Raw genomic sequence first — 55170 nt, 5'->3', positions numbered from 1 at the left:
TTCGCTTTATCCCATGGGAACTGGCGAAAGCCGGGGTTTCTGCGTCAGGCCGTCAGTGGCGGCCCGCTATACGTCGGACGTCGGTCAGATCGCGAGCGACGCCTTGTTGCCCAGACCGATCGGGATCTTTGCGTCTTCCTTCAGATAGACGCGGTTGTCATCGATCCGGTCGACATCATTGAGCGACAGCACGTGATGCTTGCCGTCCATACTGTCCGATTTGGTCAGCTTGATGGTTTCATCCTTCACGCCGTCAACGGTGCCAACATGGCGACCTTCGGCGTCGGCAACTTCCATATGTTCCTTGATGCGTAGCTTCTCAAACATAAAATATCCTTTCTTTGTAATTGCTTACACTAGACTAACGGGTGGGTGGCGCGTTCGATCCTCGCTTCGTCCCGTCTCGGCAACGCCTCGTGGGGTCTGGCTGCGACGCGGCACGGATCGGGCGAAGAGTCGTGGCTCTCTTGTGTCCGCGACGGCCGATGAATAGGATCGGCGGTGATGGATGCACTCAACCCCACTCTGATCGGCATAATCGGCACACTGCTGGCGCTGGCGGTATCGGCCAATGGCTGGCGGCTGGCGCGCGGCGCGGGCGGAAATCGCGGGGCAGTGCTGGGGCGGCTCCACATCTGGCTGGGCGTATTGTTCATCCCGCTCGTGTGGTTCATCATCCTGGTGCTGATCCCCGGCAATCTGGGAGTGGCGGCATGACCCGGCCCCTGCGCATCGCCACTGCTGCGGCGCTGGTTGTCCTGCTGTCAGCCTGTGCGTCGCAGATCGATGCCGGGGTCGCCAAAGAGGCGGGCTCGCCCGGCTTCTGGTGGGGTCTGTGGCACGGCTTCATCTTTCCGTGGTCATTCATCGGATCGCTGTTCGATCCCGATATCGCGGTCTATGCCGTGCCCAACACCGGCGGCTGGTATGATTTCGGCTTCTTCCTGGGGATCACCGTGCTGGGCGGGGGCAGTTGGTTCAGCTCGAAGAAGCGCTCCGGCTGACGGGTAGCGATCACGCCCGGCGGCGTTCGCCCGTTCTTGCCCTGCCTTGTTCTGACGCGCCGTCAGCGATCACGATTTCGAGCCGGTTGCGGCCCGCGCGCTTCGCGCTGTAAAGCGCGACATCGGCCATTTCGATCAGGTCTTCGAGGTCGAGATTGGAATCTGCCGGGGCGAGTGCCAGCCCGATGCTGGTCGTGATCAGCGGTTGCGCCTCGTCGCGTACCGGCACCAGCATTTCGGCGATCGCCTTGCGCATTTCCTCTGCCAGCGCGGCAGCCTGGCCCGGGCGCCGTTCGCGCATGGCGGCAATGAATTCCTCGCCGCCATAGCGCGCCAGCACGCCGTAGTCGTGAGGGAAGACGGCCTGCAATTGCGCGGCTGCCAGCATCAGGCAGCGATCGCCAGCCTGGTGGCCGTGCCGGTCGTTGAAGGCCTTGAAGTGATCCAGATCGATCATCATCACGGCAATATTGTGCGATGCGGCCCGCTTGGCCGGCAAGGCCTCCATCCGCTCGGTCACGACCCGTTCGAACTGGCGACGATTGGGCATGCCGGTGAGCGGATCCTGTTCGGACAATTGCCGCAGCAGCTCGTTGTTCTTTTCCAGCTCTTCACGGTTGAAGTCATCGCGCAGGTCCAGCAGGAAGGCGCGGGCGCGCAGGTTCCAGTGGCGCCGCGCGATTGCCCAGGCGGGAACGCCCAGAAGCGCCGTGAATACGACATAGAGCGACAACTCGCTGGCCGGCATGGCATGCGGCCAGAGTGCCGCGAATACGGTCGCAAGCCCGTACCACAAGGCGAACCGCGCCAGTTCCTGCGGCGTGAACGGCAAGGCCAGGCAGGCCAGGGCGAGGATGAAACTGGTCGCCATGGAATAGCGCGCCATGATCTCTGTCGAGCCGAAGCTGGCCAGGTGCATCGCCAGCATCCCCATGGAAATGAGGGACAGCGAAATGACAAGCTTGATCTTGGCTGCGTCTTGCGCCCGCAGGACGAACAGCCCGATCAGTGTCAGCGGCACAATCGTGAGCAATCGCCAGCCGACCGCGAGATCCACTTTTTGCGGCACTGCCACAATATCCCAGAACAGCGACATGGCGCTGATGCCCAGCCCGATCAGCAGCTGGAACCGCAGCAGCACGGCTTCATCGCGGCGCTGGTGATGGGCGAGCGCCTGCTTCAGATCGGCCGACCACGCATGATAGCCGATGCGGCGCGCAAGGGCGGCGTCGAGCTCTTCGCGCAAGGCGAAACTGTGCGAGGCGGGTTCGCGTGACATAGCCTGCAGAAGTTAGCCGCAATCCCGTTAAGCATCTCCTAAGCCTGCGTTTTTCCAGCATTTCTGCGCATTACAATGGTTAACATGGGGTGCTGAAACGGAGATAAAGGTTAACAGGACGATAAGTGGCGCGAATCACCAGCCTCGGATGAGGTCCGAACCGCGTGCAAAACTGTGCACCGGGCAGTGGATTCAGCCGGTGTGCAGGCTAGTATGCCGGCAATGACACCCAGCCAGCCAGCGATCGGCGTTGCCATCACGACCTATTGCGCGGCCGGTTTTATCGGACGCTGCCTTGCCAGCCTGCGGGCCTCGCAGGGGGTCCGCTTGAAAGTGGTGGTGGTGGACAATTGCAGTCCCGACATGACCTGCGAAGCGATCCGTGCCTGGGCGGCGGAGCACCTGGGCGACGGCGAGTTTGCCGAAGGGACAGAGGGCATGACCACCGCATGGCTTACGCTGCTCCGCGCGCCGGTGAACGGCGGTTTCGCGCGCGGCACCAACATGGCCTTGCGGGTGCTGCTCGCCGACCCCGGGATTGCCCTGTTCTGGCTGCTCAACCCCGATTGCGAGGTGAACCCCGGGGCCGCGCTTGCCTATGCCCGCGCCGGTGCCGATGGTAATTTCGCTTTGATGGGCGGGCGCACGGTCTTTGCCGGGCGCCCCGGCACGATCCAGTCTGATGGCGGGCGCGTTTCGCGGCTGACCGGGCGCTGCGTCTCGGTCAACGCCCGTGCAGATGCGGCGCTGGCGCCGCCGCCGGATGCTGCCACCCTCGATTATTTCACCGGCGCCAATTGCGTCGCTTCGCGCCGCTTTGTCGAGACCTGCGGCCTGCTGCCAGAGGAGTATTTCCTGTTCTATGAAGAGGTCGACTGGGCGCTGCGCCGCGGCAGTCTGCCGCTGCGTTATGTGCCTGGCGCGGTAGTGCGGCATGTCGGCGGCAGCGCGATCGGCACCGGCACGATCGAACGCCGATCTTCACCGCTTGCGGCCTATTTCAGCTTCCGCAACCGCATCCGCTTTGTCCGGCGCTGGAACCCGCTGGCGCAGCCGCTGGCACTGGCGAGCGGGCTCGCGCATCCTGTGCGGCTGGCGGCGGTTGGTGATCTGGCACAGGCACATGCGACGCTCGCTGGCGTGCTGCAGTTCACCCCTCCCCATGCGGTCCGCCAGCTGATCGCATCCGAAGCACGGCGGCTGGCGTTCGGGGCAGACGGGTGATGCGCAGGGTCGTGCTCAACCTCCATGGGCTGGGAGAACCGCATGACGGGGTGGAGGCGGATGAGCGTCCTTATTGGTTGTCGTTCGAAGCTTTCGATGCACTGCTGTCGCGTATCGCCGCGAGCGGCGAGATTGGTCGTTACGAATGGACCTTCGATGATGGCAATGCTTCCGACCTCGTGGCTGCACGGCGGCTTGCGGAACTTGGCATTGCGGCGCGGTTCTTCGTGCTGGCAGGGCGCCTCGATCAACTGCATTATCTGCGCCGGAACGACCTGGCCGAATTGCGCGAGCTTGGCATGACTGTGGGGCTGCATGGCCGCAGTCACATTGACTGGCGGAGCTGTAGTAGGGCGCAGTTGATCGACGAGACAATTGCCGCACGCGCCGAGATCGCCTCTGCGGTTGGCACGCCGGTGGAAGAGGTTGCGATCCCTTTCGGCGCTTATGATCGCCGTGTACTGGGCTGGCTGCGGCAATGCGGTTTTACGCGCATCCACACGAGTGACGGCGGCGCGCTGAGCGATCCTGCTGCTCCGATCTGGAACCGGACCAGCCTGCGTAGCGACATGGCCCAGGCCGAACTTGAAGCGCTGCTGGCGGGGCGCTGGTCGCCGGTGCAGCGCCTGCGCCAGACGCTCGGTACGCTCCATCGCAGGCATATTGCATGATCGGCCTATGGCAACGCCTCTGGAGCCGCTTCTGGTTGCGCGGATTGCAGTTTAGCGGACGTTATGGCCGGCTCGATACGCTCTATCGGATGCGGGATCCCTGGCAGCTCGACGGCAGTTTGGAACAACGCCGGTTCATGGTCACAAACCGGATCATTAAGGCGAGGTATGGCCGGGCCAACCGCTTGCTGGAGCTTGGCTGCGGCGAGGGCATGCAGTCGCTGCACTTGCGCGAGATCTGCCATGAGCTGACCGGGCTCGATGTCAGCCCCCGCGCCATTGCTCGCGCTCGCGAACGCTTGCCCGGTGCGCGATTCCTCGCCGGACCTGGCGAGCAGCTCGCCCTGCTGCTGCCTGGCGAGCGGTTCGATCTCGTGATCGCCTGCGAAGTGCTGTATTACGCCGCAGATCCGGCATTGCTCCTCTCTCAGCTGCAATCGGCCAGCGACCAGCTGCTGGTGACTGTGTTTGCGCCGCTGGCAGGCTTGCTCGACGGGCCCGGCTGGGAGGCGCTCGAGCCGATTACGGCGGGTAAATTGCTCTGGCACTGCCGGGTCTGGCGAGCGCCGGGCGTCACGCTGCGCTAGCGTGGATGCACCTGGTCCCAATCGTGATCGGCCTTGTCCAGGTGCCATTCGCGCGCGCGCGCGAAGCGAGCCAGCAAACGCACATCATGCGCGGAAACGGTCGGGCGGTGCCACTTGACCGGCAGGAAGCCGGCAGCACGATAGTTGTCGAACTGCGCGCCCGGCGCCGCGCCCGCTACTACCGCTTCAAGCCGCTCCATCGCAGCCAGCGCATGCGCCAGCACGATGCGCTGTGCGTCGCCGTCTGCCGGGTCGGCCAACACCGCCGCGATTGTTCCTACCGGCAATTCTTCGGGCAATGGCTTGCGCCAGGCTATAAGCGCGCGTGCCGCACCGTCAGACGGATAGCGCGCTACACAATAAGCAAGGTCGGGCGCCTGCTCGAACCGCCAGCGCCAGAATTTGGCCGAACGTTCGCCATGTGCCAGGCCCGCATGCTGCAACCGCCGTCCCAGCCGCTCAACATCCTCCGGGTCGGCGCGCTCGATTTCCCGTACCTCACGCGCTTCGGTGCAATCGGGGCTGTTGCCCTGCACCACCCGGGCCGCCAATGTTGCCGCGCCCGCCGCAAGCGCGGCGACCGGCGCGATCAGGGGTGGGGCGATCCAGCGCCCGCGCCCGCCCTGCGCGGCCGAATGGCGCGCCCAGCGGCGCAGCGTGGTGCCTGAAAGCCGCTGCACCCGCAGCAGCTGCGCCACCGGGGGTAGCTCGACGCAACCCGCTCGCTGCGCGATCCTGCGCGTGGCCGGGGCCATGGTCAGCGTCACGGTGATATGGCCGGCATCGAGGATAGCGCGGTAAAGGCGGTGGCCCAGCCCGTTGCCGCGATGGAGCGGATCGACCATCACATCGACGATCCAGCCGATCTCGACCGGCTCGCCATCGAGCCACACCCGTCCCGGCTGGAGCGAGATCTGGCCCACCACCTCGCCATCGCCAGCGCGCGCGATCCAGCTTGGCGGGCGGGCGGCATCGGCGATCGCACCCGGCGCCTCTTCCAACTGCCAGCGCCAGCGCGCCTCGCCCTTGAACGGCGCCTCCGCACCATGGCAGCGCGCGACGAAGCGCGCGATCGCCGGCCAATCTTCCGCCCTGGCTTGGTCGATCTCGATCACGGCCTCAGTGCATGCCTTTGCTGCCGGTGGAAAGCGCGACCATTGGCCCGCGCCCGCAAATTAGGCAAGGGCCCCGCTTGCGCCGCCTGCAACACCCCGGTTGCACGCCGCGCAAGCGCCCACCGCTCGACTCAAAAAAAGCACGTTCTATCCCCAGCCGAAACACCCTTCTTGCCTTCGTTTCGGGCGCATGATTCCCTATATTGGAAGTTCGGACTGATTCACGGAGAACACCAGATGTCGTTGCTCGAAGCTCGTAAGACCTACAAGCCCTTTGAATATCCGTGGGCTTACGAGTTCTGGAAACGCCAGCAGCAGATCCACTGGATGCCCGAGGAGGTTCCTCTGGGCGAGGATTGCCGCGACTGGGCCCAGAAAATCACCGAGCATGAGCGCAATCTGCTGACGCAAATCTTCCGCTTCTTCACCCAGGCGGACGTGGAAGTGCAGGATTGCTATCACGACAAATACGGCCGCGTGTTCAAGCCGACCGAGATCAAGATGATGCTGACCGCGTTCAGCAATATGGAAACGGTCCACATCGCGGCCTATTCGCACCTGCTCGACACGATCGGCATGCCCGAAAGCGAATATTCCGCCTTCCTCGAATATGAGGAAATGAAGGACAAGCACGATTACCTGCAGATCTTCGGCGTCGACACGGACGAAGATATCGCCCGCACGCTGGCGGCCTTCGGCGGCTTCACCGAAGGGATGCAGCTGTTCGCCAGCTTCGCCATGCTGATGAACTTCCCGCGCTTCAACAAGATGAAGGGCATGGGCCAGATCGTCAGCTGGTCGGTCCGCGATGAAAGCCTGCACTGCGAGGGGATCGTGCGGCTGTTCCACGAATTCGTGCGCGAGCGCGATTGCTACACCAAGGCGGTGAAGGAAGACATCATCGACATCTGCCAGAAGTCGGTGCGGCTGGAAGACAATTTCATCGATCTCGCCTTCGAGATGGGGCCGGTTTCCGGCATGACCGCGAAGGAAATCAAGAAGTATATCCGCTATATCGCCGACTGGCGCCTCGGCCAGCTGGGCCTGCAGCCGATCTACATGATCGACGATCACCCGCTGCCCTGGCTTGCCCCGCTGCTCAACGGGGTGGAGCACGCCAACTTCTTCGAAACCCGCGCGACCGAATATTCGAAGGCGGCGACCCGCGGCAACTGGAACGACGTGTGGGCGAGCTTCGACAAGCGCCAGAAGGCGAAAGCCGCGAACGAAGCCGGCGCGCTGGAAGACGACGGCCCGGGCCTGTTCGGCGATGCTGGTGCGGAGGGCGTGCAGGCGGCGGAGTAGATGGAGCTTAAGGCACTAGCCCCACATTGGGTGGGGCACCTTTTCGGCACTAACACGGGCCGTCTACATCTTGCTTTGGACAGCATCGAGGAAGATGCTACTGCTCGGCGGGCGCTACTTCGCATATCTGATGATAACTTTGGCGTTTCCGAGTATCTCGTAGAAGTCACTATTTCAGGCCATCAGATTTTGATCGCCGGATCGCCAAAAGATCAGATTGAGGGGTTTGAACAAGGAACAATCGAAGCAAAAGCATCATTTGGATCGAGAGGCGAGCTCCAAGGCGATTGGAGTTCCTCAATCGGAACGGGTGGAACTTTTAATCTCTTCCCGCATCTCGGATCGGCTGTTGCAGCGATGGCCAGCGGACCGGAGCAGTTATATACCTCAAATCGAGACTTGGGTGCCTTACGTCTTTATCGGACCGACCTGGTTGAAATTTTGGCGAATCTCAGGCGCAAATTTTCCGGCTCTAGGATTGTGGTTACACACATTGATCGAGGAGCGGAACTTGCCCGTTTCGACGATCAATTCGAAGATCACATTAGCCAACTTGAAAAGCTTGATTGGATCAAATTCTCCGTCAACACTCCTACGGGTAGCGGATTGACCCGGTCTTTGACCATCGATTTGGGGCAAAGCTTCAATCGTATTACGGCTCAAGGGCCAGATGAAGCATGGGTGTTGGGTGAGGTAGAAGCTACAGCATCGTCACTAAGACGTCGCCAGCAAAACCTATCAACAGCCATTGGAAAGCACAAACTTAACTTCAATGCGCTAATTCTGTTGGCCGCATTGGTCGCCATGCCCGATTTGGCGCTCCCTGAGAGAGCCTACTTTATTTTGGGCGTTGTTGGATTGATCGTCGGAGCAAACAAGATTGCGGACCGCTTGGTGCCCAATTTCCAGTTGGACGCACAGCATGATCGCCCGCGGCTAGTGGGCCAGATTTGGCCGAGTCTTTTGTCTTGGACAATCTCTGTTTCCTCAGCTGTTGCCGCTTCCTTCCTATTCCAGTGGCTAAGTTGATATTTCACTCGAGAATTCCGAATTCCGGTGACAGTGCACTGAATTCCTCACGCAAAGGCGCAAAGGCACGAAGATTGATTGGGCGCGTGCCGCCAAGCCCTTTGCGACTTAGCGCCTTAGCGTGAACCAATTCGTCACCCCGGACTTGATCCGGGGTCCAGCTTCTTCTTTGCTCTGGATTCCCGCGTTCGCGGGAATGACGAACAGGAGACTAACACCGAGTTCCGGTGACAGTGCATTTAATTCCTCACGCAAAGGCGCAAAGGCACGAAGATTGGTTGGGTGCGCGCCGCTAAGCCCTTCGCGACTTGGCGCCTTCGCGTGAACCAATTCGTCACCCCGGACTTGATCCGGGGTCCAGCTTCTTCTTTGCTCTGGATTCCCGCGTTCGCGGGAATGACGAACGGGGGACTAACACCGAGTTCCGGTGACAGCGCGCTTAATTCCTCACGCAAAGGCGCAAAGGCACGAAGATTGATTGGGCGCGTGCCGCCAAGCCCTTTGCGACTTAGCGCCTTAGCGTGAACCAATTCGTCACCCCGGACTTGATCCGGGGTCCAGCTTCTTCTTTGCTCTGGATTCCCGCGTTCGCGGGAATGACGAACAGGATACTAACACCCGCCCATCGCCACGCGCCATCAATGGCGCTGCTCAGGCCGCACAACGATCCACGGCATTAGCCCGAACGCGATCTGGCCCAGAAACCCGTACAGCCCGGGCGGCGCGAACAGACCCGCGATCCAGCGCGCCACGTTCCCGCCCAGCGCAGCGGTCAGCGCCATCTCGGCCACCATCAGCAGCGCAAAGGCGAGCGCGCCCATGCCCATTGCCGCGCCGCGGCTCGCAATCCCGAACCGCGCCACCAGCCAGCGCGCCGCCAGCCAGCTTGCCGCCAGCATCACCGGCACTTCGATCAGGATGAAAGCGGTCTCGCCCAGCGCCGCTGCACTCCACAGCGTTCGCACTGTGCCCAGCACAAACCCCAGCGCGAAGATCAGCGCCCAATAGGCCGCTCCGGCCCTGACGATATCTTTCTGGGCAGCGTTCATGCGCACGGGCTTTAGCGCACCCCTGCGCTCGATGCCATTTTCCTACTTGCCCCCGCCCGGGCTAGGTTCGCGGCCATGCCCGCATCCGCTCGTCCCGCCGCAAGGTCACACATTGCCCGCCTGAAGGTAACACTCCGCGCGCCACAAGGTCACGCTTTCGCGCCGCACAGTCACACTTTGCGGCCTAAAGTCACACTTTTCGCAGCCAGAGTCACAGAAGGGCGCTTTTTGCCTTTAGACCGTGTTCCATGTGTTCCATCGGGTTGGATTCGATGGGGTGAAATTTGACCTCGCTCAAGGTGCGCCCGGCGACTCTGCGCCATAGTCTCCGCATCACCACCGATGAAAGAGGCACCCTAATGTCCCAGCATACACCCAACGAACTGACTGAAATCTTCAGGCGCGATCGCGACCTGCTCACCCGCATGAAGGTGGATGACCGGCACTTTGCCAACCTGGCCGAGCGCTATCACGAGATCAACCGCACGCTCCACCGCAACGAAGCCGAAATCGAAGCGCTGAGCGACGCCCATGCCGAGGAGCTGAAGAAGCAGCGGCTGGCGATGCTCGACGAGATTACCGCGCTGCTCAACAAGGCGAAGCAAAGCGCGGGTTGAACCGGCGGCGCCAGTCGCGCGTCAGTCGCACCAGTCCTGCCGCTCCCACGGGCCGGGCCCCTCGGCAAGGTCGGCGGCTATCATGTGGTCGGCAAGCGTCTGCCGGCTGCCATCGGGCGCGGTGCGGCGCACGGCGCGCAGTTCGCGGCCATAGCGGTCGCGCGGCGGGTCGGCCCCGCCGTCCCATTCGAACGTGCCGCGGTTGAGCCAGGCGCGCAGCTCCGCCTGTGCACGCAGGGCGGCGGCGCTTTCGGCGGGGCAGGCGCCTTCGATCTCCGGCGCGTCGAACCCGGTCAGCCGGATGCGGCGGGCTTCGGAGCCATAGCCCAGCGTCACCGTGTCGCCGTCACTGACGCAGGCAAATCCGCGCCCGCGGGTGCCGCAAATGTCGAAGCGCTGGCTCACCCGGCTCCATTCCCCCATGTTCGCGGCGATCGGGCGATAGAGGAACCACCAGGCCAGCATCAGCACGGTCAGCAGCACGGGGATGCGCCACAGCACCCACCAGCTGATCCAGCGGGAGCGGCGCGGACTGCGGTTGCGGCGGCGGCGTTTGGGCATGCGCTGGGCTTAACACGGCGGCGGCGGAAAAGTCTTGGCCAAGCTCTGCGAAATTGCCAGTTCCCCGCCAAGCCGCTAAGCGCGCCGAAAGAACGCAACGGAGTGACCCCGGATGAGCGCAAGCAGCGATCCGAACATGCTGGCAAAGGCTGAAGTGCTGATTGAGGCGCTGCCCTATTTCCAGCGCTATGCCGGGCGCACCTTCGTGGTGAAATATGGCGGCCATGCCATGGGCGACCCGGAGGCGGCGCGCGACTTCGCGGAGGATATCGTCCTGCTGAAGGCGGTCGGCATCAACCCGGTGGTGGTGCATGGCGGCGGGCCGCAGATCGGCGAGATGCTGAAGAAGCTGGGCGTCGAAAGCACCTTTGTCGACGGGCTGCGCGTGACCGACAAGGCGACTGCGGAAGTCGCGGAAATGGTGCTGTCGGGCGCGATCAACAAGCAGCTGGTCGGCTGGATCGCCGGCGCGGGCGGCAAGGCAATCGGCATTTCGGGCAAGGACGGCGGGCTGGTGACAGCGCGCAAGGTCAGCCGCACCACGCGCGATCCGGACAGCAATATCGAACAGGCGGTGGACCTGGGTTTCGTGGGCGAGCCGGAGACGGTCGACACCGCGATCATCGATACGGCAGTGGCTGCGGGCATGATCCCGATTATCGCCCCGATCGGCGCGGGCGCGGACGGGCATACCTACAACATCAATGCCGATACCATGGCTGGCGCGATCGCGGCGGCGCTGGGCGCGGCGCGGCTGTTCCTGCTGACCGATGTCACTGGCGTGCTCGACAAGCAGGGGCAGCTGATGACGGACCTCACCCCGGCGGATATCGCCCGGCTGCGTGAAGACGGCACGATTTCGGGCGGGATGATCCCCAAGCTCGAAACCTGCGTGAAGGCGGTGGAATCCGGCTGCGAGGCGGCAGTGGTGCTCGATGGACGGGTGCCGCATGCGATGCTGCTCGAATTCTTCACAGCGCGCGGCGCGGGAACGCTGGTGCGGGCCTGACAGTTACGCTAGCGCAAGGCTTCAACCGCAGGGCTGGCCTCAAGCGTATTACTGATGTAACACGCATACGGGACGCACAATACGGAAAATGGGTACCATGCAGGCTCTTTACGCGATCTACGAAATCATCTCGCTGCTCACCAATGTGCTGGTGATGCTGATCATCGTGCAGTTCGTGATCGGACTGCTGTTCGCCTTCAACGTCGTCAATACCTCGAACGACTTCCTGATGGCCTTTTACAATTCGATCAATCGCCTGCTCGAGCCGGTGCTGCGGCCGATCCGCAATCTGATGCCGCAAACGGGCGCGATCGATTTCTCGCCACTGGTGCTGATCATCGTGCTGCAGATCGTGCTGATCGTGCTGAGCAGCGTCATCCGGGCGGCCTGAGCCGATGGGTGCGGCGCTGATCGACGGCAAGGCTTTTGCCGCGCGCCTGCGCGAACGGGTGGGCGACCTTGCCGCGAAGTTTGAAGATGCCTCGGGCCGCAAGGCGGGCCTGGCGGTGGTGCTGGTGGGCGAAGACCCGGCCAGCCAGGTCTATGTCGGCAGCAAGGGCAAGGCGACACTCGCCGCCAATATGGCGAGCTTCGAGCACCGCCTGCCGGCCGACACCGGCGAGGCAGAGTTGCTGGCGCTAGTCGAACAACTGAATAATGATCCCGCGGTCGACGGTATACTGGTGCAATTGCCGCTGCCCAAGCATCTCAACGAGCAGGCGATCATCTCCGCCATCAGCCCGGACAAGGATGTCGACGGGTTCCATGTGATCAACGCCGGGCGGCTGAGCGTGGGCCAGAGCGGCTTCGTGCCCTGCACACCACTGGGCTGCATCATGCTGCTGAAGGATCTGCACGGCGACCTTTCAGGCCTCGAGGCCGTTGTCATCGGGCGCTCCAACATCGTCGGCAAGCCGATGGCGCAGCTGCTGCTCGATGCCAATGCCACCGTCACCATCGCGCATAGCCGGACGAAAGACCTGCCCGCCGTGGTGCGCCGCGCGGATATCGTCGTCGCCGCCGTCGGACGGCCAGAGATGGTCAAGGCCGACTGGCTCAAGCCGGGCGCGACCGTGATCGATGTCAGGAATCAATCGCTTGTCGCCCGAACCCGGCGCGGAGAAAGGCCGCCTCGTGGGCGACGTTGCCTTTGGCGAGGCAAGCGCTGTCGCCGGCGCGATCACGCCGGTGCCCGGCGGTGTCGGTCCGATGACGATCGCGGTGCTGCTGCGCAACACGCTCGTCGCCGCCTATCGCAATGCAGCGCTTGCGGTGCCGGAGGGATTATGAGCGCCGCGAAGAAGCTGATCGCCTGTGTTGCTCTTGCCAGCCTCGCGGCCTGCGCTTCGAACCCGCGCCCGCGCATCCCCGACCAGATCATCAATCGCGCGCTGGCCGGTGCGCCGGGCGAGGCCCAGCCGGGCAAGATCGTCGCGCGGGAAATCGCCTTTGCCCGCGCCGCCCGCGAGGACGGGCAATGGACCGCCTTCCGTGCCTTCGCCGCGCCGGGCGCGGTGATGCACGGGCGCGACGGGCCGATCGTGGCGGAGCCATGGCTCGCCGCGCAAAGCAACCCGGCAAAGCCGGTGCAGTGGGAACCGCGCGCAGTGTGGATGAGCTGCAATGGCGCGCTCGCTGTCAGCCAGGGCCGCTTTCGCGATCCCGACGGCATCGTCGGCAATTTCATCACGGTGTGGGAACGCCAGTCAGACAACGAATACAAATGGGTCTATGATGTTGGCACGCCCGATGATCCGCAGCCGCCCCCGCCCAAGCCAATCGAGGACGGCGACATTGTCGTGACCTCGATCGACGCGGTGAAGGCAGGCATCGCCGATTGCCCGCGCGGCGGCACCACCATCCCCGCGCCGCCGGCCTTCTCGCTCGCCGATGATTTCACCCATGGCGGCAAGGTGTCCGACGACGGCACGCTGCGCTGGCGCTGGGAGCACCGCGAGGGCGGCAAACGGCGCGTGGTGGTCGACTATTTCTATCTCGGCAAATGGCAGAACGTCGTCGATGAAGACATGTCTGCGCGCCCCGTGGCTGGCAGCGCGAACTGAAGCATGACCGAGTTGTTCGTCTCTGCCTTCATCACCCTGTTCGTGGTGATCGACCCGCCCGGCTGCGCGCCGATCTATGCCGGGCTGACCAAGGGCGCCAGCCGCCAGCAGGCGCGCAACATGGCGCTGCGGGCGAGCTTCATCGCCACTATCATCCTGCTGATTTTCGCGCTGTTCGGCGAAGACTTGCTGTCCGCGCTGCATATCGAGCTCAACAGCTTCCGTATCGCCGGCGGGCTGATGCTGTTTTTCATCGCGTTCGACATGGTGTTCGAAAAGCGCACCCAGCGGCGCGAGGAGCGTGCGGAGAAAATCGCTGCCAGCCCGGAGATAGAGGACGTCTCGGTCTTCCCCATGGCCATGCCGATGCTGGCCGGGCCGGGCGCGATCGCGGCGATCATGCTGCTCATGAACGAGGCCGAGGGACTTGAAGAGATCGCTGGTGGTGCTGGGTGCACTGGGCGCGGTGCTGGTGATCACCGCCGCATCGCTGGTGGCTGCGGGGCCGCTGATCCGCCTGCTGGGCGACCGGGTCGAAGCGGTTATCACGCGCCTGCTGGGCGTGCTGCTGGCGGCACTCGCCGCGCAATATGTGATCGACGGGCTGAAGGGCAGTTTCGGGATTTAGCAGGGCCTGAAGCGGACCGACTGCTGGCGACCCAATTGCTGACATTGCAGCGGCCGCTTGTTCCCAACCGAGTGCATTCATCTGACCCTAGGCAGACTCGCGACCAACTGTGCCAACTGGGTTGCCTTGTTGACCCCAGTCTTTTGGTAGATGTGCTGGATGTGCGAGCGCACGGTCGCAATCGAAATCCCATGTTGGTCGGAAATTTCGCCGGCTGAATGACCCTGGCTCACCGCCATCAGAATCGGAAGCTCGGCTGGTGTAAGCCCGTAAATCTGTTTCATGGCCTCAGGCGCAGCAAGGGCTGGCTGGCATCGGTCGATCCACAAGAGAACCATGGTCTCGCCATCGAACGCCTTTGGCGCCAGCGTAAAGCGCCAAACGGCGCTATTCGAGTCTCGTGCAAGAAACGATAATTTGCCCGACAGCTCATTAAGGTTGGCATCGTCTAATGCTCGTGAAAGTCTATCGTCGTCTTGGGTTCGGCAAACATAGAGCTTTCCATCGGATGCCCTCATCAGCTTTTGCTCTCGCAAAAGTGCTTCAGCAGCTGCGTTTGCAAAGGAAATGCGCCGATCGGGCGCAAGCATTAGATATGCATCTTCCAGGCAATCGACTGCAGCAAGGGCTCCAACAGCGTTGCCCGCTGCTTCAGCAAGTCTTTTACGAAGAATAGCTACACGGGTAATATGGGGGCGAAGGAACTCCAGCTTTGAGCGCTCTTCTTCTGTAAAATCCTGATCGGATCTAGCGCGATGCAATCCCATAACTACCAGACCGCCGTCAGGTGTCTCTGAACCGAAGCCGAGACAATGTGCTGAGTCATCTCCGAACCGGCGTATGAACTCATTATAAAAAAACGACTTACAGAATTCGGCAGTGTCTAAAAATTCCGAGTGCAAGTTTGCCCTGCCGACACCCGCTTGTAGCATGGTCTTCGCCCACAAGTCGTGAACATGTAGGCCATTTTCACGATAGAATTGGTCCATCTCCACTTGGAAGTAGTGGTGCCACATCCCTTCGAGAACGGAGTCTTTCGAAAAAAGCTGAAAGGTACAGGAACGAGATCCAACAGCTTCAGCAACAATGGAAGGGAGCGTTTCAAACGCCTCGTCATCATCGAGCGCCTCGTAGATCTTGCCAATAATTTCCATCGCGTTGCCCCTGTTGCAAACAACCGCGACCCTATTCTCAATTGGAGACTCAACCTTACAAAGGCGAAATACCTCAACTTATTTTGGCCCGCATCATCAGAACAGATGATGACAGAAATGGCAAGTTAGCTGATCTTAGCCTGCCTAGCTCACTTTATCGCCGGAGGGGCCGAACATGACATTGCGCCGCACATTCACCGCATTGCTGCTTTGCGCAGCCGTATCCACGACGACCATCGCCGCACCACCGAATAAGGAAAGCGGCAATGGCGGCGGCAAGGGCGGTAAAGGCGATTCCACCGAGTTCGCACCAGAAATTCTCTATCAATACAATGGAAGGAAATCACAGGATCTCCGCCTAACCGGTATCGACGGGCAATCTTATGTGACAGTCCATTCGGCACCAAGTGCACAGCTTGATGGGTTTACCGCTTCCGATGAGCAAGATGCGCTTATCGCTTACGCTGAATACGGGGACTTGTACCTGACGTCGTGGACAACTTCTCCCGTGGCGATAGGGGCAAAGACGCTCATCTCAGCACGCCAAAGTCGTGGCGCCGGCGCCGGCCGAATTGCTTGGATGGATTTTTCTCCGAGCGGCGACCGCCTGGCATTCTCTGAGTCATCAAGTGAGCCAAACAATCTCGCTTCGAACGCTTCCCGTCGACTTTGGATCTATGATCTTACGACATCAAACCTATCGCTTGTACTCTCCAACTTTAGCGTGATGGATGTTCACTGGAGCCCGCGTTCCGGTGAGGGAAATGTAGTCTATTTCAGCGGTGGAGCCGTGGGTGTCGAATATCCCGAGCATATTTATCGCTTCGATCTTTCCAATGGCGATATAACTCCTGTTCTCAATTATGGAGAACACTTCACAAGTCCCTACTTCGACGTAACGGGCATTTATGCCTCTGGCACAGCCAAATTCGCTGTGGCGCACAAGGGTGCGGACAGCAGCGACTACATCAGAATATATGATCTCTCAGGAAACCCAGTTCATGAAAACTGGATTGCTAGAGGCGATATTCTGAGTTTCGATTGCTCCGGAACAATGCTCGTTCACAAGGATGAAGGTGCTACTGGCGCTAACCTTACGATTACCGATGTCGGGGGAAGCGCAAGCCCCTTCCTCGATGGACGGGGGTGCATTCGGTATCAGACTGGATGCCAAGAAACCCTTGCTGACTGCACACTTCGAACGTCCGCTTCCCACCCACAGTCGGACAATCGTGCCCCTGCCTCTCCGATCTGAATGCCGATATTTCGCGGCAAGGCGCTATTGCAGGGTCACCCGGTCATCATTGCCGTCGCTGCGGCCATAGAAGTACATCAGCTGGACCAGCAGTTCGCAGCGGGCGGGCAGGTCGGGTGCCTCGAGCAAGGCCTGTTTCGACGCCGGATCGAACGGCGCAATCTGTGACACGCCATTGATCAGCGATTCGTCGTCGAGCCGCTCGACCGAGGCCCAGTCCACGCTGTAACCCTGGTTATCGGCAAAGCGGCGCGCCTCGCGTTCGAAACTGGCGCGCTCGACTGCGGAAAGCACCGCTTCCTCGTCTTCCTCGATCAGTTCGGCCTCGACCTGGCGGAACGCCGTCGTGACGTCGAGCTCGCGGATGATGCGAAACCGCGCTTCGCCTTCGAGCACGAGGTTGTAGCGCCCGTCTTCCATCGCTTCGATCTCGCCGATCCGTCCGACGCAGCCGACCGAATAGAGCGGCGCACCTTCGACCGGGCGCTGCGGCTGGATCATGCCAATGCGGCGATCGCGCACCAGCGCATCGCCCACCAGCGCGCGGTAACGCGGCTCGAAGATGTGCAGCGGCAGCTGCAGGCCCGGAAACAGGATCACGCCGGGCAGCGGAAAGATCGAGAGGCGCGTGCTCACCGCCTCAACCGAACAGGATGTGCGACAGGCGGCGGCGCTGGCTGACGACCCACGCGTCTTCAAGGCCGACCGCTTCGAAGATCTGCAGCAGCTTGGCCCGCGCCGCGCCCTCGTTCCATTCGCGGTCGGCGGCGACCATGGCGAGCAGCGTGTCCGCCGCTTCATCGCGGGCACCTGCGGCAAAGGCCGCTTCGGCAAAGGCGAACTGCCTGTCCATGTTGGCGGGATTGGCGGATGCGGCATCGCGCAGCGCGGCCAGCTCGCTGTCGTCGACCGCATTGGCTGCCAGTTCGAGCGCGGCCTTGGCGGGGGCCATCGCCGGATCGTCACGCAAAGCGGGCTCCATCGCGTCGAGCACTTGCTGTGCCTGCGCCGTTTCGCCCGCGCCCACCAGCGCGCGGACCAGCCCGGCATGCGCCGCCACATTGTCAGGCGCCATTTCCACCACCTGCGCGAAAATCGTGGCCGCTCGCGGCGCGTCGCCATCGGCCAAGATCTGTTCGCCCATTGCGATGAATTGGCTGACGTCCTGCTGTGGCTGCTCGCCGTCCGCGCCGGCCTGCACCGGAAGCTGGGCCAGGATCTGGTCGAGCATCTGCTTCAGCTGCGATTCGGTGCGGGCCTGCGTCAGGTCGGCCACCGGCTGGCCCTGGAACATGGCATAGACGGTGGGGATCGAGCGGACCTGGAACTGTGCGGCGATGAACTGTTCCTCGTCCACGTTCACCTTGGCCAGCACCACGCCCTTGTCGGCATATTCGGCGGCGACCTTTTCCAGCACCGGCGCCAGCGCCTTGCACGGGCCGCACCACTCAGCCCAGAAATCGAGCACCACCAGCTTGGTCATCGAGGGTTCGACCACATTCTTGCGGGAAGCGGTCGACCGCTTTCTGTTCGTCGAGATTGAGGCCCATGCTTGCCAAGATTGGTGCTCCTGATCCGATGTGAGGCGAGCCAAAACGGACTCGCGCGTGCGGCTTCCATGTGGGGCTTGGCGCACGAATGTGAAGGGGCACTTTGGCGGGCACGGGGCTTGACTGCAAGCATGACATTTTCCGCTTGCGGGCTGGGGGAAGCGCTGCTAATCGCGCCGCCTCCCCCGTGATGGAGTGCCAATCGGGCCGCATCGCGGAGCGCCAGTGAGCGGGCGTAGCTCAGGGGTAGAGCACAACCTTGCCAAGGTTGGGGTCGAGAGTTCGGATCTCTTCGCCCGCTCCATTTTTTTCCAAAAGTCGAAAGACCTATCGGGTTGCAAGCCGACCGGCGCATGTTGCTCGTCGGCGGCGCAGTGCGGCTCATCGAACCCGCGAAATCGGGCCTTGCGCAGGTCGCGCGAGTTGCTATGGGCGATGATACATCATCACATAACCATCCCAAACTCCTGAAAGAGGCCGTTTGTGACTTCACTTCCTATCCGTCAGTTCCCGATTCCCGCTTTGCGCCATGCCATGACCAGTGCGCTTGCCCTGGGCATTGCCTCCGCCCCAGCCGTCGCCGCCGACGAGGGGCAGCGGCAGGACGAGGCCGCCCCGGCTTCCGAGCGCGTGGTCGATGACGTGCATGACCCGCGGATCGATTACCAGGGCAATATCATCGTCACCGCCGCCGGGCTGGAACAGCTCGATATCCTGGCCGGTACCTCGGTGTTCGACATCGAGGATGTGCAACAAAACCTCGCCGGGCAGATCGGCGAAGTGCTGGTCAAGCTGCCAGGCGTGTCCGCCACCAGCTTCTCGCCCGGCGCCTCGCGGCCGGTCTTGCGCGGCTTCCAGGGCGAGCGCGTGCGCGTGCTGACCGATGGCCTCGGCACGATCGACGTCTCCAACACCTCGGTCGACCATGCCACCACGATCGACCCGCTCACGGCAGAGCGGATCGAGGTGCTGCGCGGCCCGGCGGTAATGCTCTATGGCAGCCAGGCGATCGGCGGCGCGGTCAATGTGATCGACAAGCGCATCCCGCGCCGCGTGCCGGATGAGCCGGTGCATCTTGATGGCCTGCTCTCGTGGAATTCGGCCTATGACCTGCGCGAAGGCGGGGCCTCGGTCGATTTGCCGCTGAGCGACCGCTTCGTGGTGCATTTTGACGGCACCTGGCGCGAGACAAATGACCTGGAGATCGCCGGATACCAGGTCTCGCCGCTGCTGCGCGCCGAATTGCTCGAAGAAGCTGAAGAGGAAGCCGAGGAAGGCGAGCTCGAGGAAGCGGAAGAATTGCGCGAAGCCGCCGAACAACGCGGGATCCTGCCCAACAGTGCAACACGTACCTGGACCGCCAACGCAGGCTTTGCCTTTATCGATGGGGAGAACATGCTGGGCGCTGCGATCGGCTGGTACGACACCCGCTACGGCGTGCCGACCCGGCCCGGTGCGGGCCATCACCACGGCGAAGAGGGGGAGGAAGAAGGCGAAGAGGAGGGTGAAGAGCTCGTCTCGATCGACCTCAAGCAATTCCCGCGCCGACATGCGCGGCCAGCTGGCGTTGGGCCAGGGGGTGTTTTCGAAGCTGATCACCCGGCTGGGCTATAGCGATTACACTCACACCGAGTTCGAAGGCGACGAAGTGGGCACGACTTTCGATGTCGAGGGGCTCGAAGCCCGCGTCGAACTGGTGCAGCAGGAAACCCGCAATTGGCGCGGCTCGATCGGCGGCCAGTACTATTACCGTGACTTCTTTGCCGAGGGCGCCGAAGCCTACGTCCTGCCCAACCGGACTGACCAATACGCGCTGTTCACCTTGCAGGAATTTGGCGGCGGCCCGTTCCAGGTCGAAGTGGCCGGCCGTTACGAGATCACCGATGTCGAGATCGCAGGCGCTGGGCGTGGCGCGCAATTTCGACACGCTGTCCGGCGCGGTTGGCTTCATCTGGGAAAGCGACGAAGCGCTGCGCGCGGGCGTCAATTTCTCGCGCGCCGAACGTGCGCCGAGCGCCGAAGAGCTGTTTTCCGACGGGCCGCATATCGCCACCCAGGCTTACGAGATCGGCGATGCCGACCTTTCCAGCGAACGCGCGCTGGGGGTCGAAGGCTTTGTGCGCGGCAGGATCGGCAAGGCGCAGCTGAGCTTTGCGGTGTTCCAGAACTGGTTCGACGATTACATCTACCTGACCGAGACGGGTGAGGAAGAGGACGAGCTGCCGGTGTTCGTCTACCTGCAGGACGATGCCAAATATTTCGGGATCGAAGGCGAATTCAGCTATCCGGTGTTCGACAATGGCTATGTCACGCTGATGGCCGATGTGCGCGGCGACTATATCCGCGCCTCGCTCGACGATGGCTCGCCGATTCCGCGGATCCCGCCGCTCAGCCTGCTGGGCGCGCTCGAAGCGCAAACCTCGCAATTCGACGTGCGCGGCGAAGTGCAATGGTTTGCCAAGCAGGACCGGGTCGAGACTTTCGAAACGCCAACCTCAGCCTTCACGCTGGTCAATCTCTCGGTCAGCTGGCGCCCGCTGCGCGACAATGACGGGGTCAGCCTGCTGGTGGGCGCGGATAACATCTTTGACGTTACCGGCCGCCGCCATGCCAGCTTTACGAAGGATTTCGTGCCGCTGGCGGGACGCAACCTCAAGGCAAGCCTTCGCTTCAGCTTCTGATCAACGAGTGGCGGGGCCGGTTAACCTGGCCCCGCTTCGTCTTCCTTCACTCCTCCACCGCAAAGGTCAGCTCGGCATGCTCTTGCAGCCGGTCAACCAGCGCTTCGCCCAGGAAATAGCCCGGCGTCCCGATCCCGCCGGGCTTGTCGCATGACAAGAGCGCGATGCCGGTTTCGGCGATCATCCGGCTGGTCGAGCCATAGCCCGGATCGTATCTGCCCTTGACCCCGTAGAGCAGCGACTGGCCATCGGGCATCTCGGCCAGGAAGGCGATATCGTAAAAGCCGTTCTCGCGCTCTTCCTTGGTCGGGCCTTCGCCCGGCTTGGGCGGCTTCATGCCGAACGGGTTCTTCATCATTTCGACCGCGCCTTCGGCCATCTTCTTGCCCGCTTCGCCCGGGCTGGTCAGCACCATCTCGTCATATCTGAAATCCTCGCCCCATGGGTGGCCAAGCAGGAAATTGGTGCGGTGGACGTTCTTGGTGTTGATCGGCGCCATCACGAAGGGCGCGGCCCATTTGCCGAACTTCTCTTCATAGCCGGGGATCATGCCCGATGGCTGGTCCGGCCCTTCGAAGCCGGGGGTGAGGCCGAAGCTTGAACGCAGGATCGAAATCAGCCGCGGGTTCTTCGCCACCGCCTTCATCGTTTCGGTCAGGCTGGCGACGGTGCCGCCCGATGCGCCGCCCGCCATCGCGCGCACGCGGCCCTTGATGCGCGGCGCGGGTTTGCCGAAGCGCTTCACCGCTTCCTTCTGCGCCATCAGCACGCCGAGGTCGAACGGGATCGAATCGAAACCGGAGGAAAAGCAGATATGCGCGCCGCTCGCCTTGGCCGCTTCCATATGCTCGTCGATCTTCTGGCGCATCCACACCGGCTCGCCGCACAGATCGGCATAGTCGGTGCCGGTCTTGACGCAGGCCGCGACCAGACCGTCGCCATAAAGCTGGTACGGGCCGACCGTGGTGATCACCACGCGGGTGCGGCGGCACATCGCCTCAAGGCTGGCCGGATCGTCGGCATCAGCCACCACCAGCGGGGTGGTGTCGGGCGCACCGATCGCGTCGCGCACCTGCTCCAGCTTGTCGAGGCTGCGGCCCGCCATCGCCCATTTGGGACCGTCCGCACGGCCGCCATAGTGCTGGTCCAGATATTCGGCGACGAGCCGCCCGGTGTAGCCGGTGGCGCCATAGACGATGATGTCGAATTCGCGATTGTCGCTGGGCATGCATGCTCTCCTTTGCGGGCTGACATGGGCGCAAGCGCCGCGTGTGTCAAAGGCCTGATAGGGGGGACCGGTCGGGCAGGATGGAACACATGGAACACGGTCCAGAGCCAAATTCCAGGTTCTGTGACTGTCGGATGCGAAAAGTGTGACTTTAGGGCCCAAAGTGTAACTTTGGCGGGGCAGAGTGTGACCTTTGCCTGCACAAGCGTCAATCTGTGGTGGCGGATTGTGTGACCCCGCGAAAGCATGCGCGTCACCCGAAGCGTGCTGTGTCGTGCGATCCAGCCCTCGGATCCGCCCATACTCCGAACGGGCGCGCAAGCGGGGCGGGAACGACAGTTGTCCATCTGAGAGTTTGAACCAGAATTCGCCGCAGTAGGAAAATGGCGATGGCTGGTTGTGGGTGGGGTAGCGTTAATTCAAGCGAGCCAGTCCAGCGACCTTGGTTGGACCGGTCCCATACAGATCCTGCAATATCGCACTAGTCCCGATCTGGTGATTTACGCCACCAACTCACCATGCAATTTGGACGGGCGAACTTTGATTTACAACTCAGGCTTGTGCCTGCCACGGAGGATAGATGTTCAAAATTGCGATGCTCGCAATCGGGTTAGGTTGCTTCAGCTCGATTGCATCGGCTCAAGATTACAACGAAACCTTCGAAGCTCTGGATCAAACGGTCAGGACACAGTTCTACGATCCGCATTTCGGCGGACGGGATTGGGCAGCAATCAGCGCGCGTTATCGCAAGGCGATGGTCGAAGCGAAGTCCGATGCCGAGTTTCAACGCCTCGGCCAGGAGATGCTGAAAGAGCTCGGGGTATCGCATGTCGGTCTTCAACGGATCGGCAAGAGTGCGCCCACAATGGGCCTCGCTGTGCTGACCGATATCCTGGACGGTGCCCACGTGGTGGTCGACATCGACCCTGCATCGGGTGCGCGTGCGGCAGGCTTGCGGATCGGCGATCGTATTCTCGATCCCGCAGCCATTCGCGGCCCGCGCGAGCAGCCGGCACTCCTCGATGTCGAACGCTGCGATGGAACTCGCACCACATTGTCGGTGCCGCGAGAATCGGCCTATTGGCCACCGCGCGAGCGGACGATTTCCTGGAGCGTTCTGCGGCGGGGCGATGGCCGATCGGTCGGCTATCTGCGCGCCGACCGGTTCGGCGACGATGCAGCCGAACTGATCGACGAAGCCATGGAAAGTCTGGGCAAGACCGACGGGTTGCTGATCGATGTCCGTAACAACAGCGGCGGAAACGCGTCGGCGCTTCGCCTGCTTGCCTATTTCGGCAAGCCCGGCCCAGGCGTTGCCTTGTTGTCCCGTCCGTTCCTCGAAAAGCTGGATGGACCGGTTCAGGAAAAGGACCTCACAGACATTTACCGCGTCACCGGTGCCTACACCACCGAAGCGATTTTCGATGCCGTGCGCCAGGGAAACGGCGCCACCATGCTGATGATCGAGGACATCGGCGAGCGCTGCTTCGACAAGCCGGTCGTTATCCTGATCGGCCCTGAAACGGGAAGCGCGGCTGAAGGTTTTGCCTGGGGTGCGAAGGAACAGACCGCAGCCGTATTGATTGGCAGACCGACCGCCGGCGTCCTGCTGAGCTCGGAAAGGTTCGATCTTCCAGGCGGATGGCGGGTCACACTCCCCGTCCATGGAAACTGGGGACCGGACGGCCGCGATTATGGCGATCAATCTGTCCCGCCTGCAATCGAAGTCACTCACACGCGGGAAGCGATCTGTCGCGGTGAAGATGTCGATCTTGCCGCCGCCGTCGTTGCCCTAGAGGACCTTTGGCGGCGCCCGTAGGGGGTTAATTGCGCCCGTCCCGAGCAGAAACGCGTCGGGGCGAAGGTGACAAATTCATCACGCCTGGGGGCCGCTTCGGGCAAACCGTTAGCGAGTGCCGAACTACTGCCTATGGGAGCGCAAAGCTGTCATCGGCCGAACGTCCGCAACCGGGTTGCAAGCTGACAAATCTGTCGTCCCGCCACTAACGGCGGATGAGCGCCAATTCCGGCAACCCTACAACCGCGGCAGCGTCACCCCGCGCTGGCCCATATATTTGCCGGCACGGTCGCGATAGCTCGTCTCGCAGCGCTCGTTGCCTTGCAGGAACAGGAACTGGCACGCGCCTTCATTGGCGTAGATCTTTGCGGGCAGCGGCGTGGTGTTCGAAAACTCCAGCGTCACATGGCCTTCCCAGCCCGGCTCCAGCGGGGTGACGTTCACGATGATGCCGCAGCGGGCATAGGTGCTCTTGCCCAGGCAGATCACCAGCACGTCTTCCGGCACTCGGAAATATTCGACTGTGCGGGCGAGCGCAAAACTGTTGGGCGGGATTACGCAGACGTCGGTCTTGCGGTCGACGAAGCTGTTGGCGGCGAAATCCTTCGGGTCCACCACCGCGCTGTCGACATTGGTGAAGATCTTGAACTCGTCTGCCACCCGCGCGTCATAGCCGTAGGAGCTGAGCCCGTAGCTGATGCAGCCTTCGCGCCGCTGGGCTTCGACGAAGGGCTCGATCATGCCTTCGTTCGTCGCCTTGTCGCGGATCCACTTGTCGGAAAGAATCGCCATGCGTGAGTGATTCCGCAAGCGGCGGCACGGGGCAAGCGCCCGCGCGCCCTATCCCCCGTTACTTGATCGTCCGCGCCCCCAGCGACGGGTTGAGCGAGGTGATATAGTTGAGCCACTTCTTCGGGCGGCGCAGCATGTCCTTGGGATATTCCACCTTCAGCCCCACGATCTGCGCCATGGCGCCGACAAAGTGGATGCAGTTGCGCGTGTCGAGATCGTAATACTTGCCCGGCGCATCGCGCCACGCCTTCATCTCGGCCACGATCTTGCGATATTGCGCATCGGTGATCGTCACGGTGAAATGCCGATTGGTCGAAGAGATATATTTCGGCTTCTCGATCAATATGTCGTGTTCGACCGGGCCATTGAGCACCGCCGGACCGGCCGATTTGGCGGTGAAGCCGTAATTCTCGTTGACCTTCTGCCCGTTCTCCAGCTCGCCTTCGAGCACGATGAAGGTGTGCGGATAGCGCCCGACCAGCACCGATCCGTTGAAGCTGTGGAAGCTCAGCTGCACATCCGCCAGCGCGGGTGAAGCCCAGCCAAGTGTCAGCAGCGCAAGGAAAGTTGCAAGCAAGCGGCCCATCGCGGGGGCTTTTATCGCGGGGTGGCGGGCAAGGGCAAGGGCCAGGATCAGCGCTAGGGCAGCAGCACGCTTGAGCCGGTGGTCTTGCGCGCGGCAAGATCGATATGCGCCTGCGCCGCGTCCTTCAGCGCATAGCTCTGCCCGATCGTGACCTTGACCTTGCCGCTGCCCAGCATGTCCCACACCCGCGCAATCCCGGCGCTGCGATCCTGCGGCGTGGCATAATAGTGGAACAGCGTGGGGCGGGTGACGAAGAGCGAGCCCTTTTGCGCCAGGACCCCCAGGTTCACCCCGTCGACCGGGCCCGAGGCATTGCCGAAACTGACCAGCAGTCCGCGCGGGGAAAGGCTGTCGAGCGAGGCTATGAAGGTATCCTTGCCCACCCCGTCGAACACCACCGACACGCCCGCGCCATCGGTCAATTCGCGCACGCCCGGGGCGATTTCCTCGCTGTCATAGCGGATCACATGGTCGCAGCCCGCTTCGCGTGCAGCCTCGGCCTTCGCGCCCGAGGATACGGTGCCGATCACTTGCGCGCCGATCGCTTTGAGCCATTGCACCATGATCAGGCCCACCCCGCCCGCGGCCGCGTGCACCAGCACGGTGTCGCCCGCTTTCACATGCGCACAGCGTTCGACCAGCGCCTCGGTCGTCGCGGCCTTGAGGATAGCGGCCGCGGCCACTTCGTCAGACACGTCATCGGGCAGCTTGAACAATGCGTCGGCCGGCATCACCCGGTGTGTGGCATAGGCGCCAAGGCCCGGCCCCATATAGGCGACGCGGTTACCCACTTCGTAACCGGTGACGCCTTCGCCCAGCGCGGTGATCCGGCCCGCCGCCTCCAGCCCCAACCCGCTCGGCAATTCTACCGGATAAAGCCCGGTGCGGTGATAGGTGTCGATGAAGTTCAGCCCGATCGCGCTGTGTTCGATCAGCACTTCGCCCGGCCCGGGTGCGGGAATGTCGCGTTCCACCCATTCGATCACTTCGGGGCCGCCGAACTGGCGGAATTGCGCGCTGAGGCAAGTCATCTCTCTGGTCCTCCCACGGATATCGCTTCGTTACATGCGGCGGCTGCCAGCGTCCGCTTCGTCATGCAAGCGGCTAACGGTCGCCTTCAGCTCGCGCCGGATCTGCGCCCAGGCGATCAGCGCGAACAGCACGGTTCCGCCGATCACATTGCCGATCAGCGTGGGGAGCACATTGGTCAGCAGCATTTCGCCGAGCGCGCCCTGGCCGGTCCAGGCCAACAGGAAGATCTCGCACGATCCGACCACCACATGGGTGAAGCCGCCCACGGCGATGACATAGGTCACCAGCAGGATCAGCCCGAGGAAGCTTTCGCCCGAGCTGGGCCGCATCCACACCAGCGCCGCGATCAGCAGGCCTGACGGCAGCCCTTTCACCAGCGATTCCATGAAGCTGAGGTCGGCCACTTTCTGGCTGATCGAGAGCATCGATTGCAGCGTTTCAGGCGGCACCATCGGCGTTTTGGCAAACATCAAGGCCATGATCGCGGTACCGATGAAATTGGCCAGCAGGCTGATGCCCCACACCCGCCCGAGATTGCCGACATTGCGCGCGGACGGGTTGGCGATGGTCGGCAGGACCGGGGTGATCGTGTTCTCGGTGAACAGCTGCAAGCGGCAATAGATCACCAGGATAAAGCCGATGGTGTAACCCAGGCTTTCGATCGCATGGCCCGCCGGAAGATCGGCGGTCTCGTGATGCAGTACTGCTTTCAGCAGCAGCGAGAAAGAGATCAGGAAGCCTGCCGCAATGGCCGACCAGAACAGCGAGGCCGAGGGCCGGCCCATCTCCTCGATCCCCTCGCGCGCGACCTCGACATAGATCTCGGGCGAGGTCAGCGATTCGCTTTCGCCCCCCGTGATGATGTCCGGATCGTTCATGCGCGCTCCCGCAATTGCGGCGACTTGGGTCGCCTGCCTGCCCTATCAAGCGACAGGGCAGGCTTTCGTTCCTTTTACCACACGGGCTGGAGCGGTGCAGGCAGGCCGGTTTCGGCTTCGCAATTGGCACGCAAAGCCTCGATGCCCGGCCCGTAATCGAACAGCGGCAATTCGCCGCGCGCGGCCTTCATTTCGCTACGCAGCTTGTCGGTGGCTGCGGCATCGACCGTGCCATCCGCATCGGCCACCACGCCATAGGCGCGCGCGCCCTCGGCTGTGACAAGACCCTGCCGGATTTCGAGGCCCACGACCTGCGGATCGCGTTCGAGCGGGTCGCCCCAGCCGCCGCCGCCCCAGGTGATGAAGTGGAGCAGGTCTCCTTCCTTCACCGGCACATCTTCCACCTTGTTGCCGACGATTTCGGTGCTGCCGTCGGCGCGTTCGATCACCTTCTTGGCGCGCATGCCGGGATGCCCGCCGTTGACGCCCCAGGGAGGCACGAACCAGCGGTCGTCATGGATCGCGATGTGCCCGTCAGCGAGGAAGCGATAGGTCATGCGGATGCCATTGCCGCCGCGGTGCAGGCCGGCGCCGCCGCTGTCCGGCTCGGTCGCATAGCGCTCGATCCGCAAGGGGAAATAGCGCTCGAGGAACTCGTTGGGGACATTGGTGAAGCCCGGCCACAGCGAATGCCCGTCAGGCCCGTCGCCCAGCGGCCGGCCCGGAATCCCGCCGAAGCCGATCTGGAACAGCTGGAACCATTCACGTTCCTTGCCACCTCGCCGGTCCCAGCCCGAATAGAACAGGTGCGGCGACGAGCTGAACCCGGCCGCGTTGAGGAATTCGGGGGTCTTCTGGCCCAGCAACCCGCCGAGGATGTCGAAGATCCGCCCCAGCGCGTGGGTACGGCCTGACAGCGCGGCGGGGAACTTCGGCTTCAGCAGCGATCCTTCGGGGATGCGCACGTCGATCAGATCGTAGAACCCGTCATTGAACAGGATCTGCGGGTCGAACACCATGATCATGTAGATCCCGAAGAACATCTTGAACATGTTCTCATTGAGATAGAAATTGATCGAGGCGGCGCTCTGCGGATCGGTGCCGTCGAAATCGAGGATCACCTTGTCGCCCTCGCGCCACATGGTGCATTTGATCTTGTAGGGGCCGTAGCCCTTGCCGTCATCGCAGATGTAATCCTCGAAGCTGACCGGCTCTTCGGCCACCGCCATGCCGATCAGCGCCTTCATCGCGCGATAGTTGCGATCGAGCAGTTCCTGCGTCGCCGAAACATAGACGTCGTCGCCGAAACGCTCGGCCATTTCGACCACGCGCCGCGCGGCAACGCGGCACGATGCGATCAGCGCGTTCAAGTCTGCCTGGCACCAGTCGGGCTTGCGGGTCTGGTGCATGACGAGCTTCATCAGGTCGTCATTGTATTCGCCCTTCTTCCAGATCTTCACCGGCGGGATACGCACCCCTTCCTCGAAGATTGAGCTGGCGCCGATCGGCATCGATCCGGGCACCATGCCGCCGATGTCGCTCTGGTGGCCGAACATCGCGGTGTAGGCGATCAGGCGGCCGTCCTTGAACACGGGCAGCAGCACCAGCCAGTCGTTCGAGTGGCTGATGGCGCCCTCGCAGGAATAGGGATCGCTGAGGAAGATCATGTCGCCATCTTCCAGCGTGCCGTCAAAGCCCTTGAGGAAGCCGCCGATGAAGCTGCCGAACTGGCCGACGATCATCTTGCCATCGGGGTCGGCGATCAGCGGGAAGGCGTCGCCCTGCTCGCGGATGCCGGGGCTCATCGCGGTGCGTACCAGCGTCGCGTCCATCTCGATGCGGGCATTGCGCAGCGCGTTCTCGATGATGTCGAGCGTGACCGGATCGATCGGGACCTTCTTGAAGGGCGTCGGATTGGTTTCGATGATTTGTGCCGGCATCGCTTAGCCCTCCGCGCTCTTGGTTTCTTGGGGGTTGATGAGAATATTGCCGACCTTGTCGACCGTGGCCACGCAGCCGCTCTCGACCAGCGTGGTCGAATCCATTTCGGTGATGATCGCCGGGCCGGGGATCACGTCACCCTGGCGCAAGCGGCTTCGGTCATAGATCACTGCGGCTTGTTCCTTGCCGTCCATCCACAGCGTGTGGTCGCGGATCTTGGCGGCGGAAGGATCGCCATCACCCTTGGGCAATTCGGCGGCGGGCAAGTCGGGTGCCTGGCCCAGCGCCACCGCGCGCAGGTTCACGATTTCGTGCGGGGTGTCCATGTTGAAGGTGAAGAGCCGCAGGTGCTCCTCGTCGAAGCGCGCCAGTATGCCTGCGATCCCGTCCGCCTCCAGCACTTGCTTGTCGATCGTCAGCGGCACTTCGAAGGCCTGCCCGGCATAGCGGATATCGACTTCGAACTGCGTGGTGATCTGGTCTTCCGGCACGCCATCGGCGAGCAGCTCGCCGCGGGTCTGCGCTGCCATCTCGTCCAGCACGGCTTCGAGGTCAGCGATGGTGGTGTCTTTCGCCAGGCGCGAGAAGCTGCGCGCGGTTTCGGTGCGCATCCGCGTCGTCGCATCGCCCAGCGCGCACAGCACGCCGGGGGAGACGGGCGAGATCGCGGGCCAGCTGCCCATCAGCCGCGCGACGGCGTTGACATGCAGCGGGCCCGCCCCGCCGAAGCCCATTAGCGCGAAGTCGCGCGGGTCATAGCCCTGCTGCACGCTGATCATGCGCAGCGCGCCGAACATGTTCTCATTGACGATATCGATGATCCCGCGCGCGGCCTCCATCAGCCCCACGCCCAGCGCGTCAGCCACGGTTTGCACCGCCTTCTTGGCGCCTTCGCGGTCGAGCTTGAAGCTGCCGCCCAGGAGGTTTTCGGGGAGGTAGCCGAGCACGACATTGGCGTCGGTCACAGTCGGCAGCGCGCCGCCCTTGCCATAGGCGACGGGGCCGGGCACCGCGCCCGCGCTTTCGGGCCCGACGCGCAGCGCCTTGGTCAGTTCCGGAACGTGGGCGATCGAGCCGCCGCCCGCGCCCACAGTCTTCACGTCGAGCGCCGAGGCACGCACCGAAAGGTGCCCGACTTCGGTGGTGCGTACGCGGCGCGCCTCCAGCCCTTCGATCAGCGCCACGTCGGTCGAGGTGCCGCCCACGTCGAGCGTCAGGATATTCTCGAAACCGGCGTTCTTCGCCACCCACAGCGCGCCGGTAACCCCGCCGGCGGGGCCGGACATCAGGATGTTGACCGGATGCTCCTCGGCCTTCTGGCTGCTCATCAACCCGCCGTCCGAGCGCAGCAGCGAGAGTTTGCCCTGCAGCCCCTCGTCTTCCAGCTTGGTGCGCAGGTTGGAGACATATTTGCTCACCACCGGGCGCACCGCCGCATTGGCGACGGTCGAGAGCGTGCGCTCGTATTCCTGCATTTCGGGCAGCACTTCATGGCTGAGCGAGACGGGGATACCGGGCAGCTCCTCGGCTGCGATTTCGCCGATGCGCTTCTCATGCGCGCCGTTGACGTAAGCGTTTATCAGGCTGACGGTCAGCGCTTCGATGCCGTTAGCCTTGAGCTTGCGCAGCGCGGCGCGCACGGCATCTTCGTCCAGCGGGCGCACTTCCTTGCCATCGGCGCCCATACGGCCGGGCACGTCTACCGTGTCCTCCAGATGTGCCAGCGGCGTCGGCTTGGGCCACACGATCCATGCCGCAAGGCCGCCCGGCACGAAGCTGCGCGCGATCTGCATGATATCGCGATAGCCCTCGGTGGTGACGAGGCCGACCTTGGCGCCCTTGCCTTCCAGCACCGCATTGGTCGCGACGGTCGTGCCGTGGAGGAAATAGGAGATGTCACTGGCGGACACTCCGGCTTCGGCGGTGATCGCCTTCACCCCGTTGAGGATGCCCTCGGAGCTGTCATGCGGGGTCGACGGCGTCTTGTGGCGCCAGAATTTCCCGCTCGTCTCGTCGAACAGCAGCAGATCGGTGAAGGTTCCCCCCACATCGACGCCCAGCCTGTAAGTCATAGTCTCTCCGTGGCTTCGGTTTCGTCAGGCCGCGCGCGCGACCATCGATGGCAATTCGCGGCCCAGCCTTTCAGCGAACCAGCGGTTGGTGGCGATGGCGGCATCCAGATCGACGCCGCTGTCGATGCCTGAACGCTCCATCATGTAGATAAGGTCCTCGGTCGCGATATTTCCGGTCGCCTTGGGGGCGAAGGGGCAACCGCCGAGCCCGCCGAGCGAGGCATCGAAGATCCGCACACCAGCCTGATACGCCGCCCAGGCATTGGCGATGCCGGTGCCGCGCGTATTATGAAAATGCGCCCGCATCGGTATCCGCCCTTCGAGCAGTTCGCCGAGCTTTGCGAACAGCTCGCTCACCTGCGCCGGGGTGCCGACGCCGATCGTGTCCGCCAGCGCGATCTCTTCGGGCTCTTCCGCCGCCATTTCCTCGGCGATGGCGAGCACGGTTTCGGGCTTCACCGTGCCTTCGAAAGGGCAACCGAAAGCGGCGCTGATGGTGATCTGCGCGCGCATCCCCTCGGCCTTGGCAAAGCGGATCATGTCACGATTTTCGGCGATGCCTTCGGCGATGGTCTGGCCCTGGTTCTTTTGGCCGAAGGTATCGCTGGCGACGAGTACACAGCCGACCTGGTCGATCCCGCGTTTCCCGCCGTCGCGTGTGGCGACACCGCGCAGCACGCCGCGCTTGTTGAGCGTCAGCCCGATATAGGTCGCGTCGGCACGGTCGGGCAGGCCGGCGATGACGGCTTCGGCATCGGCCATTTGCGGCACCCGCTGCGGGTGGACGAAGCTCGCCACTTCCAGCCGCCGCGCGCCGTAATCGAGCATGCGGTCGATCAGCGCCAGCTTCACCTCGGTCGAGATGATGTCGGGCTCGTTCTGCAGCCCGTCGCGCGGGCCGACTTCTACCAGTTCGATGCTTTCGGCAGCCATGGAATCGCTCTGCGAGAATTCGTGGGGGTCCGCGCCTGATACGCAAATTGTATACAAATGCAAATGCCGCGTTTATAGGGCGACGCGGAATCGCATGGCGTACGGCGGGCTGTCCGGCGCTATGTTTTGGTTACATCGCACTATATTGGGCTGCAGTGACTCTACTGCGTTTATCAAAGCAAGAGGATCCCGAAATCATGGCACAAGGCGCGCTCGACGGACTGCGGCTGATCGAGATGGGGCAACTGATCGCAGGGCCGTTTTGCGGGCAGTTGTTGGCCGATCACGGCGCCGAAGTGATCAAGATCGAACCGCCCAAGGTGGGCGATGCGATGCGCAATTGGGGACAGGGCATCCCGCTGTGGTTCTCCGTCGTCGCGCGCAACAAGAAGTCGATCACGCTGAACCTGCGCGAGAAGGAAGGGCAGGACATCGTCCGCCAGCTCGCCGCCAAGGCCGATTTCCTGCTGGAGAATTTCCGCCCCGGCACGCTTGAGCGCTGGAACCTGGGCTGGGAACAGCTGCATGCGATCAACGAAGCGCTGATCATGATCCGCGTCTCCGGCTATGGCCAGAGCGGGCCTTACAGCCCCCGCGCCGGCTATGGCGGGATTGGCGAGGCGATGGGCGGCATGCGCTATATCGCGGGCGAGCCGGACCGGCCGCCGAGCCGGGCAGGCCTGTCGATCGGGGATCCGCTGGCGGCGACCTATGCCTGCCTCGGCGCGCTGATGGCGCTCAACCATCGGCACAAGACCGGCAAGGGCCAGGTGGTGGATTCGGCGATCTACGAAGCAGTGCTGGCGATGATGGAATCGACCATTCCCGAATATACGGTGACAGGCCATATCCGCGAGCGGACCGGATCGATCCTGCCCAAGATCGCGCCTTCCAATGTCTATCCCACGAAGGACGGCAGTGTGCTCGTCGCGGGCAACCAGGACAGCGTGTGGAAGCGGATGGCGGAGATGATGGGCGTGCCCGAATTGGGCGACGATCCGCGCTACAACAGCCATGTCGCGCGCGGACAGCGCCAGCAGGAGCTTGACGACCTGATCGGCGAATGGACCAAGCAATTCACCAGCCTGGAAGTGCTGGCGAAATGCGAGGAACACGGCGTTCCGGCGGGCAATATCTACCGCGCGCCTGAAATGCTGGCCGATCCCCACTTCGCCGCACGCGACGCGATCATCGAGCTGCCGCACCCGAAGCATGCGAACTTCAAGATGCAGAACGTCGCGCCGAAGCTGTCCGAAACGCCGGGGCATGTCGACTGGGTCGGCCCCGAGCTGGGTCAGCACAATGAAGAGATCTACGGCGAACTGCTGGGGATGGATTCGGCGAAACGCGCTGACCTGGCAGAGCGCGGGATTATCTGACCCGCAGGCTACAGCGGTCCTGGATTCGATGAATGGCGGCTTACGACCCCAATGTTGCCGTTCACGATGAAAAATCGACTGCCCGATAGCCGCCGGCAGACTACCGCGATACATTGAACGTATGGAAGAAGAGCAGCGAGACATTTGTAAGCGGTATGGCGCTGGTTTCACGCCAACGGACGGCACCCATAAGGTAGGCGTTTCTGAGAGCGCCTTGCGTGGCGAACTTCCACTTCATGGCCTGCGTCATAGGCCAGAGAGTGGAACAACGGGCTGGTTCATATGGGCTGGTGATTGGTCAGAGGACCCTGACTTCTTCAAACCATTGCACCTCTATCATCTTACCGATCATTGCCCGGCTGTCCTTCCATTCTTGGCCCTGCCGCCGGGATGGAGGTTCATGGTAGCCCCCGGGCATGAGGACGTATGGTCCGATCGCGGCCTATTGAGCGCCTAAAGCCGCCACTCGCCTAACCACCCACAAACGGGCCTGACGCAATCCTACTCCGCCGATCCGGCAAAGGTGTGGAACGCGCGGCGCAAATGGCTGCCCATTACCGCCCGCGCCCAGTCCGGGTCATGCGCGCGGAACGCGGCGATCAGCTCGTCATGGTCGCGCGCCGACTGCTTGAGGTCCTCGACCGAATAGCTGCGCGCGGTGCGCAGCACCACCGGCGCCTCCACCAGCATCGCCAGCACCTGGCCCAGCCGCGGCGAATGCGCTGCCTCGGTGATGATTTCGTGAAAGGTGCGGTTGGCATCGAGGAAGCGGGCGACATCGGGCGGATCATGATCGACCGCATCGTGCAGCTCGCGATTGACCGCTTCGAGGCGGTCGATCTCGTCGCGTTTGAGGCGCCGCGCTGCGCGTTCGGCGGCGTGGCCTTCCAGCATCTGGCGCAGGGTGAACATCTCGTCGATGTCGTCGCGGCTCCAGTCGGCCACGAATATGCGCTTGGATTCGCTGCGCACCAGCAGCATTTCGCCCTCGAGGCGCCGCACTGCCTCGCGCACTGGGGTGCGGCTGACACCGGTCACCTGCGCCAGCTGGTCTTCTGTCAGCTGTTCGCCCGGTTTGACCGCGCCGCTCAGCAGATGCGCACGGATCTTGTCATAGGCATGGTCGGACGCGCGGCTCATCGGCGATCATCCATGTCGCAAAGGCAGACCACAACCGCTGTGCAATTGGTGCAATCGATGGCGGAGGCAGGGATCATGAACCGCTTCGGATACGCCATGGACCCCTCGCTGCAAAACTTTCCGCCACCAAAATATCACAGCCTAACCATCAAGAATGACAGGGAACGGGAATTCGCTTGACGGGTATAAATTGTATACAATAGTGGGAACGTCAAGTGGAGCAGCGGATTTGGGTGACATGAACCGTATCAAGGTCATCGTGCCGATCCCGATGGATGAGGCTGGCGTTGCCAACCGGGCCGAGCAATTGCCGGAGCATTTCGTGCGCCCCGGTTTCAAGCCCGAATTCGAAGCGGTACGCTGGGGCGCGGCGCTGGGTGACAGCTATCACGATACGCTGCTGATGGACTGGACCGTGTTCCAGGCCGGGATCACCGCCGAGGAAGAAGGCTATGCCGGCGTGCTGATCGACACGGTCAGCGACAGCGGCATGCGTGCCTTGCGCAGCGCGCTCAGCATACCGGTGGTCGGCCCGGGAGAGGCCAGCTTCGCGATGGCGATGATGCTGGGCAAGAAATTCACTGTGCTGACCATGTGGCCCGAGTGGTTCCCGCTCTATGAAAAGACGCTGACCGAATATGGCTGGTGGGATCGGGTCGCCTCGCTGCGGTCGATCGACACGCGGCCCGATGTCACCGAGTTGCTGGAAGGCAAGGAAGAGGTGGTATTCGGCAAGCTCAAGGCCGAAGCGGAAAAGGCGATGGAGGAAGACGGGGCCGATGTCATCGTGCTCGGCTCCACCACCATGCACCAGAGCGCCGCCTATCTCGACAGCCAGCTGCCGATCCCGGTGCTGAACCCGGGGCAGGTTGCCTACAAGCTGCTCGAAACGCAGATCGAGCTGGGCCTGACCCATTCGAAGAAGGCCTTTCCCGCACCCGAAGTGCCCAAGCACGCAGACATCCGAAAGGGGTGGTATTGATGAGCGATTGGAGCGAAGGCGGATTCGGACAGGCGCCGCTGCCCTATCCCTTTTACATCGACATTGTGACCAAGCGCTATTTCGACGGGGTCGACAACAAGAACCTCGACAAGGTGCTCAACTGCTTCACGCCCGATGCGGTGCTGACCGAAGTCACCAGCAATACGGTGCATGAAGGGCGCGAGGCGATCCGGGCGATGTTCGTCAAGCTGTTCGCCGATTTCGAGCAGATCTGGCACGGCAATTTCGTCCACACCGCCGATCCGGAAACGAACGCGATCTGCAGCCAGTTCACCGTGCTGATCACCCCCCAATGGCAGCGATCAGCTGCGCTATGAAAACTGCAACCGCTTCTATCTGAAGGACCGGCTGTTCCACCGCGTCTATGTCTATATGAGCGGCGACAACTTGCTGAAGGAAGGGGACGCCTGATGCAGTACGAACCCACGCTTGACCGGGCCGCCCTGATCGACTTCGCCACGCAGAAATACTTCGCCAATGTCGATGCGAAGAACATGGAGGCTACGCTCGACTGTTTCCATGATGAAGCGCTGTTCTGCGTCCAGACCGCGTTCACCCGCCATGCGGGCAAAGGCGAAATCCGCCGCATGTTCGAAGATTTCTTCGGCGCTTACGAAACCATCATCCATCGCGATTTCACTTGCACAGTGGACGAAGCGAACGGGCGCATCGCGGCCTGTTTCACTGCCGAGCTGCACGATGCCGATGGCAATGTGACCTTGCTTTACAACACCAATTTCTGGCGGCTGCGTCCGGGGGCGGACGGGCCGAAGTTCCAGGAAGTCTATGTCTATATGAGCGGCGCCAACGTCCTGACCTGACAGCGCCGATCCAATCAAACACACAGTTCAGGGAGAACTGAAAATGAGGAACTTCAAGACCATTCTCGCATCGGGCGCCGCCTTTGGTGCCCTGTTTGCTGCAACGCCGGTGCTGGCACAGGATGCCGCTGGCGCCGAAGAGGCGGAGGAAAGCAACGCGATCATCGTCACTGCCCGCCGCCAGAACGAAACGTTGGCCGAGGTGCCGACCGCGATCACCGTGTTCACCGCCGATACACTGGAGAAGACCGGCATCCAGACGGCTGACGAATTCGTCCAGCTGACCCCGGGCGTTACCATCGTCACCGGGACTGCCGAGGCCGGCGACACGCAGATCAACATCCGCGGGATCAATGGCGCGCGCGACGCGGAAAGCTCGGTTGCGCTGGTGGTTGACGGGATCCTCAAGACCAATACCGCACAGCTCAACCAGGACCAGGGCACGCTGCGCCAGATCGAAATCCTCAAAGGCCCGCAGGGTGCCCTTTACGGCCGTAACGCCGCAGCTGGTGCGATCGTGATCCAGACGCTCAAGCCGGGCGATGTGCTGGAAGGCGGGGTCAAGGTAAGCGCAGCCGAGGATTCGACCTATTCCGCCAGCGCCTATGTGTCGGCGCCGGTAGGCGAAGGGGCGGGCTTCGTGATCTCGGGCAATTATTCGACAACGGATGGCTTCTACCGCAATTCCTTCCTTGGCTCGAAAACCATCGACGACCAGGAAGTGTGGTCGATCGACGGGCGCTTCGTGGCCAATCTCGGCCCCGCGACCGAGCTCGACGTCAAGGCGCGCTATGCCGATCTCAAGGGCGCCTCGATCAACTTCAACGCGGCCTTCCACCTGCCCAATTTTGCAGCCGTCGATCCGGCCTTCTTCGAGGACGTGAACGAGCATCCGTTCGATTTCTATTCGAACATCCGGCCCACCAACGCGCAGCAGACCTTCGAAGCCTCGGCCAAGATCGAGCATGAATTCGAAGGCGCCACGCTGACCGCCTGGGCACTTTACAGCGATGTCGACCAGTCGCTGACGGCAGACGGGACTTCGGCGGACTTTGCACGCTTCCTCGACTTCACCGGTACCGCGACCGGCGACCTCGCGGCCGCCAACGCCGCCTGTTTCGCCTCTACGGCGGCGCTTACCGGCTACCCGCTCAATGCGCCGACATTCATTGGCAACAACCCCATTCCGTTCATTTTCGATCCGGCCAATGGCTCGACCTTCGGGCCGTACAGCCCGACCACTTGCGACGGCACGCAATACCAGATCCGCCAGCAGAGCGATTTCAGCGCGGAAGTGCGGCTGGCATCGAATGGTGACGGCTATGTCGATTGGCAAATCGGCGCCTATTACCTGCACATCGATCGCGAAGTCGGCGTCAGCCTGGGCGCGGACCTGGGCAATGGCGTGACCCGCCAGCTCTACAACGCGCCGGGTTCGGCCAACCCGACCACCCAGCTCTATCACGATGACTTCTCGACCGATGTCTACGCGGTGTTCGCATCGGCCGACTTCGAAGTGAGCGACCGCCTCGAACTCGGGCTTGCCGCGCGCTACGATATCGAGGACCGCAAGGTTTCAAGCCTCGTCCCCGCCGTGTTCGATCCCATCACCGGCGGGCCGATCAACCCCGGGCAGACGGTAGTGGGTGGCGTGGTCCAGCCGATCGCCGGCCAGTCCGAAAAGTTCAAGCAGCTGCAGCCCAAGATTTCGCTGCGCTATGAGCTGAGCGATGACGTCAATCTCTATGCCAACTGGGGGATCGGCTTCAAATCGGGCGGGTTCAACAACCAGGGCTCGGCAGCGATCGTCGATGCCGCGTTCAACCAGTTCATCGGCACCGACGTGCTGATCGAAGACCAGTACCGCAAGGAAAAATCGAGCGCGTTCGAAGCCGGGATCAAGGGTGAAATCGGCGGCGTAGTCAACTTCGACCTCGCCGGTTACTACACCACGATCGACGACATGCAGTTCTTCGAGTTCTTTGTCGGGGGCTTTGGCCTGCTGCGCGTGGTGTCCAACATTGATGAAGTCGAGGTCTATGGCGCCGAGCTCAACCTCAGCGCAGAGATCATGCCAGGCTGGAGCGTGTTCGGTTCGGCCAATGTGACCGAGAGCGAGATCAAGGAGAATGCCTCGCGCCCGGTTACCGTCGGCAACAAGTCACCGCACACGGCCGACTACACGATCAACCTCGGCACCCAGCTTGACCTGCCGGTGACCAACACGATCGATTTCGTGGCACGCGCCGATTACCGCATAACCGGCCCGACGTGGTTCCACACACTGCAGGACGATCCCAACCCCACGCTGTTCAGCGGCTTGCTGCCCGGCTCCGCGCTGGCGTTGCCGGCCTTTGTCGGCGATGCCGATTATTCGATTTCGCAGCGTGACGAGTTCTCGGTGATGGACGTGCGCGTCGGGCTTGAAACCGATACCTGGTCAGTCACGGCCTTCGCGGACAATCTCTTCAACGAGAAATACCTCAACGAAGTGATCACGGCGGTCGAATTCGGCGGGTCGTTCATCTCTCCGGGCGGCCTGCGCCGCTTCGGTGTCGAAGTGGGCTACAAGTTCTGACGCAAGCCGGGCGAAAGGAGCCCTTCGGGTGAGCACGCAAGGCGCACAGGGAAATTATGCCGGCGTCTTCGAAGGCAGGATCGGGTTCGGGCGCAAGCCCGCCCTGATCCTGGTCGATTTTGTCGAAGCCTATTTCGATAGGAACTGCGAGCTGTATGCGGGTGTGGAACACGCGCTCGCATCAGCCATCGAACTGGTCGAGGCGGCGCGCAAGGCGGGCATCCTGATCATCTACACCAATGTCAGCTTCCATCCGTCGATGATCGATGGCGGGCGGTTCGCCCAGAAGGTGGCGCCGTTGCGCAATTTCGTGGCCGGGCATCCGATGGGCGCCTGGTCCAAAGGCTTGGCGCCGCGTGACGACGAGCTGGTGATTTCCAAACAATATGCCAGCAGCTTCTTTGGCACCTCGCTCGCTTCCACGCTCACAGCCAATGGCAATGACAGCCTGGTCATCACCGGCTTGTCCACCAGCGGCTGCGTGCGCGCGACCTGTGTCGATGCGTGCCAGCACGGCTTCATCCCGATCGTGGTGGAAGAAGCGGTGGGCGATCGCCACGAAGACGTGCACCGGGCCAATCTGTTCGACATGAATGCCAAATATGGCGACGTGGTGAGCAAGGCCGAAGTGCTGCAGCACTTCGCGCAGCTGCAGGCGGATTAACCCCCGGCCAGCAGCCTCCCGGCCACCGCATCGAGCTTGGCCAGCAGCGCCGGATCGTGCTTGTCGGGCGCGGTGATCACTGCATCTTCCAGCGCAAAATCGATCGGCGAAGGCTCGCGCGCTTCCGGCAGCGCATTGATGAAACGCACCAGCATGTCGCGCGCCAGCTTGCCGTTCAGCTGCATCTGCGCGACGACCTGCGCCACATCCACCGCCTCGCCTTCACGCCAGCAATCGTAATCGGTCACCATGCCGACCAGCGCATAGGGCAGCTCCGCCTCGCGCGCGAGCTTGGCTTCGGGCATGGCGGTCATCCCGATCACATCCGCCCCCCACTCGCGGTACATGCGGCTTTCCGCGCGCGTCGAGAATTGCGGGCCTTCCATGGCGAGATAGGTCGCGCCGGTCGCGACCTTGCCCTTGGCGCCCGCAATCGCCGCCGCCGCCATTTCGGACAGGCGCGGGCAGACCGGATCGGCCATCGAGACATGCGCCACCAGGCCGCTGCCGAAGAAGCTGTTGGGGCGGCGCGTGGTCCGGTCGATGAACTGCTCTACCACGGCGAAGCGGCCGGGTTCGATTTCCTCGCGCAGCGATCCCACCGCAGAAATGGCGAGGATATCGGTGCAGCCGGCACGCTTGAGCACATCGATATTGGCGCGCGCATTGAGCTCGCCCGGCGCGATCGGATGGCCGCGGCCATGGCGCGGCAGGAACCGCACGCGCACATCGCCGATCCGGCCGCACAGCACTTCGTCGCTCGGCTTGCCCCAGGGGCTGTCGATCGCGATCCACTGCGCGTCTTCAAGCCCTTCGATCGCGTAGAGCCCCGATCCGCCGATGATCCCGATGGTCCACGGGCTGGTCATGCATTTCCCCTGTCGCTGCGCTTCGCCTTCAAGCCTTATCGCTCAATGCCGCGGCATCGCAAATAAATGGTTAGCCCCGGCGCATTAACCCCGATTGATCAGGCGAGGCTGAAAGGTTGGGGCACGGCCCGGCGGATGAATTTCTCGGCCCGGGCATAGGGCGCCGCGATCGATTCGCGCGCGCGCATGCGCTGCTGGTGGGCGGCGAGCGCCGGGTACCCGTCCAGCGGCACGTCAGCCACCAGGTCCAGCTGCATCAGGCATGTGGTCACCGTGATATCGGCGATCGACATCGCCTCGCCCGCATAGAATTCCGCGTCACCCAGCGCGCTATCGAGCCAGCCGAGGATATCCGGCATCTTCTCTGCCCAGGTCGCCCGGGCAGTGTCGAGATCGGGCTCCTTGCCCTGGTTGATCGCAAAGAAGATCGGGCGGAAGATGCCCAGCCCGCCGCTCGCCGCCAGATGCGTGTCGGCATATTCCTCCACGAACAGCGCGCGGCCATAGGCAAATGCCGCTGCCGGATAGACCGGCGTTTCCGGGTGCTTGCGCTCGATATAGCCGCAGATTGCGCTGGAATCCGCGATCGTGCCCGCCACGCCCTCTTCGGCGATCGAGCGGTCGCGCAGCACCGGAATGCGCTTCATCGGGCTGATTTCGCGGAACCATGCTGGCGGATCGAACACATTGACCGCTTCGACCTCGTAATCGACGCCCTTTTCGAGGCACACCGCCTCTACCTTGCGCACGAAGGGCGAAACGGGGCTGCCATAGATGACGAGATCGGCCATTGGGGATTCCTTCAGATTGATTCCGGGCCGTCATTACGCGATCGGTTGCATAGCGCAATGGATAGGCGCGAGCAGGGCACCGCTTGCCTATAATCGGTAGCGAAAGTGATTGCCCTGCGGGGTCATGCGCCCCATCTTGGCGACTCGCGATACCCCCAATTCAGACAAGCGGAGAGAGGACCCCATGGTCACCCAGTACAAGAACCTGATCGACGGCCAGATGATCACCACCGGCGAGTGGTGCGACGTGGTCAATCCCGCCAACGAGCAAGTGATCGGCCAGGTGCCGAAATGCGGCAAGGCCGAGCTTGACCAGGCGGTTGCCGCCGCGCGCCGCGCGTTCAAGAGCTGGAAGAACACACCGTTCGAGGAGCGCCAGGCCGCCTGCATGGCAATCTCTGGCGCGATCAAGGAAAACGCGGAAGAGCTCTATCGCCTGCTGACCAGCGAACAGGGCAAGCCGCATGAGCAGGCCAAGGGCGAGATCTATGGCGCGGCCGGCATGTCGGCGGCGCAGTCCACGCTCAAGCTGGAAGACGTGATCAACGAGGATAGCGACACGCGCCTGTCGCGCACCCGCCGGGTGCCGGTGGGCGTGGTCGGCGGGATCGTGCCGTGGAATTTCCCGGTGATGATGGCGGTGCAGAAGATCGTGCCTGCGCTGATGAGCGGCTGCACCATCGTGCTCAAGCCTTCGCCCTTCACCCCGTTGACGACGCTGCGCATCGCCGAGCTGATTGCGGACAAGGTGCCGGCGGGAACGGTCAACATCATCACGGGTGAGGACAGCCTCGGCCCGCTGATCACCCAGCACCCCGATATCGACAAGATCACCTTCACCGGCTCGACCGCGACGGGCAAGAAGATCATGGAAGGCGCATCGGCTGACTTGAAGCGCATCACCCTGGAGCTCGGCGGCAATGACGCCTCGATCGTGCTGCCCGATGCCGATCCCAAGAAGGTGGCCGAACAGCTGTTCTGGTCGAGCTTCTCGAACGCAGGCCAGATCTGCGTCGCGGCGAAGCGCGTCTATATCCATGAGGATATCTATGACGAGCTGAGCCAGGCAATTGCCGACTACGCCAAGACGGTGAAAGTGGGCGACGGATCGCAGCAGGGCACCGGCGTGGGCCCGATCCAGAACAAGAAGCAGTATGAGCGCGTGCTCGAGCTGATCCAGGATGCCAAGGACAATGGCTACAAATTCCTTACCGGGGGTGATGTCGATCCTTCGGGCACCGGCTATTACGTGCCGATCACCATCCTCGACAACCCGCCCGAAGACGCGCGGATCGTGGCCGAGGAACAGTTCGGCCCGGTCATGCCGCTGATGAAATTCTCGACTGAGGAAGAGGTGATCCAGCGCGCCAACAATTCGGACTATGGCCTCGCCGGCGCGGTGTGGACCGGCAACCCGGAAAAGGGCGTGGAGATCGCCGAACAGCTCGAAACCGGCACGGTGTGGATCAACGAATACCTGCACCTTTCGCCCTTCACGCCGTTCGGCGGGCACAAGCAGTCCGGCTTTGGCGCGGAATACGGGCTCGATGGCCTCAAGGAGTTCACCTATCCGCAGGTGATCACCGTGAAGAAGGACAATGTCCCCGCTTAAGTAAGTGAGCGGGGACGTACCAAACCCGATCGAACTGGGCCTGGCCCGCGCGCTGGCGCGGGTCGGGCTTTCCGCTTCCACCGGCCTGACGCGGCTGACCGGCGGCGCGACCATGGAAAGCTGGCGGTTCGCGACAGGTGGCGAGGATCTGATCCTGCGCCGCGCGCCTTCGCTTGCCTTCATCGCCAATCGCCCGATGAGCCACGCCAGCGAAGCGGCGGTGATCGAGGCGGCACGGGCCGCGGGGGTGACCGCGCCCGAAGTGCTGACGGTGCTGCAGGAAAGCGATGGGCTGGGCAGCGGCTTCATCATGCGCGCGCTGCCGGGCACGTCCAATCCCAAAGACATCCTGGCGATGGACGGGGCGGACACGATCCTGCGCGAAGCGGCGCGCGATCTGGCGCGGATCCATTCGCTGAGCCGCGAGGACCTGCCCGCTGATGCACCGGTGATGGACTATCGTGCGGCGATTGCCGATTTGCGGCAGCAGTTCGAGGAAGCGGGTGGCGATCGTCCGATCATCGCGCTGGGCCTCAAATGGATGGAAGACAATTGCCCGGATGAGTGCGCGCCGGTGCTCAACCATGGCGATTATCGCATGGGCAATATCCTTGCCAAGGATGGCCATCTCACCGGCGTGCTAGATTGGGAGCTGGCGCATTTCGGCGACCCGCATGAGGACTTGGCCTTCGGCTGCATGGCAGTGTGGCGCTTTGCCCGGTACGACCGGCCCGCGCTGGGGCTGGGTTCGCTGGACGACTATTTCGCGGCCTATGAGGCGGAAAGCGGGCGGACGGTGGACCGCGAGCGGTTCCGCTACTGGCTGATCCACCGCACCGTGTGGTGGGCGCTGGGCTGCCTCAAATGCGCGAAGACCTGGCGCGAGGGATCGGACCGCTCGCTCGAACGCGTGGTGATCTCGCGCCGCACCAGCGAGCAGGAACTCGACCTGCTGATGCTGCTGGAGGAGGAGATTTGGCAAGAGCTTCCACGGAAGCCGCTGGACACGTCTCTGATCCAGCGCAAGTTTTCGACCTTGAGCGAAGCAAGATTTGGCGAGATCGCAACAGCTGTCTTGGATTGGTTGGCCACGATTAAAGATGACATGCAAGCGCACGATCGCTTCCAACATGCAGTAGCTTGTAACGCCTTGGGAATAATTGCGCGTGAGAGCGAGGCTTACCTTGTGTCCCCTTGGAATCGCAGTTTGTCCGACGCGCTGTTGAAGTATGGGCTACATGACGACCCGGAAATCCTCGACGATTTGCGACTCATGGCACTGGGGAAAGTGATGGTCGACTCCCCGAAATACCCCGCACTCGCGGTCGCCCGGAAGAAATGGACAGGAGAGGACTGATGGATTTCACCATCCCGCAGGCGCTTGAGGACTATTACGCCGAGCTGGTCCAATTCATCGCGGATGAGATCACCCCGCTCGAACAGCAGGACGACAATATCCGCTTCTTCGACCACCGCCGCGAATGGGCGCGGACCAATTTCGAAACGGGCGGCTTGCCGCGCGAGGAATGGGAAGAATTGCTGTGGGAGGCGAAGCGCCGCGCCGACAAGGCCGGGCACTGGCGCTTCACCGCGCCGAAGAAATACGGCGGGAAGGACGGCAGCAACCTCTGGATGGCGGTGATCCGCGACCGCTTCGCGCAGCGCGGGCTGGGCTTGCACAACGATCTGCAGAACGAACACAGCATCGTCGGCAATTTTCCGTTCGTCGAGATGTTCGAGCAATGGGGCACGGAGGAGCAGAAGCAGGAATTCATCCTTGGCGGCTTCGAAGGCACGCGCCGCGTCGCCTTCGGCCTCACCGAACCGCATCACGGATCAGACGCGACGCATATGGAAACGCGCGCCGTGCGCGAGACCCGCGATGGCGTGGATGGCTGGTTGATCAATGGCGAGAAGATGTGGATCACCGGCATGCATGTCGCCACGCATTGCGCGATGTTCTGCCGCACCAGCGGCAAGGATGGCGATGCCAGCGGGATCACCTGCCTGCTCGTCCCAAACCCCACACCGGGCCTCGAAATCGAGGAGTGGATGTGGACCTTCAACATGCCGACCGATCATCCGCGGCTCAGCGTCACCAACGTCTGGGTGCCGGAAAGCGCGATCCTCGGCGTCGAGGGGCGCGGGCTGGCGCTGGCGCAAAGCTTTGTCCACCAGAACCGCATCCGCCAGGCGGCGTCTTCGCTCGGCGCGGCGACCTATTGCGTCAATGAAAGCGTGAAATACGCGCGCCAGCGCAAGCCTTTCGGCGAGGAGCTGGCGAAGAACCAGGCGATCCAGTTCCCGCTGGTAGAGCTGGCAACCCAGTGCGAGATGCTGCGCCTGCTGATCTACAAGACCGCGTGGGAAATGGACAACATGCCGCATGAGGAGATCGAGCGGACGATTTCCGACAAGGTCAGCATGTGCAATTACTGGGCGAACCGGCTGGTGTGCGAAGCGGCCGACCGGGCGATGCAGGTGCATGGCGGGATCGGCTATTCGCGGCACAAGCCGTTCGAGCACATCTATCGCCACCACCGCCGTTACCGCATCACCGAAGGCGCGGAAGAGATCCAGATGCGCAAGGTGGCGGCGTATCTGTTCGGGTACCTGGGGCCGAAGCGCGGGACGATGGGCGAATAAAATTAGTATCGATTGTAACTTTATGACCCTTGCTGTATACTTGGGCGGTATCCCAGCCGAGTCTCACAGGAGAGGTCCCCCATGCTCGTCGGTGTGCCCAAGGAAATCAAAAACCACGAATATCGCGTCGGCCTGACGCCTGAGGCCGTGCGCGAATATGTTGCGCGCGGGCATGAAGTGATCGTCGAAACCCATGCCGGTGCGGGCATCACCAAGTCGGACGATGATTACCGCGCGGTCGGCGCGAAGATCGTCGATACCGCCGAAGAAGTGTTCGCGCGGGCCGACATGGTGGTGAAGGTCAAGGAACCGCAGCCGAACGAATGGGTGCAGCTGCGCGAAGGGCAGATCCTGTTCACCTACCTGCATCTCGCGCCCGATCCGGATCAGGCCCGCGGGCTGATGGAATCCGGCGTTTCGGCGGTTGCCTATGAAACGGTGACCGCGCCCGATGGCTCGCTGCCGCTGCTCGCGCCGATGAGCGAAGTGGCCGGCCGGCTCTCGATCGAAGCCAGTGCCCATGCCAGCCACGCCAATAATGGCGGGCGCGGCATATTGATGGGCGGCGTGCCCGGCGTGCTCCCTGCCAAGGTGGTGGTGATCGGCGGCGGCGTGGTCGGCACCCATGCCGCGCGCATGGCGGTGGGCCTCGGCGCCAATGTCGAGATCCTCGACCGCTCGCTGCCGCGCATCCGCATGCTGGACGAGCTGTTCCAGGGGCGCGCGACCACGCGTTATTCCAATGCCGGCACGATCGAGGATGCGATCACCCGCGCCGATGTGGTGATCGGCGCGGTGCTGGTGCCGGGCGCCAGCGCGCCGCGGCTCGTCACCCGCGATATGCTGTCATTGATGCAGCGCCGCGCGGTGCTGGTCGACGTCGCGATCGACCAGGGCGGCTGTTTCGAAACCTCCAAGCCGACCACGCATGAAGACCCGACCTATCTGGTTGACGACATCATCCACTATTGCGTGGCCAACATGCCCGGCGCGGTGCCGCATACGTCCAGCTATGCGCTGAACAATGCGACGCTGCCGTTCGGCCTGGCGCTGGCGAAGCACGGCATCGCTGCTTGCGAACGCGACCCGCATCTCAAGCCGGGGCTCAATGTGCACCAGGGGCGGATCGTCAATGAAGCGGTGGCGGAAAGCCTGGGCTTCAGCAGCTAGGGCTGAAACACGCCTGCCGGACCAGGGAAGGACTGTTTGGTGCGGTCGAGAAGACTCGAACTTCCACGGGCTTTCGCCCACAACGACCTCAACGTTGCGCGTCTACCAGTTCCGCCACGACCGCACCCAGTCGTTCAAGAAGCCTGAACCCCTTGCGAACAGGAGCGCGCCACTAGCAACAGCGGTGCCGCTCCGCAAGCACTTTACCGCGATTGATTGCGGTGCCGGGTTCAGCCCGGCTTCCAGCCGATCTCGACCACGCTGGCAGAGCGCGGAACATCGACCATGGCTTCGCGAATGGTAACGGTCTCACCGGGGGCGAGCTCAGCCTGCGGCGGCGCCAGTTCCCAAGTGTAGACGATGCGATCCTGCTCATCGCGCAGCACGATCAGGATCGGCGGGACCGAGCTGCTGCTGCGGCCGGTATTGGTGACCGATCCGTTGACTTCGAAGTATTCGGTGCCGTTGGGCAGGGTGCGCAGATCCTGCTGTTCGGGCGGGAATTCGAGCTTTAGCTGTGGCTGCTCCATGCCGAAGGTCGGCCGCTCGATCGGCACCCAACTGGGCAGCCCGTAATAGTTCACGGCGATCGCGGCGCCACTGGCGGCCACGAAGAACAGCACCGCGGCCGCAGTCCACAGCTTCAGCGGGTTGCGGCGGGGCCGGAAGGGTGGCTCATGGTCGAACTGCGAGTAATCGCTGTCGTCCTCGACATAAGTGGTTTGGGGCTCGGGCTCGGGCTCGGGCTCGGGCGCAACTGGCGCAGGCGGTTCGGGCTTTGCGACCTGCTCTTGCGGCTCATCGGGTACGGGCTTTTCAACGGGAGCTGGAGCCGCGTCTTCCGGTTCTGCCGTGTTTGACCGCCAATGGCTGACCGATGGCCGGGCGTCCGGATTGGACGGCTCACCCGTTTCCTCGGCTGGTGGCGGTGGCGCTGCCTCCTCAGCCTCGGCTGCAGGCGGCGCAGGCGGCGGTGGCGGAGCGGTTTCGGCAGACTCGGCTACCCTGGCCGGACGGTCGCCGAGCGACGGCCCTTCCTGGAACCAGCTGTGCTTGCACTTGGCGCAGCGTACCGTCCGCCCATCGATGCCGATGGCCGTGTCAGGCACGACATAACGCGTGCGACAGGCTGGACAGGCAATAATCATCGCAACTTGCGCTGTAAGCGGCGTCGCACAGCGCAACAAGGGCAGCGCGCCCGCCACCCGGCCAAACCCGCCTTTTTTCCACACCGAAGCCGCGCTATGCGCTGGTTTGCGATGATTGGCCTTGCACTGCCTCCTGCTTGGGATAGAGCCGCGCGATGACCGCGGGGGCAGATGAAATCGTCACCTTCGACAATGTCGGGCTGCGTTACGGCACCGAGCCAGAGGTGTTGCGCGACGTTTCTTTCACGCTTTTCCCCGGCCGGTTCTACTTCCTCACTGGGGCCAGCGGGGCAGGCAAGACCAGCCTGCTGAAGATGCTTTACCTCGCGCAGCGCCCGTCGCGCGGGGCAATCCGCATGTTCGGGAATGACATGATCACCCTGCCGCGCGAGCGCCTGCCGCAGTTCCGGCGCAGGCTGGGGGTGGTGTTCCAGGATTTCCGCCTGGTCGAGCATCTTTCCGCCTTCGACAATGTCGCGCTGCCGCTCCGGGTGGCGGGCGTGCGCGAGGCGGACCTCGCCAAGCCGGTCGCCGATATGCTGGCGTGGGTTGGCCTGGCGCAGCGGATGGACGCGATCCCGGCGACGATGTCAGGCGGCGAGCAGCAACGCGTGGCGATCGCCCGTGCGGTGATTGGCCGGCCTGACCTGCTGATTGCCGACGAACCCACCGGCAACGTCGATCCGGAAATGGCGCTGAAACTGCTGCAGCTGTTCGAACGGCTCAACCGGCTGGGGACCACGGTGATCGTGGCAACGCATGACATCCACCTGCTGCGGCAAGTGCCGGATTCGCTGATCATGCGGTTGCAAAAGGGGCAATTGCTCGATCCCACCGGTGCCTTGCGGTTCCCGCCGCGGCCCGCGCCGCGCGCCACCGAAAGCGAAAGCTTGCTATGAGCGACGCCCCGGTCACTGCGCATTCGCTGATCCGCGACCTGGTGCCTTTCCGCGGGCGACCGGCCGCGCGGCTGATCCCGCGCCGGCTGGCCAGCGGGCCGATGCCGTGGGTGATCGCGATCATGATCGCGCTGACCGTGATGGCGGCGGCTGCCGGGCTGGCGCTGGGCAATTTGGTCAATCGGGCGCAGGCCGATCTGTCCGGCGCGCTGACGGTGCAGATCGTGGAGGCCAATGCCGAACTGCGCGCGGCTCAGGCGGAGCAGGCGGCCGCCTTGCTCAAGGCCGATCCCGCCGTGGCGGGCCTGCGCGTGATCCCCGAGGGCGAACTGGCCGAGCTGCTGGCGCCATGGATCGGGGCGACGGACGATGGCAATTCGGCAGTGCCGATCCCGGCGCTGATCGACGTTCAGCTGAGCGGCCTCGCCGACAAGGCGGAAGTGGCGCGGATCAACGCCTTGCTGGTCGATGCGATTCCCACGGCGCGGGTCGATGCCCAGTCGGACTGGCTGCGCCCGGTCTATGACGCGCTCGCCGCCTTGCGCTATCTGGCACTCACGCTGATCGCCTTGCTCGCCTTTACCAGCGCCGGTGCAGTGTGGCTGGCGGCGCGCAGCACCTTTACCAACCATCGCAAGACAGTGGAGATCGTGCACTTGCTGGGGGGTACCGATCGCCAGATTGCGCAAGTATTCCAGCGTGGCATCACGATTGATGCTATTATGGGCGGTGCGGCCGGGTTGCTGCTCGGCGGATTGGCCGTCTGGCTGATCGGACGGCGCTTCGCCGCGATCGATTCCGGCATGGTGGCGGGCGGCAATCTGGGGCAGGGGGATTGGCTGGTGCTGGTGGCCATTCCCATCGCAGGGGTCTTGCTTGCCATGCTGACCGCGCGCATCACAGTGATGTCGGCTTTGAAACGGATGCTATGATCTTACGATTCCTCTCTGCCATATTCCTCGCCTGGGCGTTCGGCTTTGTGTGGTTCTTCGCTACGCTGCCCGGGCCGGTCGACGATATCGAAACCGATGCGGTGATCGTGCCGACCGGGGCCGCCGGGCGCATCCAGCGTGGCCTTGAAGTGCTCGATCGCGGCTGGGCCGAACGGATGCTGGTAAGCGGGGTCGACCTTGAGGTTCGCCCGAACGAATTCGCCGCCGAATTCGGTGTGTCGCGGCGGCGCATGAATTGCTGTGTCGAGCTGGGCTTTGCCGCAGTCGATACGCGCGGCAATGCCGAGGAAATCGCCAAGTGGGTCGAAGGGCGGGGCGTGAAGTCGATCCGCCTTGTCACCAGCGACTGGCATATGCGGCGGGTGGCAGGCGAGCTGAGCCGCACCTTGCCCAGCAATGTCACGGTCGTGCCGGACGCCGTACGTACGGAGCCGAACCTCGGCGTGCTGCTGCTGGAGTATCAGAAGCTCGTCGTCAGCTATTTCACCGGCCTGGTAAAAGTCTGATCGGATAGCAATGTCGGTGCTCCGTAGCCTGCTGTATTACCCCGTGTTTTATGGGGTCAGCGCGCTGCTGGTGATGGTGTCGGTTGCGGCTTTGCCGTTCGGGCGCGAGCGGCTGCGTGCGGCGGTTCGGCTATGGGCAAGCTGGCACCGCTGGTGCGTGTCGCGCCTATTGGGGATCGAAGTGGTGGTCGAAGGCGAGCGGCCGCAAGGACCGGTGCTCTATGCCATCAAGCACGAAAGCTTTTTCGAAGCGATCGACACGCCGGTGTTCCTCGATGCGCCTGCCGTGTTCGCCAAGCGCGAGCTGTTCTCCATCCCCGGCTGGGGCCGTTCGGCGATCCGGTATGGCCTGATTCCCGTGGCGCGCGACGAAGGCGCCCGCGCGTTGCGGCAGATGATCCTGAAAGCGCGCGAGCGACTTGCGGAGGGGCGCCCGCTAGTGATTTTCCCGGAAGGGACCCGCATCCCCCACGGCGAAAGGGCACCGCTGCAATCGGGCTTCGCCGGGCTGTACAAGCTGCTGGGGCTGCAGGTGGTGCCGGTGGCGGTCAACAGTGGCCCGCTCTATCACCGTTTGTGGAAGCGTTCGGGCCGGATCACCTATCGCATCGGCGCGCCGATCCCGGCGGGCCTGCCGCGCGAGGAAATCGAAGCGCGCGTGCATGCGGCGATCAACGCATTGAACGAGTAAGCTTTCCGTCGCGCAGCGACGGCAAGGCCGACTGGCCGCCCGCAGCGATGCGACCTTCAGGTCGTGAGAGCGAGGAAAGCCAAGCGAACGGACGTGAGCGCCGGCGCCAGAGGACCAGAAATCAGTGCTCGCGGCCGAAATCGGGCCGCTCGTCATCCTGCCCTTCCTGGATGATCCCGCGGCGGATTGCGCGGGTACGGCTGAACAGCTCGTGCAGCGTGTCGCCATCACCGGATCGGATCGCGCGTTGCAGCGCGGTGAGGTCCTCGGTGAAGCGCCCAAGCATTTCCAGCACCGCTGCCTTGTTGTGCAGGAACACGTCGCGCCACATGGTCGGGTCAGACGCGGCGATGCGGGTGAAATCGCGGAAACCGCCGGCAGAATATTTGATCACTTCGCCGCGCGTCACTTCCTCCAGGTCGCTGGCGGTGCCGACGATCGTATAGGCGATCAGGTGCGGGATATGGCTGGTAACCGCCAGCACCAGGTCATGGTGCTGCGGATCCATGATTTCGATCTTTGCGCCCAGCTTGCGCCAGAATTCCGCGAGTGCGTCGACCGCGCCCTGGTCTGCCCCGGAGGGAGGCGTCAGGATGCACCAGCGGTTGACGAACAGCGTGGCGAAGCCGGCTTCGGGCCCGCTCTGTTCGGTCCCGGCGACAGGGTGCGCGGGGATCACCGTCGCGCCGGGCAAGGCAGCGGCCAGGTCATCCGCCACGCTCTGCTTGGAGGAGCCGACATCGCTGACAATGGCATGCGGCGGCAGGGTGGCGGCGATATCGGCGGCGGCCGCTTTCATCGCGCCCACCGGCACGCACAGGATCACCAGGTCCGCTTCGCGCACCGCCTCGGCGGCGCTTTCGCACACGGTACCGACCAGCCCGCGCTCAGTGGCCTTGGTGCGGACATCGGGGTTGGCGTCAAAGCCGGTCGTGACGATCCCCGGCGCGCGCTCGCGCACTGCCAGCCCGATCGATCCGCCCAACAGGCCAAGCCCGATGATCGCGACGCGGGTGATGCTCATGCGGCGCGCTCCACCAGCTGCCGTAGCGTAGCGGCGATAGCGTCCATATCCTCGCGCTTGCCGATGGTGATCCGCAGCGCATGCGGCAGGCCCTGCCCCGGCAGGTGGCGCACGGCATATCCCGCTTCGCCCAGCGCCTCGAGCCCCTGCACCGCACTGACTGCCCCCTCGAACAGCACCAGCAGGAAATTGGCCTTGCTCGGCACGGCGCGCAAACCGTGGTTGCCCAGCGCTTCGATCGCGGCGGTAAAGCGCGCCAGTTCGGTGGCATTGTGATTGCGCGAGCGGGCCACGAAGTCCTGGTCGCTTAAAGCCGCCAGCGCCGCCGCCTGCCCGCTGGTGGTGACATTGAACGGCCCGCGGATGCGGTTGAGCACGTCGACCAGATGCGGCGCGCCGGTCGCCCAGCCGATCCGCTCGCCCGCCAGGCCATAGATCTTGGAGAAGGTGCGGGTGACCAGAACATTGTCATGACGAGCGGCGAGTTCCAGCCCGCCGTCATCCTCGCCAGCGTCCAGGTATTCGGCATAGGCCTGGTCCACCACCAACAGCACGTCAGCTGGCAGGCCGGCGTGGAGCCGCTCGACCTCGCTGCGCGGCAGATATGTGCCGGTGGGATTGTTGGGATTAGCGAGGAAGACCACGCGGGTCCGCTCGCTGACGGCTGCCAGCAGCGCATCGACATTGGTGGCGTAATCGGCGTCGGGCGCTTCGACCGGCGCCGCGCCGCAGCGCCGCGCCGCGATATCGTACACCGCAAAGCTGAAGCGGCTGAACAGCACTTCGTCGCGCCCATGTTCGTCCTGCCCGGCAAAGCCTTGCGCGGCGAGGTTCAGCAGTTCGTCCGAGCCGGTGCCGCACACGATGCGCGCCGGATCGACCCCGTGCAACTCGCCGATCGCCTGGCGCAGTGCCTTGGCATCGGGATCGGGATAGTCGGCCGCGCCTGACAGTGCTGTGCGCGCTGCAAGCGCTGCCTCGCTGGTGCCCAGCGGGTTCTCATTGGCCGACAGCTTGACCAGTTTGCGCCCGTCCGAACCGGTCGACTTGCCCGGCACATAGGCATGGATGCCCATGATCCAGGGCTTTCCTTCGGGGCGCGGGCGGGCTTGGTCAGTCATTGCGCGGCGGCGAATAACCACTTTCGCACGCGAAAGACAGGCCGAAAAACAGTGCAATTGACTTACACTTCGCGCTCGCCCAATCGGATCGGCCCATGGCGCCCGTAATTGCCTCGAAGAGCCTGACGCTCAGCCAGGACCTGCCGCTGGATAGCGGGCAGGTGCTTTCCGGCGTGCAGATCGCTTACGAGACCTATGGAGAGCTGGCGGCTGACCGCTCCAACGCGATCCTCATTTGCCACGCGCTGACCGGCGACCAGTATGTCGCCAGCGACCACCCGATTACCGGCAAGCCGGGCTGGTGGGAACGGATGGTCGGCCCCGGCAAGGTGGTCGATACGGACCGGTTCCATGTCATCTGCGCCAATGTGATCGGCAGCTGCATGGGATCGAGTGGCCCGGCAAGCCTTGCGCCCGATGGCCAGCCCTATGCCATGCGTTTCCCCGTGATCACCATTCGCGACATGGTGCGCGGGCTTGTCGGCTTGCTTGACGAGCTGGGGATCGCGCGGCTGCACACAGTCATCGGCGGATCGATGGGCGGGATGCAGGCGCTCAGCCTGGCGGCCAACTGGCCCGAGCGCGCGGCGCGGGTGCTGGCGATCGCCACGACCGCGCGCCACTCGGCGCAGAATATCGCCTTCCACGAGGTCGGGCGGCAAGCGATCATGGCCGATCCGAACTGGCGCGGCGGCGATTACTATGGCGCCGATGCGGCGCCCGACAATGGCTTGGCGGTGGCGCGGATGGCGGCGCACATCACTTACCTCAGCGAAGAGGGCCTGACCGAAAAATTCGGGCGCAATTTGCAGGACCGCGACACCAAGAGCTTCGGCTTCGATGCCGATTTCCAGGTCGAAAGCTATCTGCGCTATCAGGGCAGCGGCTTCACTCAGCGCTTCGATGCCAATTCCTATCTCTATATCACCCGCGCGATGGACTATTTCGACTTGGCGGAAGAGCATGGCGGGCGGCTGGCCGATGCCTTTGCGGGTGCGAAGGCGCGCTTCTGCGTGATCAGCTTTGACAGCGACTGGCTCTATCCCACGGCGGAAAGCCGCCACATCGTCCACGCGCTTAACGCGGCGGGAGCACCGGTCAGCTTCGTCGAACTTTCCGCACCGTTCGGGCATGACAGCTTCCTGCTCGATGTGCCCGCATTGGACCGGGTGATGAAGGGCTTTATCGATGGCTGACGGCCTGCGCCCCGACCTTGCGGTGCTGGCGCAAAACGTCGCGCCGGGCAGCCGCGTGCTCGACATCGGCTGCGGCAGCGGCGATCTGATGGAAGTGCTCGAAAGCCGGATGAATTGCGACGCGCGGGGGATCGAGATCGATCCGGCGCAGGTCGAACGCTGTGTCGCGCGCGGGCTGTCGGTGGTGCAGGGCGATGCCGATCGCGACCTCGCCGAATATCCCGACAAGGCGTTCGATTATGCGATCCTCAGCCAGACGCTGCAGACCGCCGCGCGGCCCGATCACATGCTTGATGAACTGCTGAGGGTCGGGAGGCAGGCCTTCGTCAGCTTCCCGAACTTCGCGCATTGGCGCACGCGCGCCGCGCTGACGCTGGGCGGGCGCATGCCGGTGACCCGCGCGCTGCCGGTCAGCTGGTATGAGACGAAGAACATCCACCACGTGACCATCGCCGATTTCCGTGAATTGGTCGCGGCCAAGGGCGTGAAGGTGGATGGCTGCTGGTTTTTCTCAGGGGGTAAGGAAATCGGCGCGCTGGCAGCCAACCTGCGCGCCGAATTCGCCTTGTTCCAGCTAAGCCGCTGAGCGCGTCAACCCGGGCGGTGAATGCCGCAGATCTTGTGGCCATCGGGGTCGAGGAAATAGCACAGGTGCATGACACCCATCGAACCCTGGCGCGGCCCCGGCGGGTCTTCGACGCTGGTGCCGCCATTGGCGATGGCCACGTCGTGCAGCTCTTTCACCTGTTCGGGCGAACTGCACTTGAAGCCGATGGTGAAGCCATTGGCGGCATTGGCAGTTTCGCCGTTGATCGGTTCGGTGACTGAAAACGTGCCGCCGCCATGCATGTAGAACAGCCGCGTGTGCCCGCTGTCGCTGACGTTCACAAAGGGCTCGCCCGCACCCAGCACACCCAG

General features: G+C 63.2%; 54 protein-coding genes, 2 tRNA genes and 3 pseudogenes (1 of these 59 only partly in view). 34 read left to right on the top strand and 25 right to left on the bottom strand.

Features of this window, described 5'->3' with window-relative positions:
- Nucleotides 1-84: 84 nt before the first annotated feature.
- Nucleotides 85-327, bottom strand: coding sequence for a DUF2171 domain-containing protein (locus tag G6N82_RS07510; RefSeq protein WP_165195236.1), 243 nt, complete (start codon nt 325-327; stop codon nt 85-87).
- A gap of 177 nt (nt 328-504) precedes the next feature.
- On the opposite strand from G6N82_RS07510, the gene G6N82_RS07505 reads away from it, so the two are divergent.
- Both G6N82_RS07505 and G6N82_RS07500 read left to right on the top strand, forming a co-directional pair.
- Nucleotides 505-717, top strand: a complete 213-nt coding sequence (locus tag G6N82_RS07505; RefSeq protein WP_165195234.1) for a hypothetical protein — start codon at nt 505-507, stop codon at nt 715-717.
- A complete protein-coding gene (locus G6N82_RS07500; protein ID WP_165195232.1) occupies nt 714-1004 on the top strand; it encodes a hypothetical protein in 291 nt (96 codons plus the stop codon). Before G6N82_RS07505 ends, G6N82_RS07500 begins: the two co-directional genes overlap by 4 nt.
- A gap of 10 nt (nt 1005-1014) precedes the next feature.
- On the opposite strand, the gene G6N82_RS07495 is transcribed toward G6N82_RS07500, so the two are convergent.
- Nucleotides 1015-2283, bottom strand: a complete 1269-nt coding sequence (locus G6N82_RS07495) for a GGDEF domain-containing protein (protein ID WP_165195230.1) — start codon at nt 2281-2283, stop codon at nt 1015-1017.
- Nucleotides 2284-2496: 213 nt separating this feature from the next.
- On the opposite strand from G6N82_RS07495, the gene G6N82_RS07490 reads away from it, so the two are divergent.
- The 3 genes from G6N82_RS07490 to G6N82_RS07480 are packed head-to-tail and all read left to right on the top strand — an operon-like array spanning nt 2497 to nt 4765.
- Nucleotides 2497-3507, top strand: a complete 1011-nt coding sequence (locus tag G6N82_RS07490) for a glycosyltransferase family 2 protein (RefSeq protein WP_165195228.1) — start codon at nt 2497-2499, stop codon at nt 3505-3507.
- Entirely contained in the window at nt 3507-4178 is a 672-nt protein-coding gene (locus G6N82_RS07485; RefSeq protein ID WP_165195226.1) for a polysaccharide deacetylase family protein, read from the top strand. The genes G6N82_RS07490 and G6N82_RS07485 overlap by 1 nt, the downstream gene beginning before the upstream one ends.
- Nucleotides 4175-4765, top strand: coding sequence for a class I SAM-dependent methyltransferase (locus tag G6N82_RS07480; protein ID WP_206520132.1), 591 nt, complete (start codon nt 4175-4177; stop codon nt 4763-4765). The genes G6N82_RS07485 and G6N82_RS07480 overlap by 4 nt, the downstream gene beginning before the upstream one ends.
- On the opposite strand, the gene G6N82_RS07475 is transcribed toward G6N82_RS07480, so the two are convergent.
- On the bottom strand, nt 4762-5880 hold the full coding sequence (locus G6N82_RS07475; RefSeq protein ID WP_165195222.1) for a GNAT family N-acetyltransferase: 1119 nt from the start codon (nt 5878-5880) through the stop codon (nt 4762-4764). The genes G6N82_RS07480 and G6N82_RS07475 overlap by 4 nt on opposite strands.
- Nucleotides 5881-6117: 237 nt before the next feature.
- Between G6N82_RS07475 and G6N82_RS07470 the strand changes: the two genes are divergently transcribed.
- Complete coding sequence (locus G6N82_RS07470; RefSeq protein WP_165195220.1) at nt 6118-7185, top strand: ribonucleotide-diphosphate reductase subunit beta; 1068 nt, start codon at nt 6118-6120, stop codon at nt 7183-7185.
- Nucleotides 7186-8214 (top strand): hypothetical protein, encoded by a 1029-nt coding sequence (locus G6N82_RS07465; RefSeq protein WP_165195218.1) that lies wholly within the window; start codon nt 7186-7188, stop codon nt 8212-8214.
- A 638-nt stretch (nt 8215-8852) separates the two neighbouring features.
- On the opposite strand, the gene G6N82_RS07460 is transcribed toward G6N82_RS07465, so the two are convergent.
- Complete coding sequence (locus G6N82_RS07460; RefSeq protein ID WP_165195216.1) at nt 8853-9263, bottom strand: hypothetical protein; 411 nt, start codon at nt 9261-9263, stop codon at nt 8853-8855.
- A 359-nt stretch (nt 9264-9622) separates the two neighbouring features.
- Between G6N82_RS07460 and G6N82_RS07455 the strand changes: the two genes are divergently transcribed.
- On the top strand, nt 9623-9880 hold the full coding sequence (locus G6N82_RS07455) for a DUF465 domain-containing protein (protein ID WP_165195214.1): 258 nt from the start codon (nt 9623-9625) through the stop codon (nt 9878-9880).
- A 21-nt stretch (nt 9881-9901) separates the two neighbouring features.
- On the opposite strand, the gene G6N82_RS07450 is transcribed toward G6N82_RS07455, so the two are convergent.
- Nucleotides 9902-10441: a hypothetical protein gene (locus tag G6N82_RS07450; RefSeq protein ID WP_165195212.1), complete on the bottom strand. Its 540-nt coding sequence runs from the start codon at nt 10439-10441 to the stop codon at nt 9902-9904.
- A 112-nt stretch (nt 10442-10553) separates the two neighbouring features.
- On the opposite strand from G6N82_RS07450, the gene argB reads away from it, so the two are divergent.
- From argB to G6N82_RS07425, 5 genes and pseudogenes are all read left to right on the top strand, one after another.
- On the top strand, nt 10554-11450 hold the full coding sequence (gene argB / locus G6N82_RS07445) for an acetylglutamate kinase (RefSeq protein ID WP_165195210.1): 897 nt from the start codon (nt 10554-10556) through the stop codon (nt 11448-11450).
- Nucleotides 11451-11547: 97 nt separating this feature from the next.
- Complete coding sequence (locus tag G6N82_RS07440) at nt 11548-11841, top strand: YggT family protein (RefSeq protein ID WP_165195208.1); 294 nt, start codon at nt 11548-11550, stop codon at nt 11839-11841.
- 4 nt (nt 11842-11845) lie between these two features.
- Nucleotides 11846-12740, top strand: a pseudogene (gene folD / locus G6N82_RS07435) (bifunctional methylenetetrahydrofolate dehydrogenase/methenyltetrahydrofolate cyclohydrolase FolD).
- Nucleotides 12737-13513 (top strand): hypothetical protein, encoded by a 777-nt coding sequence (locus G6N82_RS07430; RefSeq protein ID WP_165195206.1) that lies wholly within the window; start codon nt 12737-12739, stop codon nt 13511-13513. Before folD ends, G6N82_RS07430 begins: the two are co-directional and overlap by 4 nt.
- Nucleotides 13514-13516: 3 nt before the next feature.
- Nucleotides 13517-14141: pseudogene (locus G6N82_RS07425) on the top strand (MarC family protein).
- Nucleotides 14142-14218: 77 nt separating this feature from the next.
- Here the strand turns inward: G6N82_RS07425 and G6N82_RS07420 are convergent.
- On the bottom strand, nt 14219-15295 hold the full coding sequence (locus G6N82_RS07420) for a helix-turn-helix transcriptional regulator (RefSeq protein ID WP_165195204.1): 1077 nt from the start codon (nt 15293-15295) through the stop codon (nt 14219-14221).
- Between the two features lie 175 nt (nt 15296-15470).
- Between G6N82_RS07420 and G6N82_RS07415 the strand changes: the two genes are divergently transcribed.
- A complete protein-coding gene (locus G6N82_RS07415; protein WP_165195202.1) occupies nt 15471-16550 on the top strand; it encodes a hypothetical protein in 1080 nt (359 codons plus the stop codon).
- A 24-nt stretch (nt 16551-16574) separates the two neighbouring features.
- On the opposite strand, the gene G6N82_RS07410 is transcribed toward G6N82_RS07415, so the two are convergent.
- Both G6N82_RS07410 and trxA read right to left on the bottom strand, forming a co-directional pair.
- Entirely contained in the window at nt 16575-17186 is a 612-nt protein-coding gene (locus G6N82_RS07410; RefSeq protein ID WP_165195200.1) for an LON peptidase substrate-binding domain-containing protein, read from the bottom strand.
- Between the two features lie 4 nt (nt 17187-17190).
- Nucleotides 17191-18100, bottom strand: a pseudogene (gene trxA / locus G6N82_RS07405) (thioredoxin).
- A gap of 229 nt (nt 18101-18329) precedes the next feature.
- Here trxA and G6N82_RS07400 point away from each other — a divergent pair.
- Nucleotides 18330-18404: transfer RNA gene (locus tag G6N82_RS07400), tRNA-Gly, on the top strand.
- A 179-nt stretch (nt 18405-18583) separates the two neighbouring features.
- Nucleotides 18584-19714: a TonB-dependent receptor plug domain-containing protein gene (locus tag G6N82_RS14980; protein WP_241255235.1), complete on the top strand. Its 1131-nt coding sequence runs from the start codon at nt 18584-18586 to the stop codon at nt 19712-19714.
- Here G6N82_RS14980 and G6N82_RS14975 read toward each other — a convergent pair.
- A complete protein-coding gene (locus G6N82_RS14975; protein ID WP_241255234.1) occupies nt 19629-20018 on the bottom strand; it encodes a hypothetical protein in 390 nt (129 codons plus the stop codon). The genes G6N82_RS14980 and G6N82_RS14975 overlap by 86 nt on opposite strands.
- On the opposite strand from G6N82_RS14975, the gene G6N82_RS14970 reads away from it, so the two are divergent.
- Nucleotides 19984-20781 (top strand): TonB-dependent receptor, encoded by a 798-nt coding sequence (locus G6N82_RS14970; RefSeq protein WP_241255233.1) that lies wholly within the window; start codon nt 19984-19986, stop codon nt 20779-20781. The two genes, G6N82_RS14975 and G6N82_RS14970, sit on opposite strands and share 35 nt — an antisense overlap.
- A 46-nt stretch (nt 20782-20827) precedes the next feature.
- Here G6N82_RS14970 and G6N82_RS07390 read toward each other — a convergent pair whose 3' ends face one another.
- Complete coding sequence (locus G6N82_RS07390) at nt 20828-22009, bottom strand: saccharopine dehydrogenase NADP-binding domain-containing protein (RefSeq protein ID WP_165195198.1); 1182 nt, start codon at nt 22007-22009, stop codon at nt 20828-20830.
- Nucleotides 22010-22589: 580 nt separating this feature from the next.
- On the opposite strand from G6N82_RS07390, the gene G6N82_RS07385 reads away from it, so the two are divergent.
- Nucleotides 22590-23828 (top strand): S41 family peptidase, encoded by a 1239-nt coding sequence (locus G6N82_RS07385; protein ID WP_165195196.1) that lies wholly within the window; start codon nt 22590-22592, stop codon nt 23826-23828.
- 216 nt (nt 23829-24044) lie between these two features.
- On the opposite strand, the gene dcd is transcribed toward G6N82_RS07385, so the two are convergent.
- The 7 genes from dcd to G6N82_RS07350 form a co-directional block, all read right to left on the bottom strand.
- Nucleotides 24045-24599, bottom strand: coding sequence for a dCTP deaminase (gene dcd / locus G6N82_RS07380; RefSeq protein WP_165195194.1), 555 nt, complete (start codon nt 24597-24599; stop codon nt 24045-24047).
- 58 nt (nt 24600-24657) lie between these two features.
- Nucleotides 24658-25185: a hypothetical protein gene (locus G6N82_RS07375; RefSeq protein WP_165195192.1), complete on the bottom strand. Its 528-nt coding sequence runs from the start codon at nt 25183-25185 to the stop codon at nt 24658-24660.
- Between the two features lie 53 nt (nt 25186-25238).
- Complete coding sequence (locus G6N82_RS07370) at nt 25239-26216, bottom strand: quinone oxidoreductase (RefSeq protein WP_165195190.1); 978 nt, start codon at nt 26214-26216, stop codon at nt 25239-25241.
- A 30-nt stretch (nt 26217-26246) separates the two neighbouring features.
- Nucleotides 26247-27095 (bottom strand): formate/nitrite transporter family protein, encoded by an 849-nt coding sequence (locus G6N82_RS07365; protein ID WP_165195188.1) that lies wholly within the window; start codon nt 27093-27095, stop codon nt 26247-26249.
- A gap of 74 nt (nt 27096-27169) precedes the next feature.
- A complete protein-coding gene (locus G6N82_RS07360; RefSeq protein WP_165195186.1) occupies nt 27170-29035 on the bottom strand; it encodes a hydantoinase B/oxoprolinase family protein in 1866 nt (621 codons plus the stop codon).
- Nucleotides 29036-29038: 3 nt separating this feature from the next.
- Entirely contained in the window at nt 29039-31108 is a 2070-nt protein-coding gene (locus G6N82_RS07355) for a hydantoinase/oxoprolinase family protein (RefSeq protein WP_165195184.1), read from the bottom strand.
- Between the two features lie 24 nt (nt 31109-31132).
- On the bottom strand, nt 31133-32041 hold the full coding sequence (locus G6N82_RS07350; RefSeq protein WP_165195182.1) for a hydroxymethylglutaryl-CoA lyase: 909 nt from the start codon (nt 32039-32041) through the stop codon (nt 31133-31135).
- Nucleotides 32042-32238: 197 nt separating this feature from the next.
- Between G6N82_RS07350 and G6N82_RS07345 the strand changes: the two genes are divergently transcribed.
- Complete coding sequence (locus G6N82_RS07345; protein ID WP_165195180.1) at nt 32239-33420, top strand: CoA transferase; 1182 nt, start codon at nt 32239-32241, stop codon at nt 33418-33420.
- Between the two features lie 501 nt (nt 33421-33921).
- Here the strand turns inward: G6N82_RS07345 and G6N82_RS07340 are convergent.
- Nucleotides 33922-34560, bottom strand: coding sequence for a GntR family transcriptional regulator (locus tag G6N82_RS07340; protein ID WP_165195178.1), 639 nt, complete (start codon nt 34558-34560; stop codon nt 33922-33924).
- Nucleotides 34561-34798: 238 nt separating this feature from the next.
- Between G6N82_RS07340 and G6N82_RS07335 the strand changes: the two genes are divergently transcribed.
- The 5 genes from G6N82_RS07335 (at nt 34799) to G6N82_RS07315 (ending at nt 39626) form a co-directional block, all read left to right on the top strand.
- A complete protein-coding gene (locus G6N82_RS07335; RefSeq protein ID WP_165195176.1) occupies nt 34799-35542 on the top strand; it encodes an aspartate/glutamate racemase family protein in 744 nt (247 codons plus the stop codon).
- The gene (locus G6N82_RS07330) at nt 35542-35880 is read left to right on the top strand and encodes an SgcJ/EcaC family oxidoreductase (protein WP_241255232.1); all 339 of its coding nucleotides are present in this window, start codon (nt 35542-35544) and stop codon (nt 35878-35880) included. Before G6N82_RS07335 ends, G6N82_RS07330 begins: the two co-directional genes overlap by 1 nt.
- 93 nt (nt 35881-35973) lie before the next feature.
- Nucleotides 35974-36384, top strand: a complete 411-nt coding sequence (locus G6N82_RS07325; protein WP_165195174.1) for a nuclear transport factor 2 family protein — start codon at nt 35974-35976, stop codon at nt 36382-36384.
- A gap of 43 nt (nt 36385-36427) precedes the next feature.
- Nucleotides 36428-38962, top strand: a complete 2535-nt coding sequence (locus G6N82_RS07320; RefSeq protein WP_165195172.1) for a TonB-dependent receptor — start codon at nt 36428-36430, stop codon at nt 38960-38962.
- Nucleotides 38963-38990: 28 nt separating this feature from the next.
- Nucleotides 38991-39626 carry an isochorismatase family protein gene (locus G6N82_RS07315; protein ID WP_165195169.1) on the top strand — a complete coding sequence of 212 codons (636 nt, stop codon included), beginning with the start codon at nt 38991-38993 and terminating at the stop codon, nt 39624-39626.
- On the opposite strand, the gene mtnP is transcribed toward G6N82_RS07315, so the two are convergent.
- A complete protein-coding gene (mtnP, locus tag G6N82_RS07310) occupies nt 39623-40495 on the bottom strand; it encodes an S-methyl-5'-thioadenosine phosphorylase (protein WP_165195166.1) in 873 nt (290 codons plus the stop codon). The genes G6N82_RS07315 and mtnP overlap by 4 nt on opposite strands.
- 98 nt (nt 40496-40593) lie before the next feature.
- A complete protein-coding gene (locus G6N82_RS07305; RefSeq protein WP_165195164.1) occupies nt 40594-41286 on the bottom strand; it encodes a glutathione S-transferase family protein in 693 nt (230 codons plus the stop codon).
- A gap of 184 nt (nt 41287-41470) precedes the next feature.
- Here G6N82_RS07305 and G6N82_RS07300 point away from each other — a divergent pair, with 184 nt between their 5' ends.
- From G6N82_RS07300 to ald, 4 genes are all read left to right on the top strand, one after another.
- Complete coding sequence (locus G6N82_RS07300; RefSeq protein ID WP_165195162.1) at nt 41471-42898, top strand: aldehyde dehydrogenase family protein; 1428 nt, start codon at nt 41471-41473, stop codon at nt 42896-42898.
- Between the two features lie 4 nt (nt 42899-42902).
- Complete coding sequence (locus tag G6N82_RS07295) at nt 42903-44255, top strand: phosphotransferase (protein WP_241255231.1); 1353 nt, start codon at nt 42903-42905, stop codon at nt 44253-44255.
- On the top strand, nt 44255-45544 hold the full coding sequence (locus G6N82_RS07290) for an acyl-CoA dehydrogenase (protein ID WP_165195160.1): 1290 nt from the start codon (nt 44255-44257) through the stop codon (nt 45542-45544). The genes G6N82_RS07295 and G6N82_RS07290 overlap by 1 nt, the downstream gene beginning before the upstream one ends.
- A gap of 81 nt (nt 45545-45625) precedes the next feature.
- The gene (gene ald, locus G6N82_RS07285; protein WP_165195158.1) at nt 45626-46714 is read left to right on the top strand and encodes an alanine dehydrogenase; all 1089 of its coding nucleotides are present in this window, start codon (nt 45626-45628) and stop codon (nt 46712-46714) included.
- Nucleotides 46715-46751: 37 nt separating this feature from the next.
- Here ald and G6N82_RS07280 read toward each other — a convergent pair.
- A tRNA-Leu gene (locus tag G6N82_RS07280) sits at nt 46752-46838 on the bottom strand.
- Between the two features lie 106 nt (nt 46839-46944).
- Nucleotides 46945-47862 carry an MJ0042-type zinc finger domain-containing protein gene (locus tag G6N82_RS07275; RefSeq protein WP_165195156.1) on the bottom strand — a complete coding sequence of 306 codons (918 nt, stop codon included), beginning with the start codon at nt 47860-47862 and terminating at the stop codon, nt 46945-46947.
- Nucleotides 47863-48017: 155 nt separating this feature from the next.
- Between G6N82_RS07275 and ftsE the strand changes: the two genes are divergently transcribed.
- Genes ftsE through G6N82_RS07255 form a run of 4 tightly spaced genes read left to right on the top strand, consistent with a single transcriptional unit; the run spans nt 48018 to nt 50911 of the window.
- Complete coding sequence (gene ftsE / locus G6N82_RS07270) at nt 48018-48761, top strand: cell division ATP-binding protein FtsE (RefSeq protein ID WP_165195154.1); 744 nt, start codon at nt 48018-48020, stop codon at nt 48759-48761.
- Nucleotides 48758-49693 (top strand): FtsX-like permease family protein, encoded by a 936-nt coding sequence (locus G6N82_RS07265; RefSeq protein WP_165195152.1) that lies wholly within the window; start codon nt 48758-48760, stop codon nt 49691-49693. Before ftsE ends, G6N82_RS07265 begins: the two co-directional genes overlap by 4 nt.
- Complete coding sequence (locus G6N82_RS07260; RefSeq protein WP_165195150.1) at nt 49690-50220, top strand: YdcF family protein; 531 nt, start codon at nt 49690-49692, stop codon at nt 50218-50220. Before G6N82_RS07265 ends, G6N82_RS07260 begins: the two co-directional genes overlap by 4 nt.
- Before the next feature lie 10 nt (nt 50221-50230).
- Nucleotides 50231-50911, top strand: a complete 681-nt coding sequence (locus G6N82_RS07255; RefSeq protein ID WP_165195148.1) for a lysophospholipid acyltransferase family protein — start codon at nt 50231-50233, stop codon at nt 50909-50911.
- Nucleotides 50912-51032: 121 nt separating this feature from the next.
- On the opposite strand, the gene G6N82_RS07250 is transcribed toward G6N82_RS07255, so the two are convergent.
- Together G6N82_RS07250 and hisC are read right to left on the bottom strand one after the other, a co-directional pair.
- Nucleotides 51033-51935 (bottom strand): prephenate/arogenate dehydrogenase family protein, encoded by a 903-nt coding sequence (locus G6N82_RS07250; protein ID WP_165195146.1) that lies wholly within the window; start codon nt 51933-51935, stop codon nt 51033-51035.
- A complete protein-coding gene (hisC, locus tag G6N82_RS07245; RefSeq protein WP_165195144.1) occupies nt 51932-53056 on the bottom strand; it encodes a histidinol-phosphate transaminase in 1125 nt (374 codons plus the stop codon). The genes G6N82_RS07250 and hisC overlap by 4 nt, the downstream gene beginning before the upstream one ends.
- 95 nt (nt 53057-53151) lie before the next feature.
- Here hisC and G6N82_RS07240 point away from each other — a divergent pair, with 95 nt between their 5' ends.
- A complete protein-coding gene (locus G6N82_RS07240; RefSeq protein WP_165195142.1) occupies nt 53152-54252 on the top strand; it encodes a homoserine O-acetyltransferase in 1101 nt (366 codons plus the stop codon).
- Complete coding sequence (metW, locus tag G6N82_RS07235) at nt 54245-54838, top strand: methionine biosynthesis protein MetW (RefSeq protein ID WP_165195140.1); 594 nt, start codon at nt 54245-54247, stop codon at nt 54836-54838. The genes G6N82_RS07240 and metW overlap by 8 nt, the downstream gene beginning before the upstream one ends.
- Nucleotides 54839-54843: 5 nt before the next feature.
- Here metW and G6N82_RS07230 read toward each other — a convergent pair whose 3' ends face one another.
- Nucleotides 54844-55170 carry the 3' portion of a VOC family protein gene (locus tag G6N82_RS07230; protein WP_165195138.1) on the bottom strand. Its footprint extends 66 nt past the window's final position, so the window shows 327 of its 393 coding nt (coding positions 67-393); its start codon lies off the right edge, out of view; its stop codon occupies nt 54844-54846.

Origin of the sequence: Altererythrobacter sp. BO-6, from assembly GCF_011047315.1 — a bacterium.
Classification (GTDB): Bacteria; Pseudomonadota; Alphaproteobacteria; order Sphingomonadales; family Sphingomonadaceae; genus Erythrobacter.
This window is presented reverse-complemented; position numbering and strand designations above follow the sequence as displayed.

What these genes read in the sequence shown, in the direction of transcription:
- G6N82_RS07510 (WP_165195236.1), bottom strand. Translation starts at nt 327, where the DNA reads ATGTTTGAGAAGCTACGCATCAAGGAACATATGGAAGTTGCCGACGCC.
- G6N82_RS07505 (WP_165195234.1), top strand. Translation starts at nt 505, where the DNA reads ATGGATGCACTCAACCCCACTCTGATCGGCATAATCGGCACACTGCTG.
- G6N82_RS07500 (WP_165195232.1), top strand. Translation starts at nt 714, where the DNA reads ATGACCCGGCCCCTGCGCATCGCCACTGCTGCGGCGCTGGTTGTCCTG.
- G6N82_RS07495 (WP_165195230.1), bottom strand. Translation starts at nt 2,283, where the DNA reads ATGTCACGCGAACCCGCCTCGCACAGTTTCGCCTTGCGCGAAGAGCTC.
- G6N82_RS07490 (WP_165195228.1), top strand. Translation starts at nt 2,497, where the DNA reads ATGCCGGCAATGACACCCAGCCAGCCAGCGATCGGCGTTGCCATCACG.
- G6N82_RS07485 (WP_165195226.1), top strand. Translation starts at nt 3,507, where the DNA reads ATGCGCAGGGTCGTGCTCAACCTCCATGGGCTGGGAGAACCGCATGAC.
- G6N82_RS07480 (WP_206520132.1), top strand. Translation starts at nt 4,175, where the DNA reads ATGATCGGCCTATGGCAACGCCTCTGGAGCCGCTTCTGGTTGCGCGGA.
- G6N82_RS07470 (WP_165195220.1), top strand. Translation starts at nt 6,118, where the DNA reads ATGTCGTTGCTCGAAGCTCGTAAGACCTACAAGCCCTTTGAATATCCG.
- G6N82_RS07465 (WP_165195218.1), top strand. Translation starts at nt 7,186, where the DNA reads ATGGAGCTTAAGGCACTAGCCCCACATTGGGTGGGGCACCTTTTCGGC.
- G6N82_RS07460 (WP_165195216.1), bottom strand. Translation starts at nt 9,263, where the DNA reads ATGAACGCTGCCCAGAAAGATATCGTCAGGGCCGGAGCGGCCTATTGG.
- G6N82_RS07455 (WP_165195214.1), top strand. Translation starts at nt 9,623, where the DNA reads ATGTCCCAGCATACACCCAACGAACTGACTGAAATCTTCAGGCGCGAT.
- G6N82_RS07450 (WP_165195212.1), bottom strand. Translation starts at nt 10,441, where the DNA reads ATGCCCAAACGCCGCCGCCGCAACCGCAGTCCGCGCCGCTCCCGCTGG.
- argB (WP_165195210.1), top strand. Translation starts at nt 10,554, where the DNA reads ATGAGCGCAAGCAGCGATCCGAACATGCTGGCAAAGGCTGAAGTGCTG.
- G6N82_RS07440 (WP_165195208.1), top strand. Translation starts at nt 11,548, where the DNA reads ATGCAGGCTCTTTACGCGATCTACGAAATCATCTCGCTGCTCACCAAT.
- G6N82_RS07430 (WP_165195206.1), top strand. Translation starts at nt 12,737, where the DNA reads ATGAGCGCCGCGAAGAAGCTGATCGCCTGTGTTGCTCTTGCCAGCCTC.
- G6N82_RS07420 (WP_165195204.1), bottom strand. Translation starts at nt 15,295, where the DNA reads ATGGAAATTATTGGCAAGATCTACGAGGCGCTCGATGATGACGAGGCG.
- G6N82_RS07415 (WP_165195202.1), top strand. Translation starts at nt 15,471, where the DNA reads ATGACATTGCGCCGCACATTCACCGCATTGCTGCTTTGCGCAGCCGTA.
- G6N82_RS14970 (WP_241255233.1), top strand. Translation starts at nt 19,984, where the DNA reads ATGTCGAGATCGCAGGCGCTGGGCGTGGCGCGCAATTTCGACACGCTG.
- G6N82_RS07390 (WP_165195198.1), bottom strand. Translation starts at nt 22,009, where the DNA reads ATGCCCAGCGACAATCGCGAATTCGACATCATCGTCTATGGCGCCACC.
- G6N82_RS07385 (WP_165195196.1), top strand. Translation starts at nt 22,590, where the DNA reads ATGTTCAAAATTGCGATGCTCGCAATCGGGTTAGGTTGCTTCAGCTCG.
- dcd (WP_165195194.1), bottom strand. Translation starts at nt 24,599, where the DNA reads ATGGCGATTCTTTCCGACAAGTGGATCCGCGACAAGGCGACGAACGAA.
- G6N82_RS07375 (WP_165195192.1), bottom strand. Translation starts at nt 25,185, where the DNA reads ATGGGCCGCTTGCTTGCAACTTTCCTTGCGCTGCTGACACTTGGCTGG.
- G6N82_RS07370 (WP_165195190.1), bottom strand. Translation starts at nt 26,216, where the DNA reads ATGACTTGCCTCAGCGCGCAATTCCGCCAGTTCGGCGGCCCCGAAGTG.
- G6N82_RS07365 (WP_165195188.1), bottom strand. Translation starts at nt 27,095, where the DNA reads ATGAACGATCCGGACATCATCACGGGGGGCGAAAGCGAATCGCTGACC.
- G6N82_RS07360 (WP_165195186.1), bottom strand. Translation starts at nt 29,035, where the DNA reads ATGCCGGCACAAATCATCGAAACCAATCCGACGCCCTTCAAGAAGGTC.
- G6N82_RS07355 (WP_165195184.1), bottom strand. Translation starts at nt 31,108, where the DNA reads ATGACTTACAGGCTGGGCGTCGATGTGGGGGGAACCTTCACCGATCTG.
- G6N82_RS07350 (WP_165195182.1), bottom strand. Translation starts at nt 32,041, where the DNA reads ATGGCTGCCGAAAGCATCGAACTGGTAGAAGTCGGCCCGCGCGACGGG.
- G6N82_RS07345 (WP_165195180.1), top strand. Translation starts at nt 32,239, where the DNA reads ATGGCACAAGGCGCGCTCGACGGACTGCGGCTGATCGAGATGGGGCAA.
- G6N82_RS07340 (WP_165195178.1), bottom strand. Translation starts at nt 34,560, where the DNA reads ATGAGCCGCGCGTCCGACCATGCCTATGACAAGATCCGTGCGCATCTG.
- G6N82_RS07335 (WP_165195176.1), top strand. Translation starts at nt 34,799, where the DNA reads ATGAACCGTATCAAGGTCATCGTGCCGATCCCGATGGATGAGGCTGGC.
- G6N82_RS07330 (WP_241255232.1), top strand. Translation starts at nt 35,542, where the DNA reads ATGAGCGATTGGAGCGAAGGCGGATTCGGACAGGCGCCGCTGCCCTAT.
- G6N82_RS07325 (WP_165195174.1), top strand. Translation starts at nt 35,974, where the DNA reads ATGCAGTACGAACCCACGCTTGACCGGGCCGCCCTGATCGACTTCGCC.
- G6N82_RS07320 (WP_165195172.1), top strand. Translation starts at nt 36,428, where the DNA reads ATGAGGAACTTCAAGACCATTCTCGCATCGGGCGCCGCCTTTGGTGCC.
- mtnP (WP_165195166.1), bottom strand. Translation starts at nt 40,495, where the DNA reads ATGACCAGCCCGTGGACCATCGGGATCATCGGCGGATCGGGGCTCTAC.
- G6N82_RS07305 (WP_165195164.1), bottom strand. Translation starts at nt 41,286, where the DNA reads ATGGCCGATCTCGTCATCTATGGCAGCCCCGTTTCGCCCTTCGTGCGC.
- G6N82_RS07300 (WP_165195162.1), top strand. Translation starts at nt 41,471, where the DNA reads ATGGTCACCCAGTACAAGAACCTGATCGACGGCCAGATGATCACCACC.
- G6N82_RS07290 (WP_165195160.1), top strand. Translation starts at nt 44,255, where the DNA reads ATGGATTTCACCATCCCGCAGGCGCTTGAGGACTATTACGCCGAGCTG.
- ald (WP_165195158.1), top strand. Translation starts at nt 45,626, where the DNA reads ATGCTCGTCGGTGTGCCCAAGGAAATCAAAAACCACGAATATCGCGTC.
- G6N82_RS07275 (WP_165195156.1), bottom strand. Translation starts at nt 47,862, where the DNA reads ATGATTATTGCCTGTCCAGCCTGTCGCACGCGTTATGTCGTGCCTGAC.
- ftsE (WP_165195154.1), top strand. Translation starts at nt 48,018, where the DNA reads ATGACCGCGGGGGCAGATGAAATCGTCACCTTCGACAATGTCGGGCTG.
- G6N82_RS07265 (WP_165195152.1), top strand. Translation starts at nt 48,758, where the DNA reads ATGAGCGACGCCCCGGTCACTGCGCATTCGCTGATCCGCGACCTGGTG.
- G6N82_RS07260 (WP_165195150.1), top strand. Translation starts at nt 49,690, where the DNA reads ATGATCTTACGATTCCTCTCTGCCATATTCCTCGCCTGGGCGTTCGGC.
- G6N82_RS07255 (WP_165195148.1), top strand. Translation starts at nt 50,231, where the DNA reads ATGTCGGTGCTCCGTAGCCTGCTGTATTACCCCGTGTTTTATGGGGTC.
- G6N82_RS07250 (WP_165195146.1), bottom strand. Translation starts at nt 51,935, where the DNA reads ATGAGCATCACCCGCGTCGCGATCATCGGGCTTGGCCTGTTGGGCGGA.
- hisC (WP_165195144.1), bottom strand. Translation starts at nt 53,056, where the DNA reads ATGACTGACCAAGCCCGCCCGCGCCCCGAAGGAAAGCCCTGGATCATG.
- G6N82_RS07240 (WP_165195142.1), top strand. Translation starts at nt 53,152, where the DNA reads ATGGCGCCCGTAATTGCCTCGAAGAGCCTGACGCTCAGCCAGGACCTG.
- metW (WP_165195140.1), top strand. Translation starts at nt 54,245, where the DNA reads ATGGCTGACGGCCTGCGCCCCGACCTTGCGGTGCTGGCGCAAAACGTC.